The sequence below is a fragment of the Janthinobacterium aestuarii genome, from assembly GCF_046113285.1.
Taxonomy (GTDB): domain Bacteria; phylum Pseudomonadota; class Gammaproteobacteria; order Burkholderiales; family Burkholderiaceae_D; genus Janthinobacterium.
In genome coordinates, this window is the sequence record NZ_CP142524.1 from 2,574,550 (window position 1) to 2,631,638 (window position 57,089).

At 64.3% G+C, this 57,089-nt stretch carries 52 protein-coding genes and 1 riboswitch (1 of these 53 running past the window's edge); of the genes, 34 read left to right on the plus strand and 18 right to left on the minus strand.

Going from position 1 to position 57,089, the window contains the following annotated elements:
• The first annotated feature begins 281 nt into the window (after positions 1-281).
• From OX462_RS11600 to OX462_RS11615, 4 genes are all read left to right on the plus strand, one after another.
• Positions 282-1,439, plus strand: coding sequence for an ABC transporter substrate-binding protein (locus OX462_RS11600; RefSeq protein ID WP_070219975.1), 1,158 nt, complete (start codon positions 282-284; stop codon positions 1,437-1,439).
• Between the two features lie 85 nt (positions 1,440-1,524).
• Entirely contained in the window at positions 1,525-2,415 is an 891-nt protein-coding gene (locus OX462_RS11605; RefSeq protein ID WP_010398938.1) for a branched-chain amino acid ABC transporter permease, read from the plus strand.
• A 7-nt stretch (positions 2,416-2,422) separates the two neighbouring features.
• Entirely contained in the window at positions 2,423-4,366 is a 1,944-nt protein-coding gene (locus tag OX462_RS11610) for a branched-chain amino acid ABC transporter ATP-binding protein/permease (RefSeq protein ID WP_099410177.1), read from the plus strand.
• A 10-nt stretch (positions 4,367-4,376) separates the two neighbouring features.
• The gene (locus OX462_RS11615) at positions 4,377-5,099 is read left to right on the plus strand and encodes an ABC transporter ATP-binding protein (protein ID WP_099410178.1); all 723 of its coding nucleotides are present in this window, start codon (positions 4,377-4,379) and stop codon (positions 5,097-5,099) included.
• A 46-nt stretch (positions 5,100-5,145) separates the two neighbouring features.
• Here the strand turns inward: OX462_RS11615 and OX462_RS11620 are convergent, their stop codons facing one another.
• The 9 genes from OX462_RS11620 to OX462_RS11660 form a co-directional block, all read right to left on the minus strand.
• The gene (locus tag OX462_RS11620) at positions 5,146-5,469 is read right to left on the minus strand and encodes a type II toxin-antitoxin system RelE/ParE family toxin (protein ID WP_070313574.1); all 324 of its coding nucleotides are present in this window, start codon (positions 5,467-5,469) and stop codon (positions 5,146-5,148) included.
• Positions 5,470-5,477: 8 nt separating this feature from the next.
• Complete coding sequence (locus OX462_RS11625; protein WP_070313584.1) at positions 5,478-5,750, minus strand: type II toxin-antitoxin system Phd/YefM family antitoxin; 273 nt, start codon at positions 5,748-5,750, stop codon at positions 5,478-5,480.
• Between the two features lie 106 nt (positions 5,751-5,856).
• Positions 5,857-6,177, minus strand: coding sequence for a DUF2288 domain-containing protein (locus tag OX462_RS11630; protein WP_070219983.1), 321 nt, complete (start codon positions 6,175-6,177; stop codon positions 5,857-5,859).
• A gap of 44 nt (positions 6,178-6,221) precedes the next feature.
• Positions 6,222-6,929: an RES family NAD+ phosphorylase gene (locus OX462_RS11635; RefSeq protein WP_070313585.1), complete on the minus strand. Its 708-nt coding sequence runs from the start codon at positions 6,927-6,929 to the stop codon at positions 6,222-6,224.
• A gap of 2 nt (positions 6,930-6,931) precedes the next feature.
• Complete coding sequence (locus OX462_RS11640; protein WP_071076812.1) at positions 6,932-7,369, minus strand: MbcA/ParS/Xre antitoxin family protein; 438 nt, start codon at positions 7,367-7,369, stop codon at positions 6,932-6,934.
• Between the two features lie 136 nt (positions 7,370-7,505).
• On the minus strand, positions 7,506-10,124 hold the full coding sequence (locus tag OX462_RS11645) for a S53 family peptidase (RefSeq protein ID WP_409028457.1): 2,619 nt from the start codon (positions 10,122-10,124) through the stop codon (positions 7,506-7,508).
• Positions 10,125-10,207: 83 nt separating this feature from the next.
• Positions 10,208-10,294: riboswitch (cyclic di-GMP riboswitch) on the minus strand.
• A gap of 283 nt (positions 10,295-10,577) precedes the next feature.
• Positions 10,578-10,985 (minus strand): fosfomycin resistance glutathione transferase, encoded by a 408-nt coding sequence (gene fos, locus OX462_RS11650; protein ID WP_409028458.1) that lies wholly within the window; start codon positions 10,983-10,985, stop codon positions 10,578-10,580.
• A gap of 234 nt (positions 10,986-11,219) precedes the next feature.
• Positions 11,220-12,920, minus strand: coding sequence for a single-stranded-DNA-specific exonuclease RecJ (gene recJ, locus OX462_RS11655; RefSeq protein WP_409028459.1), 1,701 nt, complete (start codon positions 12,918-12,920; stop codon positions 11,220-11,222).
• On the minus strand, positions 12,917-13,969 hold the full coding sequence (locus tag OX462_RS11660) for a hypothetical protein (RefSeq protein ID WP_409028460.1): 1,053 nt from the start codon (positions 13,967-13,969) through the stop codon (positions 12,917-12,919). The genes recJ and OX462_RS11660 overlap by 4 nt, the downstream gene beginning before the upstream one ends.
• Positions 13,970-14,392: 423 nt before the next feature.
• Between OX462_RS11660 and OX462_RS11665 the strand changes: the two genes are divergently transcribed.
• The 11 genes from OX462_RS11665 to OX462_RS11715 all read left to right on the plus strand — a co-directional run bounded on the left by OX462_RS11665 (position 14,393) and on the right by OX462_RS11715 (position 29,817).
• The gene (locus OX462_RS11665; RefSeq protein WP_409028461.1) at positions 14,393-17,905 is read left to right on the plus strand and encodes an SdrD B-like domain-containing protein; all 3,513 of its coding nucleotides are present in this window, start codon (positions 14,393-14,395) and stop codon (positions 17,903-17,905) included.
• A gap of 115 nt (positions 17,906-18,020) precedes the next feature.
• Positions 18,021-18,692, plus strand: coding sequence for a PEP-CTERM sorting domain-containing protein (locus OX462_RS11670; protein ID WP_070291584.1), 672 nt, complete (start codon positions 18,021-18,023; stop codon positions 18,690-18,692).
• A 96-nt stretch (positions 18,693-18,788) separates the two neighbouring features.
• Complete coding sequence (locus OX462_RS11675; RefSeq protein ID WP_409028462.1) at positions 18,789-20,942, plus strand: type I secretion system permease/ATPase; 2,154 nt, start codon at positions 18,789-18,791, stop codon at positions 20,940-20,942.
• Positions 20,939-22,261: an HlyD family type I secretion periplasmic adaptor subunit gene (locus OX462_RS11680; RefSeq protein ID WP_070219997.1), complete on the plus strand. Its 1,323-nt coding sequence runs from the start codon at positions 20,939-20,941 to the stop codon at positions 22,259-22,261. Before OX462_RS11675 ends, OX462_RS11680 begins: the two co-directional genes overlap by 4 nt.
• Positions 22,261-23,553, plus strand: a complete 1,293-nt coding sequence (locus OX462_RS11685) for a TolC family protein (RefSeq protein ID WP_409028463.1) — start codon at positions 22,261-22,263, stop codon at positions 23,551-23,553. The genes OX462_RS11680 and OX462_RS11685 overlap by 1 nt, the downstream gene beginning before the upstream one ends.
• Before the next feature lie 105 nt (positions 23,554-23,658).
• Positions 23,659-24,936 carry a lipoprotein-releasing ABC transporter permease subunit gene (locus OX462_RS11690; protein WP_409028464.1) on the plus strand — a complete coding sequence of 426 codons (1,278 nt, stop codon included), beginning with the start codon at positions 23,659-23,661 and terminating at the stop codon, positions 24,934-24,936.
• Between the two features lie 102 nt (positions 24,937-25,038).
• On the plus strand, positions 25,039-26,304 hold the full coding sequence (locus tag OX462_RS11695; RefSeq protein ID WP_046682975.1) for a lipoprotein-releasing ABC transporter permease subunit: 1,266 nt from the start codon (positions 25,039-25,041) through the stop codon (positions 26,302-26,304).
• 16 nt (positions 26,305-26,320) lie between these two features.
• Positions 26,321-27,046, plus strand: coding sequence for a lipoprotein-releasing ABC transporter ATP-binding protein LolD (lolD, locus tag OX462_RS11700; RefSeq protein WP_230539519.1), 726 nt, complete (start codon positions 26,321-26,323; stop codon positions 27,044-27,046).
• A gap of 14 nt (positions 27,047-27,060) precedes the next feature.
• Positions 27,061-27,858 carry a TatD family hydrolase gene (locus tag OX462_RS11705; RefSeq protein ID WP_409028744.1) on the plus strand — a complete coding sequence of 266 codons (798 nt, stop codon included), beginning with the start codon at positions 27,061-27,063 and terminating at the stop codon, positions 27,856-27,858.
• Positions 27,859-27,862: 4 nt separating this feature from the next.
• On the plus strand, positions 27,863-29,101 hold the full coding sequence (locus tag OX462_RS11710) for a PQQ-dependent sugar dehydrogenase (protein WP_409028465.1): 1,239 nt from the start codon (positions 27,863-27,865) through the stop codon (positions 29,099-29,101).
• Between the two features lie 242 nt (positions 29,102-29,343).
• A complete protein-coding gene (locus tag OX462_RS11715) occupies positions 29,344-29,817 on the plus strand; it encodes a T6SS effector amidase Tae4 family protein (protein ID WP_070220009.1) in 474 nt (157 codons plus the stop codon).
• Positions 29,818-29,820: 3 nt separating this feature from the next.
• On the opposite strand, the gene OX462_RS11720 is transcribed toward OX462_RS11715, so the two are convergent.
• Positions 29,821-31,806: a helicase-related protein gene (locus tag OX462_RS11720; protein ID WP_409028466.1), complete on the minus strand. Its 1,986-nt coding sequence runs from the start codon at positions 31,804-31,806 to the stop codon at positions 29,821-29,823.
• A gap of 446 nt (positions 31,807-32,252) precedes the next feature.
• Here OX462_RS11720 and OX462_RS11725 point away from each other — a divergent pair, with 446 nt between their 5' ends.
• The gene (locus OX462_RS11725) at positions 32,253-32,465 is read left to right on the plus strand and encodes a hypothetical protein (RefSeq protein WP_409028467.1); all 213 of its coding nucleotides are present in this window, start codon (positions 32,253-32,255) and stop codon (positions 32,463-32,465) included.
• 106 nt (positions 32,466-32,571) lie between these two features.
• The gene (locus OX462_RS11730; RefSeq protein WP_141749921.1) at positions 32,572-32,754 is read left to right on the plus strand and encodes a hypothetical protein; all 183 of its coding nucleotides are present in this window, start codon (positions 32,572-32,574) and stop codon (positions 32,752-32,754) included.
• A gap of 82 nt (positions 32,755-32,836) precedes the next feature.
• Here the strand turns inward: OX462_RS11730 and OX462_RS11735 are convergent, their stop codons facing one another.
• Complete coding sequence (locus OX462_RS11735) at positions 32,837-33,013, minus strand: hypothetical protein (RefSeq protein WP_175445239.1); 177 nt, start codon at positions 33,011-33,013, stop codon at positions 32,837-32,839.
• Between the two features lie 128 nt (positions 33,014-33,141).
• Between OX462_RS11735 and OX462_RS11740 the strand changes: the two genes are divergently transcribed.
• From OX462_RS11740 to OX462_RS11750, 3 genes are read left to right on the plus strand one after another with little or no spacing between them, the layout of a single operon-like run.
• Entirely contained in the window at positions 33,142-35,577 is a 2,436-nt protein-coding gene (locus OX462_RS11740) for a DNA internalization-related competence protein ComEC/Rec2 (protein ID WP_409028468.1), read from the plus strand.
• A gap of 39 nt (positions 35,578-35,616) precedes the next feature.
• Positions 35,617-36,381: a hypothetical protein gene (locus tag OX462_RS11745; RefSeq protein ID WP_121669792.1), complete on the plus strand. Its 765-nt coding sequence runs from the start codon at positions 35,617-35,619 to the stop codon at positions 36,379-36,381.
• Positions 36,382-36,440: 59 nt separating this feature from the next.
• The gene (locus OX462_RS11750) at positions 36,441-36,962 is read left to right on the plus strand and encodes a GNAT family N-acetyltransferase (RefSeq protein ID WP_409028469.1); all 522 of its coding nucleotides are present in this window, start codon (positions 36,441-36,443) and stop codon (positions 36,960-36,962) included.
• A gap of 3 nt (positions 36,963-36,965) precedes the next feature.
• Here OX462_RS11750 and OX462_RS11755 read toward each other — a convergent pair whose 3' ends face one another.
• Positions 36,966-37,889, minus strand: a complete 924-nt coding sequence (locus tag OX462_RS11755; RefSeq protein ID WP_409028470.1) for a LysR family transcriptional regulator — start codon at positions 37,887-37,889, stop codon at positions 36,966-36,968.
• Between the two features lie 151 nt (positions 37,890-38,040).
• Here OX462_RS11755 and OX462_RS11760 point away from each other — a divergent pair, with 151 nt between their 5' ends.
• The 4 genes from OX462_RS11760 (at position 38,041) to dcd (ending at position 41,092) form a co-directional block, all read left to right on the plus strand.
• Complete coding sequence (locus OX462_RS11760; protein ID WP_034756294.1) at positions 38,041-38,802, plus strand: sulfite exporter TauE/SafE family protein; 762 nt, start codon at positions 38,041-38,043, stop codon at positions 38,800-38,802.
• Positions 38,803-38,823: 21 nt separating this feature from the next.
• Positions 38,824-39,531 carry an HAD family hydrolase gene (locus tag OX462_RS11765; protein ID WP_409028471.1) on the plus strand — a complete coding sequence of 236 codons (708 nt, stop codon included), beginning with the start codon at positions 38,824-38,826 and terminating at the stop codon, positions 39,529-39,531.
• Positions 39,532-39,589: 58 nt separating this feature from the next.
• The gene (locus OX462_RS11770; RefSeq protein WP_230506714.1) at positions 39,590-40,390 is read left to right on the plus strand and encodes an alpha/beta fold hydrolase; all 801 of its coding nucleotides are present in this window, start codon (positions 39,590-39,592) and stop codon (positions 40,388-40,390) included.
• A gap of 132 nt (positions 40,391-40,522) precedes the next feature.
• On the plus strand, positions 40,523-41,092 hold the full coding sequence (gene dcd / locus OX462_RS11775; RefSeq protein ID WP_034755486.1) for a dCTP deaminase: 570 nt from the start codon (positions 40,523-40,525) through the stop codon (positions 41,090-41,092).
• A gap of 35 nt (positions 41,093-41,127) precedes the next feature.
• On the opposite strand, the gene OX462_RS11780 is transcribed toward dcd, so the two are convergent.
• Positions 41,128-42,366 (minus strand): PrpF domain-containing protein, encoded by a 1,239-nt coding sequence (locus OX462_RS11780; protein WP_409028472.1) that lies wholly within the window; start codon positions 42,364-42,366, stop codon positions 41,128-41,130.
• Between the two features lie 168 nt (positions 42,367-42,534).
• Here OX462_RS11780 and OX462_RS11785 point away from each other — a divergent pair, with 168 nt between their 5' ends.
• Positions 42,535-42,885: a FlxA-like family protein gene (locus tag OX462_RS11785; protein ID WP_409028473.1), complete on the plus strand. Its 351-nt coding sequence runs from the start codon at positions 42,535-42,537 to the stop codon at positions 42,883-42,885.
• 32 nt (positions 42,886-42,917) lie between these two features.
• Here OX462_RS11785 and OX462_RS11790 read toward each other — a convergent pair whose 3' ends face one another.
• The gene (locus OX462_RS11790) at positions 42,918-44,405 is read right to left on the minus strand and encodes a sensor histidine kinase (RefSeq protein ID WP_409028474.1); all 1,488 of its coding nucleotides are present in this window, start codon (positions 44,403-44,405) and stop codon (positions 42,918-42,920) included.
• 2 nt (positions 44,406-44,407) lie between these two features.
• Entirely contained in the window at positions 44,408-45,097 is a 690-nt protein-coding gene (locus OX462_RS11795) for a response regulator transcription factor (RefSeq protein ID WP_070291600.1), read from the minus strand.
• A 193-nt stretch (positions 45,098-45,290) separates the two neighbouring features.
• Between OX462_RS11795 and OX462_RS11800 the strand changes: the two genes are divergently transcribed.
• The 3 genes from OX462_RS11800 to OX462_RS11810 are packed head-to-tail and all read left to right on the plus strand — an operon-like array spanning position 45,291 to position 46,795.
• Positions 45,291-45,794, plus strand: a complete 504-nt coding sequence (locus OX462_RS11800; RefSeq protein WP_070291601.1) for a Spy/CpxP family protein refolding chaperone — start codon at positions 45,291-45,293, stop codon at positions 45,792-45,794.
• A gap of 30 nt (positions 45,795-45,824) precedes the next feature.
• Positions 45,825-45,995 (plus strand): hypothetical protein, encoded by a 171-nt coding sequence (locus OX462_RS11805; protein WP_162995707.1) that lies wholly within the window; start codon positions 45,825-45,827, stop codon positions 45,993-45,995.
• Positions 45,953-46,795, plus strand: a complete 843-nt coding sequence (locus OX462_RS11810; protein ID WP_070310891.1) for a dioxygenase family protein — start codon at positions 45,953-45,955, stop codon at positions 46,793-46,795. The genes OX462_RS11805 and OX462_RS11810 overlap by 43 nt, the downstream gene beginning before the upstream one ends.
• Here the strand turns inward: OX462_RS11810 and OX462_RS11815 are convergent.
• From OX462_RS11815 to OX462_RS11825, 3 genes are all read right to left on the minus strand, one after another.
• Positions 46,792-48,240: a DUF1501 domain-containing protein gene (locus OX462_RS11815; protein ID WP_070291603.1), complete on the minus strand. Its 1,449-nt coding sequence runs from the start codon at positions 48,238-48,240 to the stop codon at positions 46,792-46,794. The two genes, OX462_RS11810 and OX462_RS11815, sit on opposite strands and share 4 nt — an antisense overlap.
• 9 nt (positions 48,241-48,249) lie before the next feature.
• A complete protein-coding gene (locus OX462_RS11820; protein WP_409028475.1) occupies positions 48,250-50,025 on the minus strand; it encodes a DUF1800 domain-containing protein in 1,776 nt (591 codons plus the stop codon).
• A 67-nt stretch (positions 50,026-50,092) separates the two neighbouring features.
• Positions 50,093-50,413, minus strand: a complete 321-nt coding sequence (locus OX462_RS11825; RefSeq protein ID WP_409028476.1) for a hypothetical protein — start codon at positions 50,411-50,413, stop codon at positions 50,093-50,095.
• A 26-nt stretch (positions 50,414-50,439) separates the two neighbouring features.
• Between OX462_RS11825 and OX462_RS11830 the strand changes: the two genes are divergently transcribed.
• The 6 genes from OX462_RS11830 to OX462_RS11855 form a co-directional block, all read left to right on the plus strand.
• The gene (locus OX462_RS11830) at positions 50,440-51,006 is read left to right on the plus strand and encodes a hypothetical protein (protein ID WP_070224459.1); all 567 of its coding nucleotides are present in this window, start codon (positions 50,440-50,442) and stop codon (positions 51,004-51,006) included.
• Positions 51,007-51,069: 63 nt separating this feature from the next.
• Positions 51,070-51,801: a hypothetical protein gene (locus OX462_RS11835; RefSeq protein ID WP_071654456.1), complete on the plus strand. Its 732-nt coding sequence runs from the start codon at positions 51,070-51,072 to the stop codon at positions 51,799-51,801.
• Positions 51,802-51,868: 67 nt separating this feature from the next.
• Entirely contained in the window at positions 51,869-53,161 is a 1,293-nt protein-coding gene (locus OX462_RS11840; protein ID WP_373632156.1) for a hypothetical protein, read from the plus strand.
• Between the two features lie 10 nt (positions 53,162-53,171).
• A complete protein-coding gene (locus OX462_RS11845) occupies positions 53,172-55,322 on the plus strand; it encodes a hypothetical protein (RefSeq protein WP_230506706.1) in 2,151 nt (716 codons plus the stop codon).
• Between the two features lie 20 nt (positions 55,323-55,342).
• Positions 55,343-56,389, plus strand: coding sequence for an aminotransferase class I/II-fold pyridoxal phosphate-dependent enzyme (locus OX462_RS11850; protein WP_409028477.1), 1,047 nt, complete (start codon positions 55,343-55,345; stop codon positions 56,387-56,389).
• A protein-coding gene (locus tag OX462_RS11855; protein WP_409028478.1) for a hypothetical protein crosses the window boundary here: on the plus strand, positions 56,373-57,089 show its 5' portion. 114 nt of this gene lie beyond the right edge of the window; 717 of the gene's 831 nt are visible here — the first part of the coding sequence; its start codon is at positions 56,373-56,375; its stop codon lies off the right edge, out of view. The genes OX462_RS11850 and OX462_RS11855 overlap by 17 nt, the downstream gene beginning before the upstream one ends.

Sequence of the window (57,089 nt, forward strand, 5' to 3'; positions counted from 1 at the left end):
ATTGCGTCAGATCAGCTCGCTGTGAAGTCGCCTGGCGGCCCCGCATCGGTGGCAGCACCGTTGCCAAATGGTGCAGTGTGTTCCAATTTGCCTCATATTTTCCTTACAAAAGACTGACATCGGGCCAGCAATTGGCTCTTTTCTGCATGTTGCGACGCGTCATATGTAGTTGTTGCTGGTGCATGTTTACTCACCTACAATGATTTATCGATGGGGCGGTTATCCAGCGTACGACAATAAAAATAAGTGGCATTTAAAACGTTGTAGCAGAGGAGATGACAATGAATTTGAAACAGAAATTGCTCGTGGCAAGTTTGGTTTTGGGTTTCTCGCAGGCGGCAGTCGCAGCCGACCCCATCAAGATCGGCGTGTCCGGACCGTTTACGGGCGGTTCCGCGCCGATGGGCGTGTCGATGCGCGACGGCGTCAAGCTGGCCGTCGCGGAAATCAATGCCAAGGGTGGCGTACTGGGCCGTTCCTTGCTGCTGATCGAGCGCGATGACGAAGCGAAGAACGAACGCGGCGTGCAGATCGCCCAGGAACTGATCAACAAGGAAAAGGTCGCCGCCACGGTCGGCTACATCAACACGGGCGTGGCCCTCGCTTCGCAGCGCTTCTACCAGGAAGCGAAAATTCCCGTCATGAACAATGTGGCGACGGGCTCCATCGTCACCAAGCAATTCGCCGACCAGCCGGAAAACTACATCTTCCGCAATGCGGCCAATGACACGATCCAGTCCGGCATGATCGTGCATGAAGCGATCGAGAACCGCAAGTTCAAGAAAGTGGCGATCCTGGCCGATTCCACCAACTATGGCCAGCTGGGCCGTGAAGACCTGGAAAAGGCGCTCGACAAGAAAGGCATCAAGCCCGTTGTCGTTGAAAAATACAACATCAAGGACGTCGATATGACGGCCCAGCTGCTGAAAGCCAAGCAGGCGGGGGCGGAAGTCGTGCTGACCTACGGCATCGGCCCGGAACTGGCGCAGATCGCCAACGGCATGGAAAAACTGGGCTGGAAAGTGCCGCTGATCGGCAGCTGGACCCTGGCCATGGGTAACTTCATCGACAACGCGGGCAAGAACGGCAATGGCACGCGCATGCCGCAAACCTTCATCCAGGACGCCAGCACGCCGAAGCGCAAGGCCTTCATCGACGCCTATGTGGCCGCCTACAAGCCATCGGGCGGACGCATGCCGTCGGCCGTCTCGGCCGCGCAAGGCTACGATTCCATCTACCTGCTGGCCGCCGCCTTCAAGCAGGCGGGCGGCACGGATGGTCCGAAAGTGCGCGCCGCGCTGGAAAACCTGAATGAGAAGGTGGAAGGCGCCGTCACCACCTACAACAAGCCGTTCAGCAAGACCAACCATGAAGCCATCACGGCCGACCTGACGGTCTTCGGCGAAGTCAAGGACGGCAAAGTCGTCCTCGCGAAATAAGCCTGGCAGACCTTCGCCGCGCAGTGGCCAGCCTTGAGGAATCAGGACTGGCCATTTTTTTATCTCCCATCCTTCGGGGAACACCATGGAAATCTTCCTGCAGCTCGTCTTCAGCGGCATCGCGCTGGGCATGATCTATGCCGTCATCGCCTTCGGCTACCAGCTGACCTTTGCCACGTCCGGCACCCTCAACTTCGGCCAGGGCGAATCGCTGATGCTGGGCGCGCTCGTGGGCCTGTCGCTGGTGGGCACCATCCACGGCGGCCCCTACATGAGCTACCTGCTGATGATCCCCATCGTCATCGTCTTCGGCGCCTTGCAGGGCGTGTTCGTCGAATGGATAGGCGTGCGGCCCGCCATCAAGATCAAGTCCGAATTCGGCTGGATCATGTCGACCATCGCGCTGGCCATCATTTTCAAGAACGTGGCGGAAAACATCTGGGGCAAGGATGACCTGATGTTCCCGTCGCCCCTGTCGGCCGCGCCGTTCCAGGTGTTTGGCGCCAACGTGCAGCAGATGCAGGTGGCCGTCATCGTCGGCGCGCTGGCCATCATGCTGGCCGTCGAAGTATTCAACCGCAAATCGATCTACGGCAAGGCCGTCGTGGCGACGGCCAACGACCGCGACGCGGCCGGTTTGATGGGCATCAACACGGGCATGGTCATCACCTTTTCCTATGCGCTGTCGTCGGCCACGGCCGCCTTTGCGGGCGTGCTGGTGGCACCGCTGACCTTGACGGGGGCCACCATGGGCGCCTCGCTGGGCTTGAAAGCGTTTGCCGTGGCCATCATCGGCGGCCTGACGTCGGGCGTGGGCGCCATCGTCGGCGGCCTGATCCTGGGCATCGCGGAAACGACCACCGGCTACTACATTTCCACCGGCTACAAGGAAGTGCCCGGCCTGCTGCTCTTGCTGCTGGTGCTGGCCGTCAAGCCGTCCGGCCTGTTCGGCAAAGCCGCGATCAAGAAAGTCTGAGGACCACATGAACAAGAAAATCACCATGCTGGCGCTGAGCGCGGCGGGCCTGGCCGCGCTCGCGCTGTTCCCCATCGTTATCCCGAACCCCTACTATATCCACCTGGCCGAGACCATCCTGATCTACGCCATCCTGCTGTTCGGCCTCGATATCGTCGTCGGCTACACGGGGCAGGTGTCGCTCGGTCACGCGGGCCTGTTCGGCATCGGTTCATATGCCACGGGCGTGCTGGTGTTCAAGCTGGGCGCGCCGTTCTGGCTGGCCATCCCCGCCAGTATCGCGGGCGCGGCCCTGTTTGGCGCCATCCTGGCCTTGCCGGCCCTGCGCGTGACGGGGCCCTACCTGGCCATGGTGACCCTGGCCTTCGGCACCATCGTGCAAATCCTGATCAACGAGATGAGCTTCCTGACGGAAGGGCCGATGGGCATCAAGATCCACAAGCCCGTCCTGTTCGGCCACAAGCTGACGGAAGTGGAGTACTACTACATGGTCGCCGCGCTGCTGGTGATCTCGCTGGTGGTGGTGCACCGCATCCTGAAGTCGAACCTGGGCCGCGCGTTCGAAGCGCTGCGCGACAGTCCCATCGCCTCGGACTGCATGGGCGTGTCCGTGTATCGCTACAAGGTGTATGCGTTCGTCATCAGCGCCGGTTTCGCGGGCCTGGCCGGCAGCCTGTATGCGTATTCGGAAGAGTATATTTCGCCGAATACCTACAACTTCGAGCTGACGATCCTGTTCCTGCTGGCCGTCATCATGGGCGGACGCAAGACGCGTTCGGGCGCGCTGATCGGTGCCCTGATCGTCGTCATGCTGCCCAGCCTCTTGTCGGACATCGAATTGTTCCGCAAGATCGCTGTGTCCGCCGCCGTGCTGGGCGTGATCGGCTCCGCCTTCATGCTGGCGAAAAAACGCTCCACCGTGCGCGGCGTGCTCGTGCCCCTGGCCGCCACCATCGGCCTGGCCGCGTTTTCCTACAAGCTGGAAAACATGGTCGACTGGCGTTTGACCATCTTCGGCCTGATGACCTTGTTTGTCGTGTACTACCTGCAGGACGGCATCGTGGGCTTTTTGATGAGCTTTATCGGCAAGGGCCGGCGCCATGTGCAGGCCGTCGCTTCGCACGGCGTGGCGCCGTTCGACCACGCCCAGGGCGGGCAGCAGGGCGCGACCCTGCTGCGCGTGGACCAGGCGCTGATGCAGTTCGGCGGCCTGAAAGCGCTGAACCAGGTGGACTTGAACGTCACGCAGGGCTCCGTGCACGGCTTGATCGGGCCGAACGGCTCGGGCAAGAGCACGATGATGAACGTGCTCACGGGGATCTACAAGCCGACGGCGGGCAAGGTGGAATTTGCGGGCGCCGTCATTTCCGGCCGTACGCCGTCCGAAATCGCGCTGGGCGGCGTGGCGCGCACCTTTCAGAATGTGCAGCTGTTCGGCGAGATGACGGCCACCGAGAACGTGCTGGTGGGCTTGCACAATACGTTCAAGTCGAATGTGCTGGACGTGATGCTGCATACGCCGCGCTACAAGCGCGAAGAGACGGCGGCGCGCGAGCGGGCGGCCAGCATCCTCGAGTTCGTGGGCCTGGCGGACCTGGCCAACGAAGAGGCGCGCAATCTGCCTTATGGCAAGCAGCGCTTGCTGGAAATCGGCCGCGCGCTGGGCCTCAACCCCCGTCTGCTGCTGCTCGACGAGCCGGCGGCAGGCCTGACGGCGCCCGACATCAAGGAACTGATGGCCATCATCCGCAAGATACGCGAGCACGGCATCACCATCATCCTGATCGAGCACCACATGGACGTGGTGATGGCCCTGTCGGACGTGGTGACGGTGCTGGACTTCGGCCAGAAGATCGCCGAAGGCGCACCCGCGCTGGTCCAAAGCGATCCGAAAGTGATCGAAGCCTATTTGGGCGGCAGCGCCGACACCCTGAGCCCTGCGGCGCACTGAGAGGAAGACCATGCTGACCATTAACAATCTGCACGCCGCCTACGGCAAAGTCGAAGTCCTGCACGGGATTTCGCTCGAAGTCCCGAAGGGCAAGCTGGTGACCCTGATCGGCTCGAACGGCGCCGGCAAGACCACCACCATGCGCGCCATTTCCGGCATGCTCAAACCCAAATCCGGTACCGTCACCCTGGGCGGCAAGGATGTCACGGGGCTCGACTCGCACCGCATCGCGCGCGCCGGCCTGGCCCATTCGCCGGAAGGGCGGCGCGTGTTCGCCTCGATGTCGGTGACGGACAACCTGCTGCTGGGCGCCTTCCCCCGCTTTACGCGCGCGCGCCCGAAAGGCGACATCAAGGGAGATTTGGACAAGGCCCTGGAACTGTTTCCCCGCCTGAAGGAACGGCGCGACCAGCTGGCCGGCACCTTGTCGGGCGGCGAGCAGCAGATGCTGGCCATGGCCCGCGCCGTGATGCTGAACCCCGAAGTGATCCTGCTGGACGAGCCGTCGATGGGCCTGGCGCCGATCCTGGTGGAGGAAGTCTTCCGCATCATCACGCGCTTGAAGGCCGAAGGCGTGACCATGCTGCTGGTCGAGCAATTCGCCGCCGCCGCCCTGAACGTGGCCGATTACGGCTACGTGCTGGAAAACGGCAGCATTTCCGTGCACGGGCCGGCCGAGAGCCTGAAAACCGACCCGAAGGTGATTGCTGCCTACCTGGGCGGCGGGCACTGAAGCTGGCTTGACAATGCGCTTGCTGCGCATTGTCACATGCTCCGCATTACGCAGTGAGTAGGCGACGGCGTATCAATGCTTCCAGGTCACGGCTGGTATGGGCAATCATATGGACATAAATGATGTCGTTATGTCCATACTCGATAAGGATGCGATGCTGGCCGGCCAACAGTTGGCGGTGAGTCGTCAAATGAAGATCTTCAAGTTCAGGAACAAAGCTGCCTTTTATGTTCCAATCTTTGAGAGAATTGACTTCAGCCAGAATCGCTTGCGTCACCTTCCTGGCAAAAGCCAGGGATTCGTTCTGCTTCAGGTAGGAGCGAATGTCTTGCAAATCGTTCAAGGCGTACTGCGTCCAAATGATTTTCATTTGTGTAATCAATTGTCGTCGTCTTCAGCTTCCAGAAGGGCCACAACGTCATCATGATCAATGATTTTACCTTCCTCAATCTGCTTGCGGCCGAGAGCAAGGATGCGGAGCATGGCAAGCTGATCTTGAGTCTTTTGATAGCTGACAGGGTCTTGAACAATTGCCTGAACTCTGCCGTTCACCGTGATGGCTACCGGGTCATGCGTCTCAAGCACCTGTTTGACCACGTCGCTGGTGTTCGTCTTCAAGTAGCTAATTGGTTGAATATTTAGAAAGTTCATGCCGTCCTCCACAAGTTGCAGACCAATGGTAGCATTGGATAACTAAATTAAGTGCCAAATTTAGTTGACTGCGCATTTTCCCTACGTCGAGCGCAGCCTGCAGGCATCAGTGTTTGGTGGGCTTTTCCTGCTGCACCAGAATGAACGGGCTGACGACGACGGCCCACAGGGACGCATCGGCCGCCTGCCAGTCCAGCGCCTGCTGGTCCGAGACCTTGGCGACCTTGCCGTCGACCATCCATTGCGTGATGGTGGCCTTGTCGTCGTGCGAGATGCGCACGGCCACTTCGACCAGGTCCAGCTCGTTGGCGATCCAGACGACATTGCCTTGGGCGAAGTGCTTTTCCAGTTCGCTCCAGGCCAGGCGGGCCGTTTCGCTGTTTACTTTGAGGCGCAGTTCGGTGTCTTTTTCAGGATTGGTTTGCATGCGAAATATCAATGTTCGGTGAGTCGGATGCCGATGCGCGCGGTTTATTTGCCTGGCAAGGCTTCCACCTGCGGCGTCGGCGTACCCTGCCATGTTAACCGATAGGCGACGCCTTTGCGAACATTGCCCACCAGGGCAGGGCGGAAGCAGGCCAGGTTGGTGCCGCTGGCGTGCCGGACGCTGGGGAAGATGACGCCCATAGAACCGGCCTCGAGCAGGATGGCGGCCAGGTCTTGCGAGGCGATGTAGCTGGCCGGGTCCAGGCAAGCCTGGTAGCGCTCCTGGCCGCGCAGGTCGTGGAAGCTGGCGGAAAAATCGGCCAGTAGCGACTGGTAGCTGACGCTGTCGTCGAAATAGTCGATTTCCTGGTATTCCACGGTCTTGTGGAAAATGATCTCGGCCAGCGCCGTTTTCATGTCGAAGGCGCAATACCAGGCGCCCCGTTCGCCATCGTTGAAACGCGCCCCTTCCGGGCGGGCATACGTGTAGGCGGCGTTGATGATGCGAAAGTGCGGCACGCCAAAAACCAGCTCGTCCACGCCAATTCCTGGCGCGCCGCCGTACTCGGCCACCAGGCGCGCGTTGGTGGCGTTATCGAGCTCGAACAGCTCGCGCAGGTGGTCGTCGTCTTCGGCCAGCGGTGCCAGCACGGAATCCTCCATGTCGGCGAAGCGCGACGGGATCAGGCGGCAGGTGTCGATCTGGCGCAAGGCGGCCAGCGGCGGCAGGTGGGCATGCGGGGCGGCCGGCACGATCACAGCCCTCCGCGGCGCGCGTCGAGCAGCTTGCGCACGGTCTGCATGGCCAGCAAGCCGCCGGCCAGCATCTGCGACAGGGGCGTGCGGCCGCCGAAGATGGGATTCTTGTTGGGCAAGCTGACCCATTCGTCGGCCAGCTTGTCGCCGTACAGGATGTGCAAGGCCTTGTAGATGCCCAGCAAATAGGAAATGCGCGTGATGCGGTCCACTTCCAGCACGCGGTCCGGGTGTTTCTTCCACTCGTACCAGGCGCTGCTGGACAGGCCGCCCAGCAATTCGCGCGCATCGTCGTCGCGCAGTTTCCACGCGGCGGCCAGCTTGAAAAACCCCTTCAGTGCCGCTTGCGACAATCGTTCGCGCTCGGCTTTGGCGTTCAGGTCGACGAGCACGGCCGGCTCGAAGCGGCTCTTGGGATAGGCGTAGGCGAGATTCATGATATGTCCTTCAATAAAACTCTGTTTAAGGACTATTTATACTCCTTTTTCGGAATCGTTGCAACGGCCGCGCGCATGAAAAACGGGGCGCAGCGGACATGTGTCCCACTGCGCCCCGTTGGCGGGCGACGCTGGTTTATCTTGCCGTGACGGTGATCGGCACCGTCAGTTGCGCCGTCAAGCCGTTATTGTCCAGCGCCACGACCTTCAGCGCATAGCTGCCGGCCACCGGTTGCGGCCAGCTGGCCGTGATGGTCAGGCCGCTCATGGAAAACTGCATGCCCAGCGGCGCGCCGTCGATCGAGATCCGCAGCGAGGTCGCACCTGGCGCCGTCAGCACGATGCTGCCGCTCATGGCCTTGCCGGCCACGCCCGTCATGGCGGCGGCGCTGATCGTGGGGCCGGCGGCGGCGATTTTCACCGTGGCCACGGCCTGGCCCGTCAAGCCCGTTTTCGTATCCTTGGCGATGACGGTCACGTTGTAGCTGCCCAGCACGGGGCTGGCCCAGCTGATGACGCCGGCGGCATTGACGGCCATGCCGGACGGCGCGCCCGACAGGCTGTACGTGACGGGGTTGGGCGCCACCACCGTGGCAGTGAACGACAGGGCCACGCCCGGTTTGCCGCTGACGCTGGACACTGTCACCGCGGGCGGCAGCGGGGCGGCGATGGCCACCGTATAGACGCCTTTGCCGCTCAGGCCAGTCTTGCTGTCCGTGGCCGTCACGGTGACGGCATAGGTGCCGGCCACGGGCGCGGCCCAGCTCACCAGGCCGGCGCTGCTGATGGTCATGCCGGCCGGTGCGCCGGCGAGCGCGTAACTGACGGGATTGGCGGCCGTGACGCTGACATTGAACGTCAGCGCCGTCCCCACCTTGCCCGTGATGGCGCCGGCCGCGACGACGGGCGGCGCGACGGGGGCGATGACGATGCTGTACACGCCCTGGCCACTGAGACCGCTGACGCTATCCTTGGCCACCATGGTCACGGCATACGTGCCGGCAATGGGGGCGGCCCAGCTGACCACGCCCGTGGCGGCGATGCTCATGCCGGCCGGTGCGCCCAGCATGGTGTAGCTGAGTGGATTGGAAGCGGTGGCCGAGACGGTGAACGACAGCGGCTTGCCGGCCGCGCCGCTGATGCCGGCCGGCGCCACCACGGGTGCCGCGGGGGCGATCTGCGTGCCCGACAGGCTGGCCAGCAGGTTTTTCACGTTCGGCGTGCCCAGGCCGCCCAGCGGGTCATAGCCGACCCTGGCCGTGCACACGCTGCAGGTGCCGTTGCTGCCGCGCGTGATGTCGGCAAAGCTGCTGGCAAAGGTGCCGGGCACGGTGGCGATCTGGCCGTACAGCATGCTGTGCGGCAAGCCGAGCGCCGTCTTCGCCTGCAGCGCGCGGCTGGCGTTGGCGATGGCGACGAGGCCGGCCCATTGCGGCGTGGACAGGCTGGTGCCGCCGATGCTGAGCCAGCTTGCGGTGCTGCTGCCCTGTGCCATTACGGCCGTGTACTGGCCCGTGGCGGGGTCGGCATTGAAGGCTACATCGGCCACGTTGCGCCGCAGCAGATTGGTCAGGCCGGGCACGTTCACCGTCTGGTAGCTGGGCAGGGCCGTATAGGCGCTGATGCCGCCGCCCGTGCCGGACCAGGCCGCTTCGCTGCGCACGCCGCTGCCGCTGTAGCTGAGCGTGGTGCCGCCCACGGCCAGCACGTTCGGCGACACGGAAGGCCAGGACACGCCGCTGCCCGAGTCGCCCGTGGCGGCCAGGTAGCTCATGTTCTTGCCCGTGAAGGCGCTGTCGACGGAGGCCGTCCAGCTGCCTTCGGCGGCGCCAAAGCTCATCGAGACGACGCCAGGGCCCATCAGGTTGGCCAGACGCACGGCGCCCAGCAGGCTGTTGACGGACGCGTCGGGCGCCTCGATCAGCACGATGCGCGCCAGCGGTGCCGTGGCGTGCGCCCATTGCACGTCGAGCGCGATTTCCATGGCCCAGCCCGAGTTATAGGCGGGCGCGGTGGCCGTCATCGTGCTCGACGGCGTGTTGTAGACGATGGACAATTCGCAGCCGCTCAGTGGTGCTGGCGGCAATGGCAGGGCGGCATTCGTGGCGATGGCTTTGGTGGTGCAGCCGGGCAAGCCGAATTTCTGGTTGAAGATGGCCAGTTCGGCCGCCGCGTTCGGGTTGTGCATGGCATCGACGATATAGATCGTCTGCCCGGCACCCAGCTGGGCCGCCTGGGCTGGCGTCAGCGCCGTGCCCGCCGCAGGCAGGGCGGGCAAGTCGTAGGCGGCGCGGATTTGCGCGGGAGAGTAGGTCGCCACCACGCTGCTGCCGGCCATCGGTGCGGCCGTGTCGCTCGTGCCGCCGGACAGCAACGGCGCGATATTCTGCGCCGCCTGTTCCGCTGCAGCGATCTTTTGCGCCGTCAGGCGCCGCGTGGCCATGTCCGCCATGGCGCGGGGGACGCGCTGCAAATGCGGTCGCCAGTGGGCCGAGCCGCTGCTGTTGGCGTTGTCGCGCCCGTCCGGCGCATCCAGGAGGGCAGGAGCCGCATGGAACATCGGCTGCGCCACCAGCGTGCCGACGCCGGCGGGGATGACGGGTACCTCGACGCTGAACTGTGTCGCGGCCGTGGCGATGGCAGCGGGCGGCGCCGTCGTCTCCTGGCCGGGGCCGCACGCGCCCAGCAGGATGGCGGCCGTGGCGCCCAGCAGCAGGCGCCCGTGGCGGGCATGCGGGGGAATGAATTTTTTCATGGCGAAACTCTCCGAGTTGGGCGAGGGCCACATCTCGACAATGCATCGAGGCTGGTGGCGCGCGTTGGCGGTCCCGGCCCTGCATTGGCAGCCCCGCTGCCATGGCGCTTGCGCGCGGTAGGCCGGTGGCTTTGCGTCCCCGCCTTTCGACGGGTTTGCCCTCAGAACTGATCATGCATCATTGGAAATTACCTGATGTGCTATCAATTCTAGTGAATTTGCCAAATAAGTGTTAACTATTTCCAATCAAGATTTTTATTTTTACAATAAAATGTGGTGATTTTGCCCATTGCGGATGGAATCTTGTCAGCTTGATTAAGCTTTAAAAACAGTTTTAAAAACAAGATTATCAAGGGCTTATCGATGCGTGACAGTGTTTTTGTGTAGTAACAGCGGATGCTCTTTTGCTGGTGCAATGAATTTAATGAATTTAATGAATATGCGCTACCATCGTCAATCCTCGAACACCATGCCCTGATACGGCGCTGCCCGGCAGGCCGCCAGCCGCTGCGCCAGACTGCCCGCATGGATTTCCAGCTGGTGGCCGTCCGGGTCGAGAAAATACAGGGAATCGCCGGCGCTGCTGTTTTGCCGCCATTCGGTCACGCCAGCCGTGCGCAGGCGGGCGGCAAAGGCAGGATAGTCTTCCTGGGAAATGGAAAAGGCATAGTGCGTGTAGCCGCCCGCGCTGATCGCCGCGCCCGCATCCAGCGACAGGCACAGCCACAAATCCCCGGCCGACAGGTAGGCGCCCCTCTCCCAGCGCGCATGCATGCGCAGGCCCAGCGTATCGCGGTAAAAGACGACGCTGCGATCAAGGTCGTGCACGGACAGCGTGAGGTGGTTCAGGCCGGTCAGCATGGTGCGGGATAACTTTCAGGTGGTGTGAATCGCTGTTCCAGCCGTCGCTGTTGTTTGATCCGACATTGTTTCACGTAAACATGAGACATGGCAATAAGACCACAAAATTCGCAACGCCTGACAGAACCGTAGCGAGCGGAAGGGAGAGGCTGTCGAGAAGCGCAACCGTACTGCTAGTACGGTGAGCATCGCAGGCGGCCTATACCGACGCGCAGTAGGTACTGTCAGGTGTCACTACACAGGCTCGGCGTGCTCTACCATCAATTGCACCTTGGTCGTGCCATTGTATTCATTCGCATCAAGCCGGAAGGCGACCCTTGTCCGTTCGCCCAAGGCATCCGTGTGGCCGAACCAGATGGCGTCGAAGCGCACGCCGTTCTTTTCCAGCAGCAGTTTCAAATGCCGTTCCTTGAGGATGCGCTGGCTGACGACGCGGAATTCGTCGCAGAAGACGGGCGGGGCGAAGCCCTGGCCCCACACCTGGCCGTCCATCAGCTCGATGAAGGCCGTCGTGTAATACGCGTCTTCCAGCGGGCCATCCGTTTCCACCACCCGTTCCAGCTGTTGGGCGCTGAGCCAAGCCTGGCCCACGGCTTCGAAGGCCTGGGAAAAGGCGTCGAAGGCGTCGGCGCGGATGGTCAAGCCCGCCGCCATGGCGTGGCCGCCGAACTTGTCGATCAGGCTCGGTGCCCGTTTCGACACGAGGTCGAGCGCGTCGCGCAAGTGGAAACCGGGAATCGAGCGTCCGGAACCCTTGATCCAGCCGTCGGCACCGGGTGCAAAGGTAATCGTCGGGCGGTAGAATTTTTCCTTCAGGCGCGAAGCGACGATGCCGATCACGCCCTGGTGCCAGGATTCATCGAAGACGCTGATGGTGCTGCTGTTGGCCGGCTCGAAATCGTCGAGGTGCAGCAGGGCCGTATCCTGCATTTCCGCCTCGATTTCGCGGCGTTTCAGGTTGATGTCGTTCAATTGCTGCGCCAGCGCCCAGGCGCGGCCTTCGTCGTCCGTGATCAGGCATTCGATGCCCAGCGACATGTCTTGCAGGCGGCCGGCCGCATTCAGGCGCGGTCCCACGGCAAAGCCCAGGTCGAACGGCGTAGCGCTGCGCGCTTCGCGGCCCGCCACGCGAAAGAGCGCCGCCACGCCCGCGTGCATATTGCCCTTGCGCATGCGTTTCAAGCCTTGCGCGACGAGGATGCGGTTGTTCGTATCGAGGCGCACCACGTCGGCCACCGTGCCCAGCGCCACCAGGTCGAGCAGGTTGTCGAGCTTGGGTTGCGTCTGCGCATCAAAGATGCCGCGTCGGCGCAGCTCCGCGCGCAGGGCCAGCAAGACGTAGAACACGACGCCGACGCCGGCCAGATGTTTACTGGGAAAACCGCAGGCGGGCTGGTTCGGGTTGACGATGACGGCCGCGTCGGGCAGGGTGTCGGCCGGCAAATGGTGGTCGGTGACGACGACCTGCATGCCGCGCCGGTTCGCCTCGGCCACGCCGTCGATGCTGGCGATGCCGTTGTCGACGGTGATGATGATGTCGGGCGATTTTTCGCGCGCCGTCAGTTCGACGATTTCCGGCGTCAGGCCGTAGCCGTATTCAAAACGGTTGGGCACGATGAAGTCGACGTCGGCGCCCATGGCGCGCAAGCCGCGGATGGCCACGGCGCAGGCCGTGGCGCCGTCGCAATCGTAGTCGGCCACGATGACCATGCGTTTCTTGGCGGCGATGGCATCGGCCAGGAAGACGCCGGCCGCGCCGATGTGCAGCAAGCCGGACGGCGGTATCAAGTCCTTGGCCTCAATCGACAGTTCTGCCGCGTCGGACAGGCCGCGCGAGGCATACAGGCGGGCCAGCACGGGATGGATGCCTCCCTGGCGCAGCAATTCGGATTCGCGGTAAGGGCAGGGACGGGTGGCGATGCGGGTACGGGTCATGATGCTTTCAACTTGTTCAGGGTAATGGCGCGCCAGAATTTACGCTGCGCATGCTTGCTGGTAGTGACGTCCAGCCAGGCGTCGCGGTGGGTCAGCACCAGGCGCAGCTGGCCCAGGCGGCCATCTTTCAAGGCCGCCAGCAGGGGCGCGAACCAGTCTGCTTCCAGCGCTTGCAATTGCTGCAGCCACATGCCCCATTCCTGGGCCTGCGCCGCTTCGGTCAAGCCGCCCAGCACGACGATCGTGTCGGATTGGTCCGTCAGCACACTGTTTGGACTGGCATCGCGGCGCGCCGGTTCCGCCAGCGCGGCCAGCCAGCCCGGCGCGTTCTGCGTATGCAGGCTGGCCGCGCAGCGCGCAGCCTCCACTGTTGCCACGCTCCCGCCCCAGATCCAGAACGCATTGATGGCTTTCAGGCCCCGTTCTTCGCGCGCCGCATTGACGGGGTGTTCATGCCACAGCATCTGCACTTCGTTCTGCAGGCGGCGCGCGGCGCGCGCGTGCTCGCCTTCCGGCATCCAGACGGACAGGTCTTGCGTGGTGGCGGCGTCCGGCGTGGCGCACTGCAAGTCGCTCCAGCCATCGGCGCGCATGAACCAGGTGCCCGCGTCGCCATACGCGAGCGGCTGGCCGATCTCGTCGAAATACGGGGCAGCGATGTCGAACAGGGCGCGCCCATCGGTCTCGTTCAGCTTGAGCTGGCGCAAGTCTTCCAGGCTGATATGACTGCGGGCAATGGCCAGGTGGGCCGGATGCAGCAGGAAGTAGCGTGCGCCCGGTTCCGGCACGAGGCCGTAGCCGCGCATGGCCCGGGCGGCAAAGGCCGCCTGCGCCGCCACGCCGTTGGGCGCGGGCGACAGGTCCAGGGCGTGCGCCAGCCACGCTTCATGCGGCAGCAAGCGGTTGGCGTTGTCAAAAGTTTCTAAATTGCAAGTGGAGGTGCGCGACAGCAGCGCTGCCAGCGCGGGCGCCTGCAAGACCTTGAGCAGGTCGGCAGCCAGTTCGGCGTTGGGCAAGGCGAAGGGCAAGACGAGGGTAAGTTGATTCATCCCGAGATTGTAGGCGATAGCGGCGGCGTGCGAGTAGGGCGCATGTGTTTTCGCCTCGATCATTGCCACAGATTGGCGCGGGCAAGCCAGCCGCCTTGCATATTAAAAATATCAATAAAGCATCTTCATTATTTAAATTTTATCTTTGTCATCGGAAAATGATTCTCTTTTGAAAAGATAGTGGATATAATTGCGCTAACTTAATATCAGAAAGACAATCACCCCCTGCTGCGTGGTTGCGTCGTCTGGCTCCTGTGTCCCTCGAAATTGTATACAAGATCTGCCGGCTTCATTTTTAAACAAGTCCCTTCTTGGAAGCCCACTTATGTATACATTCGCCGCTTTGCGCGGCCAGGCTGATCGCGCCCTGGCCCCTCGTACTTCCTCTCCTGCTGCCGCCGTGGCATGCCGTCAGGAGGCCGCATGACTACCTACAACCTGTCGACCACGGTCCACGTCTGCGAAGACATCAACAAGAATTTCGATATCCGCGACCTGCTGATCCAGGCCGGCTACTCGGTGCAAGGCGAACTGAACATCAAGAATTTCACCGTGCTGTTGCCTGACGATACGGAATCGACCGAGAACACACCGCTGTTCGGCATGCTCGATGCGGACACCGTGTATGTGCGTCCCGGCGACTGGGCCGCCAACTACAACGGCAGCTTCTCGACCATCGAAGTGACGATTGACAAGGGCAATGGCGATATCGTCCAGCTGAGCCTGCAAGTCATCATCGACCCCGTCAACGACGCGCCGGACGCGGCCGATAAGACGTTTACATTGCTCAATGGAAACAACGTGGTGCTCAGCGAAGGCGATTTCGGCTTCCACGACGACGTCGAGCACGACGGCTTCAAGTCCATCGTCATCACGAATACCACCACGGCGGGCCAGGTCCTGTTGAATGGCGTGGCCGTGACGGTGGGCACGGAAGTGTCCATCGACGACATCCGCGCGGGCCACCTGGTCTTCGTGCCGAGCCAGACCGTGGCCGGCGACTTCGACCTCGGTTTCAAGGTGCGCGATGACGGCGGCACGGCCGGCTGCAATGCGCAAGACCTGAGCCTGGCGCCCCATTACCTGACCTTCAAGGTGCCGATGGCTCACCTGGGCGACTTCGTCTGGGAAGACAAGAATGCCAACGGCGTGCAGGACGCGGGCGAGGCGGGCATCGCCAATGTGGTCGTGCAACTCAAGGATACGGCCGGCAACGTGGTCGCCTCCACCACGACGGACGCCAGCGGCGGCTACCACTTTGACGTCAACCCGGGCACGTATTCCGTGACCGTGGTGGCGCCCGCCGGCTATGTGCCGACGGCGGCGAACCAGGGCGGCGACGCGGGCAAGGACAGCAATATCGATGCGGCCGGCAAGATGGCGCCCGTCACCCTGGCGCCGGGCGAAACCAACCTGACCCTGGACGCGGGCCTGTACCGCACGGCCGAGCTGGGCGACCGGGTCTGGTTCGATACCAACAAGAATGGCGTGCAGGATGCGGGCGAAGCGGGTGCTGCTGGCGTGAAAGTGACCTTGCTCGATGCGTCGGGCAACGCCGTCGGCAGCCCTTTGGTGACGGATGCGAACGGCAACTACCTGTTCACGAATTTGAAACCGGGCGCCTACAGCGTGCAATTCGATAAGACCACCTTGCCAGCCGGCTATACCTTCACGGGCCAGGACCAGGGCGGCGATGAGCAGCGCGATTCCGACGCGAATGCCGATGGCAGGACAGCGCAAGTGCTGCTGGCCTCGGGCGACAGCAACCACAGCGTGGATGCCGGCATCGTGGCCTTGCCGGCCACCCTGGGCGACCGCGTGTGGCATGACAGCAACGCCAACGGCATCCAGGATGCGGGCGAGTCCGGCATCGGCGGCGTTACCGTGCAGCTGAAAAACGCGGCCGGCAGCGTGATCGGCTCGACCGTGACGGACGCCACCGGCTATTACAACTTCAATGTCGATCCCGGCACGTACTCGATCGCCGTCGTCGCCCCCGCTGGCTATTTGACCACCGTCAAGGATGCGGGCAGCAGCGATGCGCTCGACAGCGACATCAACACGCTGGGCAACAGCGGCCAGGTGACGGTCGTCGCGGGCCAGAACTACAAGGATCTCGATGCCGGCCTGTACAAGACGGCGTCCATCGGCGACCGCGTCTGGTTCGATGCGAACGGCAACGGCACGCAGGATGCGGGCGAGGCGGGCGTGTGTGGCGTGAAAGTCAATCTGTACAACGCGCAAGGCGTCGTCGTGGCCAGCGCCTCCACGGATGCGAACGGCAATTATCTGTTCAGCAACCTGGTCCCCGGCGAATATTACCTGGGCTTCGTGCCGCCGGCCGGCTATGGCTTCACCAAGGCCGATATCGGCGGTTACGCCACGGATTCGGACGTCAATCCGGCCAGCGGCTTCACCACCACATGGGCCACCTTGAAGTCGGGCGATGTGCAGGTGGACTGGGATGCCGGCCTGGTCAAACTCAACACGGCCTCCATCGGCGACCGCGTGTGGGAAGACAATAACTACAACGGCGTGCAGGATTCAGGCGAACTGGGCGTGGCGGGCGTAAAAGTCAACCTGCTCAACGCCAGCAACGTCGTCATCGCCTCGACGACGACGAATGCCAGCGGCAATTACCTGTTCAGCGAACTGGCGGCCGGCAGCTACAAGGTGGAAGTCATCCGTCCATCGGGCTTTTATTACACCAAGGCCAATCTGGGCAGCGATACGGCCGATTCCGACGTCGATGTCAGCACGGGGCGCTCGTCCCTGATCAACCTGGCCGCCGGCCAGAACGACATGAGCTGGGATGCGGGCATCTACCGCAAGGCCAGCCTGGGCGACAAGGTGTGGCGCGATGCCGACCATGACGGCGTGCAAGACTACAACGAGGCGGGCATCGCCAACATCAAGGTGCAGTTGTACTCGGGCAGCGGCGTGCTGCTGGCCACCACCTACACGAATGCCAACGGCAATTATCTGTTCAGCAACCTCGATCCGGGCAGCTATTCCCTGAAATTCGACAAGTCGGGCGTGTACCACGCGGGCTACGCCATGGATACGTGGAAATGGGGCGCGAAGAACGTGGGCATGAACGACAATATCGATTCGGATGTCAACAGCAACGGCACGACGTCCAACGTGGTCTACACGGACATATTGAAGCTGGCGTCGGGTCAGAACGACATGAGCTGGGATGCGGCCATCACGCCCATCGTCATCGACCTCAACGGTGACGGCGTGCACACGATCGCCCGCGCCGACTTCCACGGCAGCTTCGACCTGCTGGGCACGGGCAGCGCCATCCAGACGGGCTGGGTCTCGGCCCATGACGGCTTGCTGGCCATCGACAGCAATGGCAATGGCAAGATCGACAACATCTCCGAGTTGTTCGGTGGTAACGAGAAGGGCACGGGCTTCGCCAAGCTGTCCAGCTATGACTCGAACCACGACGGCGTGGTCGATGCGCATGACGACAAGTTCGCCGAACTGCGCATCTGGCGCGACGCCAACAGCAATGGCGTCACGGACGATGGCGAGCTGATGTCCCTGCACGACGCCGGCGTGGCCAGCCTGGCGGTCAGCTACACGGAACTGCCTTTCCTCGACGCCAACAGCAATCTGCACCTCGAGCGCAGCAGCGCCACCCTGGCCGACGGCAAGACGGTCGACATGACGGACGTGTATTTCAACGTCGACGCCAAGGATGCGGCCGCCGCCGGCGTGCATCTGCCCAGCATGGCGGACCTGCTGCGCGACGACAGCACGCTCGACGTGGTGCTGGGCCAGGATGGCACGGTGACCACCGTCGCCGCCGCGCCGGCCGCCGCAGCAACCCCTGCCGCAGAAGCCCAGGCCCAGTGCGAAATGGCCGACCTCTTGCGCCGCGCCATGGCTCACGTAAATACCCAGCCCCAGGAAATGGCTGCCTGATGTCCCTTGCCGGGCCATGAGCCTGCCCGGCAATGCCGCACCGGCGCGCCCGTCACGGGGCGCCGGCGCTTTCCACGCTTTTTTCACACTTGATAATCGAAATAGGGAAACCACAATGAAACAATCCATGCACCTGATCGTTCGCGGCGCCATCGCCGCAGCCGCTTTCGCCCTCGCCAGCGGCAGCGCCCTGGCCGCTTCCAACCTGCAAGTCGTCGATTCGCACAGCGTCAGCCTGTTTACGGCTGCCGGTGGCGCCTTCGGCTCGGGCAGCGCAATCTCGCCGACCTTGTGGGAAGTCAAGTACGACAGCAACACCTTCCTGGCGTTTTGCCTCGATCCCCATGTGGCCGTAAGCAACAGTTCGAACAGCTACAGCAGCGGCGCTTTCGCCGCCAGCGATGCCGTCAAGCGCCTGTATGAAGGGTATTACGCTTCGTCCATCGCGACTGTAGCGACCAGCGCCAACAGCGCCGCCGCCTTCCAGCTGGCCCTGTGGGAATTGAATAACGACAACACGAACCTGCTGACGGGCGACCTGCGCTTCAAAAACCTGAGCAACGCCGTCGTCAGCCAGGCCAACACCATGTTGGGCGTGGCCACGGGCAATGGCGCCATCCAGAACCTGTACAACTACACGAGCTTGACGAGCGTCAACCCAGCTTCGCAAACCCTGCTGGCCGTGTCGCCAGTGCCGGAAGCGCAGACGTGGGCCATGCTGGTCGCGGGCCTGGGCTTGCTGGGCTTCATGGCGCGCCGCCGCAAGGGCGCTTCCGCGCTGACTTAATTATTACTCATTAGTCATCACTCATCGCGCAAGCGATAGCGTTCCCGCTGCGGCGCGCCCGACCGGCGCGCCGCAGCGTTTTATTGTGAATCCATCATGACCCCACCCCCTGACACTTACACCGCTTCCGCCGGCATGTCCACCGATGCCATCGCCGACGCCATCGTCTTCCTGGCGCGCTTTTTCGGCGTTGCCGTGCAGGCCGAGCGCCTGCGCGCCAGCGTGGCGGCCCAGGCTGCACCGGCCACGGCTGACTTTCTCGAACAGGCGCTGGCGCAGGCCAGCCTGACCGGCACCGTGTTGCCGGTAGATAAGCCACGCCGTCCCACGGAAATGCCGGCCTTGCTGCTCAACGGGGAAGGGCAGGCGCTGGTGATACTGGCCATTGCCGATGGCAAATATGAATGCCACGTGCCCGGCATCGAAGGCAGCGCCTGGTTTGACGCCGCCGCGCTGGCGCGGGAAGTGCCCGATGGGCGCTGGGTGGCCGTGCGTCCCGTCATGTTCTTCGACCAGCGCAGCTTGCTTTACAGCATGCCGGTGGCGGGGCGCTGGTTCTGGGATGTCTTCAACCGCAACCGCTGGGTCTTCCGCTGGGCCCTGCTGGGCACCCTGGTGCTCAATGTCATCGGCGCGCTGGTGCCGTTCTATGCGATGGCCGTGTATGACCGCGTGATCCCGAACAATGCCACGTCCAGCCTGTGGGTGCTGACGATCGCCGTCGTGGTGCTGACGGGCTTCGAGCTGGCCCTGCGCCTGCTGCGCGGCGAACTGGTGGAAACGGCGTCGCGCCGCATGGATGTGGCGCTGTCGTCGAACATTTTCGCCCAGTGCCTGCGCCTGCGCGCGGCCAGCCGGCCCGCTTCCGGGGGCACCCTGGCCAATACCGTGCGCGATTTCGAATCCGTGCGCGAATTCTTCGCCTCCACCACCCTGACCACCCTGGGCGACCTGCCGTTCCTGCTGCTGTTCCTGCTGGTGATCGCCCTGGTCGGCGGCTGGCTCGTGCTCGTGCCCCTGGCAGTCATCCCGATCCTGCTGCTGGTCGCCTTCGCCTCGCGCGCGGCCCTGGCGCGCCACGTGGCCGCCTCGATGCAGGAAAGCGCGCAGCGCACGGCGCACCTGTTTGAAACCATGAATGGCCTCGACACCATCAAGGCGCTGGGCGCCGAAGCGTGGAGCCGGCGCAAATGGGAAAGCCTGACGGTGGCCATCGCCGCCAACAGCGTCGAGACGCGCGAAATCGTCAGCCGGGTCAACTACATCAACACGGCCGTGCTGGCCCTGTCCGGCGTGGCCGTGGTGGCCACGGGCGCCTTGCTGATGGGCGAGCATCTGCTGACCCTGGGCCAGATCATCGCCGTGAGCATGCTGACGGGCCGCGCCCTGGCGCCCGTTAGCCAGATCGCGGGCCTGATCATACGCTGGGAACAGACCAAGCTGTCGTATCACGCACTCAATAAAATCATGGAAGCGCCCACCGACGATGATACGGCCAGCCTGCAGGCGCCGCCCCTGTCCGGGCGCATCGAATTTCGCGACGTGGGCTTTGCCTACCCGAATTCGCCGCCGCTGCTCGATAAGCTCAACCTGCACGTCCGCCCCGGCGAACGGGTCGGCGTGATCGGCAAGCTCGGTTCCGGCAAGAGCACCTTGCTGCGCTTGCTGCTGAACCAGTACGGCCCGCAAAGCGGCAGCGTGCTGTTCGACGACCTGGCCAGCACCCAGCTGGACCCCTTGAGCCTGCGCCGCCAGATCGGCTACGTGCCGCAGGACGTGACCCTGTTCCACGGCACCCTGCGCGAAAACATCGAACTGGGACGCAGCCAGGCCGACGACGCCAGCCTGCTCGACGCCATCCGCCTGGCCTGCCTCGACGACATCATCACCCAGCTGCCCAACGGCGTGGCGACGGAAGTGGGCGAGCGGGGTGAACGCCTGTCCGGCGGCCAGCGGCAAGCCGTGGCCATGGCCCGCGCCTTGCTGGTGAAACCGCCGATGCTGCTGCTCGATGAGCCGAGCAGCATGTTCGACCCGGCCACCGAGCAGCGCTTGATCGGGCGGCTGCGTACCTTAAAGGAGACGACCATCGTGCTGGTGACGCACCGCATGGCGATGCTGGCGCTGGTGGACCGCCTGATCGTCTTCGACAAGGGGCGCATCGTGGCCGACGGCCCGCGCGACGACGTCATGCGCGTCTTGAACAGCCAGGCAGCCAAGCCTGCGGTGGAACAGGGAGTGGCGGCATGAGCGCCCTCAATGCCCCGAACGCCCGCCCGCTGCCGGCGGCCCACCCGGACCCGGAACGCGAACCGCAGCGCATCGTCATCCGCATGCTGGCCTTGACGTCCGTGCTCCTGGTGCTGGCGCTGGCCTGGGCCATGTTCGCCCAGCTCGACGTGTCCGTGAATGGCCGGGGCGCCATCACGCCGCCATCGCACCTGCAGGAAGTGCAAAGCCTGGAAGGGGGCATCGTGCGTGAAATGCTGGTGAAACCGGGCCAGCGCGTGCGCCGCGGCGACTTGCTGCTGCGCCTGGACACGGCCCAGTACGAGGCCAACCTGGGCGCCAGCGTGCAAAACCGCCTGGCCGCGCTGGCGGGCAGGGCGCGTCTCGATGCGCTGCTGTCCGGCGGCACGCCCCAGTTTGCGCCGGAATGGCAGAAAGAGGCGCCCGAGCTGATCGCCAAGGAAATGCAGTTGTGGCGCGACGGACAGCGCGAATTCGCGTCGGCCACGGCGGCCGCGCGCGAAGGCGTGACGCGCCGCCGCGGCGAGCTGGCCGAGGCGCACAGCCGCATCGCCCAGCTGGACACGGGCTTGAAAATCGCCCTGGAAAGCCTGTCCATCGAGGAGAGGCTCTTCAAAGAGGGTGCCGGTTCGCGCGGCGACTACCTGAATGCGCAGCAGCGCGTGCAGCAGCAGCGCACGGAACTCGACAGCCTGCGCACCTCCGTGCCGCGCCTGACGGCCACCCTGGCCGAGGCGCAGGCACAGGCGGGCGAAGTGGAAGCGCGCATGCGCGGCCAGTGGGGCGCGCAGCGCAGCGAGTATGAAACCAAGGCCGGCGCCCTGGCCAGCACCGTGAAAGGCCAGCAGGACCAGGTGAGCCGGCGCGACGTGACGGCACCCGTCGACGGCGTCGTCAACCGCGTGCTGGTGGCAACCGTCGGCGGCGTGGCGCAGCCGGGTAAACCTATCCTGGAAATCGTGCCGGCAGATTCGGAAATGCTGATCTCCGTGCGCGTGAAGCCGTCGGACATCGGTTTTATCCATGTGGGACAGAGCGCGTCGGCCAATGTGCTGGCGTACGACGCCACCACCTATGGCCGCATGCAGGCGCAAGTGGTGCGCGTGGGGGCGGACGCGATTCCCGACGAGCGCAACGAACCGTATTTCGAGGTGCAGCTGAGCACCGACCGCAGCCAGCTGACGGCGCACGGCAAGGTATTGCCGGTGACGCCAGGCATGCCCGTCGACGTGGGCATCCTGACGGGGCGCCGCTCGGTGCTGCAATATGTGTTCAAGCCCGTGCTGCGCGGCTTGCAGTCTTCCCTGCAGGAGCGGTGATGCGTGCCTTCTTGATTTGCATGGCATTGGCCTGCGCAAACGCGGTGGCCCAGTCCGCGCCGCCGGCCACTTTCCAGGCGCAGGCCGCGCGCGGCTTGCCCGCCTTGCTGGCGCGCGCCGTGCCGCGCGATCCGCAGGTGATTGCGGCGCAGGCGGCGCTGGCCGCCACCGAAGCGGGCTACAAGCAGGCCCGTTCGCGCCTGTTCCCGACTGCGGCGCTGCAGGCGACGCGGGGGCGCAGCAAGGACCTCGATGGCACCCTGGAGGTCGAGCGCCGCACGCACCAGGTGGAAGCGAGCGTGCGCTGGAACGTGTACAACGGCGGCGCCGACCGCTCCGAACTTGACGCGGCCGAGCGCGAGATGGCGGGCGCCGCCTTCGACGTGGAGCGGGCGCGCGCGGAAAGCGCGGAAAAGCTGGCCGAAGCGTATTTCGACATGCAGCGCCTGGAACGCAGCCTGCAGCAGTCGCAGGAACGCCTGCGCGACGTGACGCAGCTGGTGCGGCAGGTGACGCGCCAGGCGGAACTGGGCAAATCGTCGGAAGTGGACCGCGAACTGGCGCAAAGTTCGCAGCTGGACGCGGAACTGGTGCACGACGGCTTGCTGACGGACCAGCAGGCGGCGCGCATCAAGCTCGAGGCGCTGGCCTTCGAGCCGGTGGCGCAGTTTGCCGATTTCGCCTTCGCGCCGCTGCCGGCGCAGGCGCTGGAGAATGCCGACACGCAGCAGGCGCAGTTGCGCGCCGCGCGCGAGCGGGCCGCCGCGGCCCAGTTGCGCGTGCGCGGCGTGGCGGCTACCCTGGCCCCCAAAATCGATCTGAATGTCAGCCATCTGCTCAATAACAAGACCACGCCGCCGCCGTCGACCATCCAGCAGCGGGGCTGGTCGGTGGGGGTCTCCTGGGAAATCCCGCTCGGCGGGGGCAGCCTGGCGCAGCGCGACGAGAGCATCAGCCGCGCCCAGGCGGCCGAGGCGGACGTGGCGCGCGCCGAGCAGGGCACGCGCGCCGACCTGGCCAGCATGCTGCCGCGCATCGCCAATGCGCAGCGCACGCTGGCCCTGCTTGACGAGCAGGAAAAGAAGATGGCCTTCGTCGTGCGCGGCGGGACCATCCAGTACGAGGCGGGCCGGCGCAACCTGCAGCAGGTCATCCAGACGCGCGACAGCTATTTCACGATACAGCAGCGGCGCTTCGACCAGCTGCACCGTCTGACCCTGGCGCAGATGCGGCAATATGCGCTGGCGGGGCAGCTGCTGCGGGTTTTCGGCCTGGCGCAGGAGGTAAAATAGCGCCGGCGTGCGCGGTTTCACACAGAGATGACGCAGAGATCATGCATGAAATGCCCATTGTGTGGCACACTGCGCGCTCGCATATCATCGTTGTCGCGGGAGCGCATGAGCATCATCAAACAATTTCCTTTCGAGTGGCAGGTCGGCGTGCGCTATACGCGCGCCGGGAAACGCAGTGGCCGCAACAGCTTCATTTCCTTCATCTCCCTCATTTCCGTGGCCGGCATCGGCCTGGGCGTGGCCGCCCTGATCGTCGTCCTCTCCGTCATGAACGGCTTCCAGAAGGAAGTCACCGACCGGCTGATGTCGGTGCTGGCCCACGTCGAGGTCTTCGACACGAGCGGTTCCATGCCCAACTGGCAGGCGCAGGAGCGCGCCGCCTACGCCAACCCGCAAGTGAAAGCCGTGTCGCCGTTCGTGGAAACCCAGGGCATGCTGCTCAATGACGAAACCATGCGCCCGTCCGTCGTGCGCGGCGTGCTGCCGCAGCAGGAAGCCACCGTCTCCAGCGTGGCCGCCCAGATGAAGCAGGGCAGTTTCGATGCGCTGACTCCCGGTTCCTACAACATCGTGCTGGGCATCGACCTGGCCAAGGCGCTGGGCGTGAAAGTGGGGCAGAACGTCACCCTGATGCTCGAGCGCGAGCCACGGGCGGGCGATCCGGCCAACGGCATCGTCATGCCGCGGATGCGCGCGCTCAAGGTGGCCGGCATCTTCGAGGCGGGCCATAATGAACTTGACGGCAGCCTGGCGTTTGTGAACATGCAGGACGCGGAGCAGCTGCTGCAGCTCGACGGCCCGTCCGGCCTGCGCCTGCGCCTGCACGACATGAACAAGGCGCCCCAGGTGGCGCGCGAACTGAAAGCCTCGATGCCGGGCCAGCTGTGGATGCGCGACTGGTCGCGCGCCAGTGCCAGCTGGTATGCGCTGGTGCAAAGCCAGAAGAACATGATGTTCATTATCCTCAGCATGATCATCGCCGTGGCCGCGTTCAACCTCGTCTCGACCCTGGTGATGTCGGTCACCGACAAGCAGGCCGACATCGCGATTTTGCGCACGCTGGGCGCCTCGCCGTTTTCCATCATGAAGATATTCATGATCCAGGGCGCGCTGGTGGGCTTGCTGGGGAGTGCTTTGGGCGTGATCGGCGGCGTCGTGCTGGCGCTGAACGTGGGCGTCATCGTGCCCTTCATCGAAGGCATCTTCGGCCTGCACTTCATTTCCAAGGAAATCTACCAGATCAGCGCCGTGCCGTCGGACGTGCATTGGCTGGACGTGGCGCAGATCGGCCTGATCGCCTTTGGCCTGGCGCTGGTGGCCACCATCTACCCGAGCTGGCGCGCCGCGCGTGTCAAGCCGGCCGAGGCGCTGCGCTACGAATAAGCGGCTTGTAAAACCGGGGTCAGACCCGCCGGGTCTGACCCCAGCCCTTCGTTGCACGGGCTAACGCGATGATATGTTGCATACATAAGAATTAACGAATTAATGAGCATGTTAAAAAATCTTCCCTTCGAATGGCTGGTCGGCCTGCGTTACACGCGGGCCGGCAAGCGCAGTGGCCGCAACAGTTTTATTTCCTTCATCTCGCTCATTTCCATGGCCGGCATCGGCCTGGGCGTGGCGGCGCTGATCGTCGTGCTTTCCGTGATGAACGGCTTCCAGAAGGAAGTGACGGACCGCATGCTGTCCGTGCTGGCCCACGTGGAAGTGTTCGACAACAGCGGCAGCATGCCCGACTGGCGCGCGGAAGCGGCGCAGGCCTTCAAGAATCCGGCCGTGAAGGGCGCCGCGCCATTCGTGGAAACGCAGGGCATGCTGCTGCGCGACGATGCGCTGCGCCCCGCCATCGTGCGCGGCGTGCTGCCCGAGGAAGAGCCCAACGTCTCGGACGTGGCCGGCCAGACGCGCATGGGCAGCTTCAAGGCGCTGCAGCCGGGCACCTTCAATATCGTGCTGGGCATCGAGCTGGCGCGCGCCTTGCGCGTCAACCTCGGCGAAAAAGTCACCTTGATGCTGGCGCAGGGCCAGGTCACGCCGGCCGGCGTGCTGCCGCGCATGCGCAGCTTTACCGTCAGCGGCATCTTCCAGGCGGGCCACAATGAATTCGACGCCGGTCTGGCCTTCATCAATATCGAAGACGGCCAGCGCCTGCTGCGCCTCGACGGCCCGTCCGGCCTGCGTTTGCGCCTGGCCGACATGAACCAGGCGCCGCAAGTGGCGGCGGAACTGAAGAAAACCATGCCGGGCGACCTGTGGCTGCGCGACTGGTCCAAGCTGAACGCCAACTGGTTTGCCGCCGTGCAGACGGAAAAACGCATGATGTTCATCATCCTGACCTTGATCATCGCCGTGGCCGCCTTCAACCTCGTCTCGACCCTGGTGATGACGGTGACGGACAAGCAGGCCGATATCGCGATTTTGAGGACGCTGGGCGCCTCGCCCCGTTCCATCATGAAGATCTTCATGATCCAGGGCGCGCTGGTGGGCATCCTGGGCACGATCCTGGGCGTGGGCGGCGGCGTGCTGGTGGCGATGAACATCGACGTCATCGTGCCCTTCATCGAGCATTTGCTGGGCGTACAGTTCCTCTCCAAGGACATCTATTTCATCAGCACCGTGCCGTCCGACCTGCGCTGGCCCGACGTCACCAAGATCGGCGTGCTGGCCGTGATCCTCGCCTTTTTGGCGACCCTGTACCCAAGCTGGTGGGCTGCCCGCGTCAAACCTGCGGAAGCCCTGCGCTATGAATAAACCACTGACTACGACCATGACCGATCTGAACAAACCTGCCTCCAACGGCGCCACCGCCGATTCCGCCGTCCTTAGCTGCCGTGGCCTGGGCAAGACTTTTACTCAGGGCAGCTACAAGGTGCAGGTGCTGGCCGGCATCGATATCGACGTGCATCGCGGCGAGCGCGTCGCCATCGTCGGCGCCTCCGGCTCGGGCAAATCGACCCTGCTGCACCTGCTGGGCGGGCTCGATACGCCCACCAGCGGCAAGGTGACCCTGCTGGGCAAGGATTTCGCCACCCTCAGCGAAAAGGCGCGCGGCGACTTGCGCAACGCCTCGCTGGGCTTCGTCTACCAGTTTCACCACCTGCTGCCCGAGTTTTCCGCGCTCGACAACGTCGCCATGCCGCTGATGATACGGCGCATGAAGCGCGCCCCGGCCACCGAGCTGGCGCAGCAGATTTTGACGCGCGTGAACCTGGCCAAGAGAGTCACGCACACGCCGGGCGAATTGTCGGGCGGCGAGCGCCAGCGCGTGGCCCTGGCCCGCGCCCTCGTCACGCAGCCTGCCTGCGTGCTGGCCGATGAACCGACGGGCAACCTCGATCACGCCACGGCCGAACAGATTTTCGACCTGATGCTGGAACTGTCGCGCACCCTGGGCACGGCCTTCGTCATCGTCACGCACGATATCGAGCTGGCCAAACGCTGCGACCGCGTGCTGCGCCTGACGGACGAAGGGCTGCAGCCGTACCAATATTAAGGAGCTTCGCCATGCTGTGGATCGACACGCATTGCCACCTCGACGCGCATGAATTCGGCAGCGAATCGCTGCAGGTGGCGGCGCGCGCGGCCGCGCAGGGCGTGGCGATGATCGTCGTTCCCGCCGTCGAACGGGCCAATTTCGCCATCGTGCGCGACCTGGCGGCAGCGGCGCCCAACGCCTGCTATGCGCTCGGTATCCACCCGATCTACGTGCCGCACGCCACCGACGACGACTTGATCGCACTGCGCGAAGCCGTGGCGCTGGCCATGAACGATGCGCGCTTTGTCGCCATCGGCGAGATCGGCCTCGATTTCTTCATTCCGATGCTGTGCGAACCGGCCATGCGCATCAAGCAGGAGCACTTCCTGCGCGAGCAGCTGAAGATCGCCCGCGACTTCGACCTGCCCGTGCTGGCCCACGTGCGCCGCTCGCAGGACATCGTCCTCAAGCACGCGCGCCAGATCCGCCCGAATGGCGGCATCGCCCATGCGTTCAACGGCAGCTTCCAGCAGGCGCAGGGCTATATCGACTTCGGTTTCAAGCTCGGTTTCGGCGGCGCCATGACCTTTACGCGGGCCTTGCAGATACGCCGCATGGCCACGGAATTGCCCCTGGACGCCATCGTGCTGGAGACGGACGCGCCCGACATTTCCCCCGCCTGGATCCACCCGGGCCGCAACAGCCCCGAAGAATTGCCCCGCATCGGCGCCGTGCTGGCCGAATTGCGCGGCCTGGAACTTGCCGACGTGGCGGCGCAAACCAGCGCCAACGCGCGTGCCGTACTGCCTCGATTACCCTTGATGGAATGAGACCATGAACAAGAAAATGCTTGCGGGCGCCCTGGCGGCTTGCCTTTCCAGCGCGTTTGCGCCCGCCATGGCGGCTGCCGGCGCCCAGTGCGACGGCATGCCGCGCCTCGACGTCACCACGCCGGCCGGCTTTTGCGTGGCCGTGCTGGCCGACGGCCTGAAGTTCCCCCGCGGCGTGCTGCCGCTGACGAATGGCGACATCCTCGTCACGGACATGACGGGATGGGCGCCGAAACAGGGCAAATTGTGGCTGCTGCAGCGCAAGGCGGCCGGTGGCGGCTATGAACGCAAGCTGCTGCTCGACAAGCTTGATCGCCCGAACGGCATCGTGCAGGGGCCGGACGGCCTGGTCTACGTGGGCGAGGTGGGACGCATCTTCCGCTTCGACCTGCGCGATCCCGCCCGCGCCATCACCGACGTGATCGGCGGCACGGCCAAGACGCCGCGCCTGCCGGGCCTCGGTTTGCACCTGCTGACGAACATGCGTTTCAGCCCCAAGGGCGACCTGTATGTGAACGTGGGATCGAGCACCGACCATTGCGAGAACGATGGCAAGGCGCCCGATCCGGCCAAGGCCTGTCCTTCGGCGGAAGGCCCGGAAGCGCTGGGCGCCATCCGCGAATACACGATGGCATGGCCGGCCGGCACGGTGACGAGCTGGCGCACGCATGCGCGCGGCTTGCGCAATTCGATGGCGCTGGCCTTCCACCCGGCGACGGGCGAACTGTGGCAGGCGGAAAACGCGCGCGACGCCATCCAGGCCGCCATGCCGCAACTCAAAAGCGACGAGAATCTGCCGCATGAGGAACTGAATCTGATCAAGTCCGACCGGCACTACGGCTGGCCGTACTGCTACGACGACAATGTCGCCAGTCCCGAATATCCGAAGACGGCTTGCGACGCCCAATTTGCGGCGCCCGAGCGCCTGCTGCCCGGCCATGCCGCACCGCTGGGCATGACCTTTTATACGGCCAGCCGCTTCCCGGCGCTGTACAAGAACAGCCTGATCATCGGCTACCACGGCTACCGCAGCAACGGCCACCGCCTGGTGGCCCTGCTGCCCGACAAGGCCGGCGCGCCGCTGGGCAAGTCCGTTGAATTGATCAGCAACTGGGAGCGCAAGGGCAAGCAGGGCAGGGGCGCGCCCGTCGACGTCAAGCAGGGCCAGGATGGCGACATCTATATGGCCGATGACCATAACGGGCTGGTGCTCAAGCTGCACTACGAGGCGGGCAAGCCGTAAGCGGCCTTCATCCGACGTCCTCGCTGGCGTTACGGGTGTCGTCGGCTTACGGCCTTTGGCCTAAGCCGACCTACATGCTCAAGTAGGTCGGATTGGCGTGGCTATGCCGCGCGTAATCCGACGTCATTGTTGGCATTACGGGTGCGGTCGGTTTACGCTTGATCTCGCTCAGTGCGGAGCCGCCGCATCCTCCTACAATCGGCCTGATGTTCCCTGTCGACCAGGGATGACGGGAGGCTGACGTGAAACCTGCATTCATCAAGCTGCGTGAAAATTACTCCAGCGTGGCGGCCGTCGATCAGGCGGCCCTGTTCCGCGAAATCGGCTGGGAAGACTTGATCGGCAAGGACAGCTTTGCCAACACCTGCGCCATCCGCGTCAGCCTGGCCCTGATCAAGGCCGGGGTCCAGGTCAAGGGTCGCATGGCGATACGCAAGGGGGCATTCAAGGGCGCGCTGATCGAACCGGGGCAGGCCAAGCTGTCGCACATGCTGGCCAGCCCCTCGATGTTTGGCGCGCCCGAAAAATTTACCGGGGATGATGCCATGGAAGGCATCGGCCAGCGCCAGGGCGTCGTCGCCTTCTTCCGCATTCCCGGCTACCTGGGCGGCGCGGGCGGGCATATCGACATCCTGCTGCCCTCCATCGGCGTGAAGGTCTGCGGCAGCGAATGCTACTGGGATTGCGGCGAGGTCTGGTTCTGGCCCGTCAGGTGACGCTTATTTGAACTTCTTCGACCGTCCGCGCGAGGCCGCATTGTGCGCGCGCAGGATGGAATCGACGCGCTCGGACGCATCGCGCGACAGGTGTTGCGCCACCGCGATATCGGGGAAGAATTCGGGCAGGCGGTAGCTGAGCCAGGCATACGCGGAATAGTAGCGGCAAGTGTCTTCCACCTGCTGCAGATTCTGCGTGCCGCCGCCGTACGCGTGCTGGCGCAAGGTGCTCGTTTTTCCCTGCGACAGATTCTTCGCCCAGTGCTCCCACGCCGTCTGCAGGGACGGCACCTTGCTCGATATCGGCACCAGCGACAAAGTAAATTTGTCGGCCACGGACAGGGGCAGGGTGTCGAGCCAAACGGCGCGCTCCTTCTGGTCTTCCGTGATGCGCGGGAAGAAGAAGCCGTCCGGCACGTCGATATTGTGGATGAAGCGGCGCAGCAGTTTACTGAGCGACAGCTCTCCCGTCACCGACGAAATCCGGTGCAGATGTTCGAGCGAGGGCGCCACGGCAAAGCCGCTGGTGTTCAGCGGGTGCAGCTTTTCCTTCAGCAGCGCGCGCATCACTTCATGCGTCTCGTTGTCGTAGCCGGCCACGAGTCCCTCTTCATGCACGCCATAGCGGCCCGCGCGTCCGGCGATCTGGCGCGCCAGCGCGGCCGAAATCTCTTCCTCTTCACGGCCATTGTATTTGACGCAGGTGGTCATGACGATGCGCGCGATCGGCATGTTCAGGCCCATCGCCAGCGCATCCGTGCCGACGACGATATCGGCCGTGCCGTCGCGGAAGCGCTGCGCCTGCGCACGCCGCACTTCGGGCGACAGGTTGCCGTAGACGGTGGCCACCGATAATCCCGTTTCCGTGATCATGTCGCGCCACATCAGCACTTCGCGGCGCGAAAAGGCGATGACGGCGTCGCCGCGGCGCAGGTTGCGCACCTTGCGCACGGCCGTCGGCTCCATCGACAGGGGCGCCATGCGTTTCAGGACGTGCACTTCCAGCGGGCAGTCCAGGCGTTCGGCCAGCGCCTCGATGGCGCGCCGCGCTTCGGGCGCCCCCACCAGGTAGACGGTGTGGGCCGGCGCGCCGCAGACGGCCGCCGTCCACGCGGCGCCCCGGTCCGGGTCGGCCAGCATCTGGATCTCATCGATGACGGCCACTTCGACGACGGTTTTCGTGTCCAGCATTTCCACCGTGCTTGCCACGTGCGTGGCGCCGTCGACGACCCTGCGCTCCTCGCCCGTGATCAGGCTCACGGCCAGCGGTTTGCCGTGCGGCGCGGCTTCCTGCAGGCGCTCGTAATTTTCCAGGGCCAGCAGGCGCAATGGCGCCAGGTAGATGCCGCTCTTTGCCTTGACCAGCGCTTCCATGGCGCGGTGCGTCTTGCCGGAATTGGTCGGTCCGAGCAGGGCGATGAAGCGGCGCGGCAGGCGGCGCGCCATCTCGAACGAGGCGGGGTATTCGGCCAGGTTGATGCTCTGGCGCGTGCGCGCCGCGTGCTGTTCTTCCTGCTGGCGCTCGATGGCGTGATGGAAGCGCTGGCGGATGCGGTCGAACACCATGCCGGCCGGCTCCGACGTCTGCATGTCGGCCAGCGTGTGCAGGAAGACCATCGGGTCCGTGTCTACATCCTCGCTCAGGCCTGCGATATCGGCGACGAAATCCATCACATGCTGGCGCAGTTCCTCGAAGACGGCCGCGCTGGCCCGTTCGCGCACCAGGGCCAGCTTGGTCTCGCGGTCCATCTTGCGCCATTTGGCCGGCCGCGCCAGCACGCCCTGGCTTGGCACCAGTGCATACGGCACCACCAGGTGGCCTGCCTTGACCACGCCGGAAAAGCGCACGAAGACGCGGCCTTCCATCTTGACCAGGCGGATATGCTCGGCCAGCTCCCCCAGTTCCGCGACCAGGGTGGCGTCGTTATTGTCTTCGCTGCTGTCGGAAAGGTCGGTGGAAGTATCGGGAGGAAGTGCGGAGGAAGTCATGTCGTGCCTGGGTGTTGAAGTAAGCGAGGCCGATTATACCGTGCGCAGGGTAAAGATTTTCCCCCGGAGCACGGTGCCGCTGCCGCACGAGCGCTGATCTGTAAAACGATGATTCCCTGAGGCGGATAAGCCTCGCAACCATGGAGGGCGGCGCTGCCGCCTGCTTGCCAATCATCTTGCTTGAACGCGAAATGGGAATCCGATATCCAGTGCTTTGCGCTTATCGGTTTTTCCTGCGACATTTTTATTTGGCTGGAATTACCATGAATGTATTTTTATTAACTTTGTTAATTTTTTGAATTTAACATTAAAATTTCAATTGCCGTGGCGCCGATGGTAACAAAGAGTATGTTTTTATCGATAGCCAGGGTGATGATATTCGTATCGCGCCTGTATTTTTCATTGTGTGAAGAATTGGCCGATGGCGCGCAATGAATTGAATTGTCTTGACAATTAATAATGGCGAGCTGATCATGGGTTCAGAATTTGCAGGGATATTTTGGTATCTTTTCAAAATATCTGAAATTGACGGCGACGTACGGCATTATTCTGGATGCCGCTCTGGCTATCGGCTGGGGCGTGCCGTTGATATGCACGGCTTTGATTTGACGGTGCTCCAGGATACGTTGGAGGCCGCAGGATTTTCCATTTCGCGCTGACGTACGACCAGCGCGCGATGACACCCGACATACCTGTGTATGTGGCCCTGCGCCAGAGGATGGCGCGCGCGGGGATTCATCAGCCATCCGACTTTGGGAGAACTCCATGAATAAAAAGCTCGCTGCATTTCTTTTTGCGTCAGGTCTCGGTTTGGCGGTAACGGCGACGCCAGCCTTTGCCAGCTGCTATAGCGCCTGCGCTGCCGAATGGCGGGCTTGCATCGCCGCCGGTACCGCTCAAGCCGAGTGCGGCGCCGAGCGGTCCGCCTGCCTGCAATCCTGCAATTGACGGGAGGAATACTGCGCGCTGCGGCAGCCACTATCGTAGCCTGTTGCCGCTGACGCCAGCAAGCCATGGCGCCGATGGCAGTTCAGGCTGCCCGTGCGCGCACGGCGCGTAGCCCCCAGCCGGTGGCGATCAATCCGTCGCCGGCTTGCAGCGGCGCTGCGGCGTCCATGAACGCATGACCTTCGCCGCAGGCCAGGTCGAGCACCACCAAGGGGTTATTGCTGACCGACACGAGGTCGGTCAGTACGGCATAGGACAAGGCGTAGGTGGTGGATGCAGTGCATGAGCGTTCTTATCCAGTGCACCTTTGCGCCAGATCAGACGGCAAGGCGTGGAAAGCGATCACAGTAACTGAGCCCCTTTCGCAGCGAGCGGATTTGCCTTCCCATGCGCACCCTGATACTCGGCTTTGCCGCTGGCGCCGCCTGGTTGCAGACGCAGGCAAGCTTGCCGCCGCACGCGGGCGCGCTGCTGTCGGTGATCGCTGGCGCGGCGCTGCTGATGGCGTGGCTGTTGTGCCGACACGCGCGCTGGCGTTCCGGTTGGCGTTCCGCTATTGCGCTCTCGGCCGGCGTGGGGCTGGGCTTTTATTGGGCCGCCTGGCTGGCCCAGGCCGCCATGGCGCCGCAACTGGCGCTGGCCGACGAGGGACAGGACATCGTCGTGACGGGCACGGTGGCCAGCTTGCCGTACCGCTTCGAGCAGGGCGTGCGCTTCAATTTTGCCGTGGAGAAGGCACTCAATGCGAAGGTGCCTCCCCTGATCGCCCTGTCCTGGTACGCGGGCTTTCGCGATGAGGTGACGAACGAGGTGGGCGACGTGCAGCCGGGCGAGCGCTGGCGGCTGACGGTGCGCCTGCAGCGCCCGCACGGCAACGCGAATCCCATGGGTTTCGATTACGAGGCGTGGCTGCTGGAGCAGGGCGTGCGCGCCACCGGCTATGTGCGGCCGCAGCCGCGCGCCGACACGCCCAACATGCGCCTGGCGGCCTTCGTGCCCGGTTTCGGCAATGTGGTGGAAGCGAGCCGCGCAGTGTTGCGTGTGCGCATACTGCGCAGCCTGGAAGGCAAGCAGTATGCTGGCGTGATCGTGGCGCTGGTGGTGGGCGACCAGCGCGCCATTCCCCAGTCGGACTGGCAAGTATTCAACCGCACGGGTGTGAGTCATCTGATCTCGATTTCCGGCCTGCACATCACCATGATCGCGGGCCTCTTCGCCCTGGGGGCGGGCGCGCTGTGGCGGCGCTCGTTTTTCACGGAGCGGCAATTGCCTTTGCTGCTGCCGGCGCAAAAAGTGGCGGCGCTGGCCGGCGCGCTGGCGGCATTGGTGTATGTGCTGCTGGCCGGCTTCGGCGTGCCCGCGCAACGCACTTTGTATATGTTGCTGGTGGTGGCGTTGGCTTTGTGGCTGGGACGCATCACCAGCATCGTCCATATCCTGTGCCTGGCGCTGGGCGTGGTCGTGCTGCTCGATCCCTGGGCCGTGCTGTGGCCCGGTTTCTGGCTGTCGTTCGGCGCCGTTGCCACCATGCTGTACGCGACGGCAGGCCGCACCACGGCGCCTTTGCCGGAGAACGCCAGCCGCTGGCGCCGCCTGCGCGCGGCCGTGGCGCTCGGTGCGCATACGCAATACGTGGTGACGGTGGGGCTGGTGCCGTTGACGATGCTGCTGTTTTCGCAAGTCTCGCTCGTGTCCCCCGTGGCGAATGCGCTGGCCATACCCGTCATCAGCCTGGTCGTCACGCCCTTGTCCCTGGCGGGCAGCCTGCTGCCCGCGCCTTTGTGCGACGGCTTGTTGCTGCTGGCGCATGCCATCGTGCAGATGCTGGCGCAGGTGCTGGACTGGCTCGGTGCGCGCCGCTTTGCCGTCTGGACGGCGCCCGCGCCGCCATGGTGGAGTTTTTGCTGGGCATTGTTCGGCACGGCCTGGCTGCTGGCGCCACGCGGATGGCCGCAGCGCTGGGCCGGCATGCTGGGCTGGCTGCCGCTGCTGACGGCCTTGCCGTCCAGCCCGCAGCCGGGCCAGATGTGGATCACGGCCTTTGATGTGGGACAAGGCATGGCCGTGCTGGTGGAAACCCACGATCACCGACTGCTGTACGACACGGGCCCCGCCTACAGTCTCGATTCCGACGGCGCCAGCCGTGTCATCGTGCCGTATCTGCGCGCACGGGGTATCAGCAAGCTCGACGGCGTGATCATCTCGCACAGCGACCTCGATCACGCGGGCGGCGCTATCTCTCTGCTGGAGAACGTGCAAGTGGGCTGGCTGGCTTCGTCGCTGTTCGATGGCCACCCGGCCGTCGAGGCCCGGCGGCAAGCCCGGCGTCCGTATCTGCATTGCGTGGCGGGCCAGAACTGGATCTGGGAAGGCGTGCGCTTCGCCATGCTGCACCCATTACCCGCCAGCCACACGGACATTTCACTGAAACCGAACGCCCGCAGCTGCACCGTGAAGATCACGGCCGGCAAGCATGCAATCTTGCTGGCCGGCGACATCGAGGCGGCGCAGGAAGCACAGTTGCTGGCGCGCTCGGCCGATGGCGACCTGGCCGCCGACGTGCTGCTGGCGCCGCACCACGGCAGCGGCACCTCGTCGACACCGGCCTTTCTGAACGCCGTCCATCCGGCCCTGGCGATTTTCCAGGTCGGGCACCGGAACCGCTACAAACATCCGAAGCCGCAAGTGTATGCGCGCTATGGCGACATGGGCATTGCCCGGCTGCGCACGGATGTGACGGGGGCGGTGGTGCTGGAATTTGGCGACGATATCGATGCGACGTTGTACCGGGCCAGTCGGCCACGGTACTGGCATGGGCGATAAGGCAGTGCGCCTCATCGGATGCCGGACAGGAGACCCATTATGTGCGATGAATGCAATCCCTTCGAGCGCTGGTTGGCGAAGGCCGACGCTGCTTACCGGCGCTTGCGTTCGATTCGGTGGGATCAGGGGTTACGTTATGTGGAGGGGATTTCGCCAGCGTTGGCGCAGGCGATACAGCATACGGGTATTGGTATCGCGAGCGGCTTGTTTACTGGCTTGATCTTGTTTGGATTGCAATTTACGATTGATCAGCCTGTCAATGACATGGCCAAATCGCTACAGCGCAAATTCATTGTGCATTACCAGGATATTCCAGCACCCTTGTTCAATCTTGTCCTTTTTCTGGCGGCATGCACCATGTTGTTGACTGCCGAGTGGGGGCATTTTTTCAGGCAGAAAGTGCTGGTGCCTGTCATACATGGCATCTCGCATACAGTGTCAATTAGCACCGGGATGTTATTGTCGCTCGTCTTTTCGGACGTGCTGACGAAGAGTTTTCTGCCGAATATCGGACAATGGTTATTCAGCCTCCTTATTATTTCGATAGTGTGGATACTCGCAGTGACGATGAACGCAGTTATTTATTTATGTCGCTACGGCGTGGTGGGGCTATGGCGAAAGAAGAGCTGCGCTGGCGAAGAGTGTCCTGCACCGCAAAAAAAGTACGAGGTCCTGCACTTTATTTTTCCACTGGTGGGAATTTTTCTCATCTTTTACCTGTGGGGAGATGTCAAGCGCAGCGCCGTACAGGTGGCCGATGCCGCCAAGGCCAGCAAGGTGGCGGACTGTGCAGTTGCACACTAGCTGTTTTCATATTCGCTTCAGCAGCATCTCAACGGAAGAACCCAATCGAGGAGCGTTGATTGTTACATTTAAGCAGCCATTATCTGATCAGCCTGGCCCAGGCCGCCGACATCGACGCCATCACGACCTTGTTGCAAGCTAATTCCCCCTCGCAGGGCGGCAGCCTGACGGGCGAGTTTTCGCGCGACAAGGTGGCCAGCATGGCGGATGGCGAATCGCCCGTCATTGTGGCGCGGCGCGCAGCGGACGGGCCTGTCGTTGGCGTGTTGTTCAGCGCTGCAGCTGCCACCGCGCAGGCGCCCGTGGTGCTGGCCATGCTGGCCGCGTATCGGGGAAGTGACAAGGCCTATGTGTATGGCCCTGTCTGCATCGCGGACTCGGAGCGGGGGCAGGGCTTGCTGGCGCTGTTGTACTCTGCCATGCGGGCGCGGCATGGGGGTGCGGAGGCGGTGCTGTTCATCCGGCGCGACAATATCGGCTCGCTGCGTGCGCATGAACGACTGGGCATGCGCGAGGTGGCCGCCTTTGTTTTCGACGGCGCGCAGTTCGCCGTGTATAGCGACGTCATCGCCGCGAAATAGATGCTAACTTGCCCGTTCATCGGGTATTTCCAGCCCTCGCTGCCGCACATATTCCAGAAACAGCCGGGCCCCCTTGGCCATCCTCGACGTGCCATACACGGCATGGATGCTCGGGTCCAGCTCCTTAGATGACGTCAGCCGGTATGCCGTGCAGACCCGGCGCAAGGTGCCGGCGGCGACAAACGGCTCGGCCAGCCAGCTGGCCAGGCGCACGATGCCGGCGCCTTCCAGGGCCGCCTGAAAGGTGGCGATGCCGGAAGTGAAGCGGAAACGGGGCTGCACCTGGTAGCGTACGTTGCGCGTGGCAGAGACGAAATGCCAGTCGCGCAGGATGCGGGGGGCCGAGTGCATGATGACGTCGTGGCCGGCCAGCTCTTCCGGTTCGTCCGGCGCGCCCATGCGGGCGATATAGTCGGGCGAGGCGTACATGTAGCGGCGGTAATTCCACAGGGGATAGCCGATCAGCTCGCTCGACTGGGGGAAGGCGCCGCGGATGGCGAAATCGAGCTTTTCCTGGATGGGGTCGATCGATTTGTCCGAGAAATGGATGTCCACGGACACGTTCGGATAGTCGCGCGAAAATTGCGCCACCACTTTCGGCAGGAAGCCCAGCGACAAAATTTCCGGCGCCGAGAGGCGTACCCAGCCTTGCGGCGAGTTGCTCAGCTCTGCCAGCTGCTCTTCCGCCTCGGCCTGCGTTTCCAGCAAGTGCCTGGCCGACGCGTAATAGGTCTCGCCGGCCGTCGTCAGGGTGAACTGCTTTTGCGTGCGCAGGATCAGCTCGGCGCCGATGGCGTCTTCGAGGAACTGGATGGCGCGCGTGACGGCCGACGGCGAGCGTCCCAGCATGCGCGCCGCATGGATGAAGCTGCGCTTTTCCACCACGGTGCAAAAGGCGCGGATCTCCCACATCAGTTTCATCGACATCGCGTCACTCCCGGCAAAAGAGGCCAGTAGACCGCATGGGGCGCATTCCGTCAAGCGTTACGCCTGATTGCGTTTTCCGCAATTTGAAGTTGCATCGGAAAAAGTGTCTGACGCCTATACTGCCGCTGTCGCCCATTCCATATTGCCTATCATGCTGACCATCTCGCTGCTGTGTTTATTTGCCTTCTTTGCCGGCCTGATCGATGCCGCCGTGGGCGGGGGCGGGCTGATACAGCTGCCGGCCCTGTTCAACCTGATGCCGAACATGGCGTCGACCTCCTTGCTGGGCACGAATAAGCTGGCGTCCGCCTGCGGCACCACGTTTGCCGCCCGCTCGTTTGTCGGCAAGGTGCACATCCCGTGGCTGCTGGTGCTGCCCGCCGTGGCCAGCGCCTTCGTCATGTCCTTCATCGGCGCGGCCGCCGTGTCCTACGTGCCGCAGCAGGTGGTGCGCCCCATGGTGCTGGTGTTGATCATCATCATGGCCATCTACACCTTCATCAAGAAGGATTTCGGCACGACGCGCGAAGCGCGCCCCATCGGCCCCCGTGAGCGCATCCTCGCCATCGTCATCGGCGGCGCCATCGGCTTTTATGACGGCCTGTTCGGGCCGGGCACGGGCAGTTTTTTGATTTTCCTGTTCATCCGCGTCTTCGGCTTCGATTTCATCCTCGCCTCGGCCTGCTCGAAACTGGTGAATATCGCCACCAACGTGGCCGCGCTGGCCTTCTTCATTCCCGCTGGCCACGTCGTGTATGCGGTGGCGGCGCCCATGGCCGTGTGCAACATCCTGGGCGCCCTGACGGGCACCTGGATCGCCGTGCGCCGCGGCGCCGCCTTCGTGCGCATCCTCTTCCTCGTGCTGCTGGTGCTGCTGATCGTGAAGTTGTCCTACGACATCTTCTTCAAGTAAGTTTTTGAACGACAACAAGCCATGAAAACCATCCGGGGCGTGCTGTGGGACAACGATGGCGTGCTGGTCGATACCGAACAGCTGTTTTACGAAAGCAACCGCGACTTGCTCTTGCCTTATGGCATAGAGCTGACGCCGAAGCAATTCTTTGACTGGTTCCTGGACAATAACTATGGCGCCTGGCATCTGCTGCTGGGGCAGGGCCATGCCATCGAACTGGTCGAGCGCCTGCGGGCCGAGCGCACCGTGCTGTTTGCGCAACGCCTGCGCCAGGCGGGCCAGCTGGCCATCCCCGGCATCGGGCAAGTGCTGGCGGCGCTGCGCCCGCACGTGGCCATGGGCGTGGTCACCAGTGCCTACGAACAGCATTTCCGCATCAGCCATGCGGCCACGGGCTTGCTCAGCCACTTCGACTTCGTGCTGACGCGCGAAATGTATGGCGAAAGCAAGCCGGCGCCCGACGGCTACCAGCTGGGCTTGCAGCGCCTGGGCCTGGCCGCCGCCGACTGCGTGGCCGTGGAAGATTCGCCGCGCGGCTTGCGCGCCGCCAGGGCGGCCGGGCTGGAATGCATCGTCGTGCGCAATCCCATGAACCGTCACCATGCGTTTGACGATGCTTTTTGCGTGGTCGATTCCAACGCTGAGCTGGGCGAAGTACTGGCCTCGTTCGTGCCCGGCATGGCGCCAGCGCGCCCGCTGCCAGCTCGCAAATTAGAGGTCTTCCTCTGATCCGTCTTGCCGGCGTGCCATTACAATTGCCTATCGCATTCACCGGCCTCGTCCCACGATGACCCTCCCGCAACTGCACTTTGCCCACGCCAACAGTTACCCTGCCGGCACCTACCGCAAGCTGTTCGGCTTGCTGGGCCAGCACTACACCGTGCAGGCGCTCGACATGCATGCGCACGATCCGGATTACCCCGTCAGCACGGGCTGGCCCGAGCTGGTGCGCGAGTACATCGACGACCTGGAGCGCCGCTACAGCGCGCCCGTGATCCTCGTCGGCCATTCGCTGGGCGGCATGCTCAGCGTGATGGTGGCCAAGCAGCGGCCCGACCTGGTGCGTTGCGTGGTCTTGCTCGATTCTCCCGTGGTGGCGGGCTGGCGCGCCTTGCTGGTGCGCCTGGCGCGCAACACGGCGCTGGGCGAGCGGTTTTCCCCCTCGCGTTTTTCCGCCAGGCGGCGCAAGCTGTGGCCCGATGCGCAAGCCGCATATGAACACTTCGCGGCCAAGGACATGTTCGCCATCTGGGCGCCGCAAGTCTTGCGCGATTACATCGACAGCGGCCTGGCTCCCCATCCGGACGGGGTGCAGCTGCGTTTTACGCGCGAAGTGGAAACGCAGGTCTACCGCAGCTTGCCGCACCATATCGGCGGCCTCGTCAAGGATGGTTTGCCCGTGCCCATCGGCTTTATCGGCGGCACGGAATCGGTGGAATGCCGCCAGGCGGGCTTGACGGCCACGCGCAAGCTGGTCGGCAAGTTTTTCCGCCAGGTGCCGGGCGGCCATCTGTTTCCCATGGAAAACCCGGAACTGACGGCGCAAGTGGTGCGCGAGATGATCACGGCATTGCTGGCGAAACAATAGCCTTCCGCCAAGGATTTTCAGGGGATGGGGGCCAACAGCGGCGGATTTTCGCGTAAAATCCTGCCATTCGGGCCGCGCCTGCACCAGGCGCGCCGCCCCAGCCATTCGATATTCTAGAAAGATACTGCTGCGATGACGATTAAAAGCGATAAATGGATACGCCGCATGGCGGAAACAACGGGCATGATCGAGCCGTTCGAACCGGGCCAGGTCAAGGAACGCGACGGCAACCGCATCGTTTCCTACGGCACCTCCAGCTATGGCTATGACATCCGTTGCGCCGACGAGTTCAAGTTGTTTACCAACATCAACACCACCATCGTCGATCCCAAGGATTTTGACGCGAATAACTTCGTCGATGTGTCGGGCAAGGGCTATTGCATCATCCCGCCGAACTCGTTCGCGCTGGCCCGTACCGTGGAATATTTCCGCATTCCCCGCAACGTCTTGACGATTTGCCTGGGCAAGAGCACGTATGCGCGCTGCGGCATCATCGTCAACGTCACGCCGTTCGAACCGGAATGGGAAGGCTATGTGACCCTGGAGTTTTCGAATACGACACCGTTGCCGGCGAAAATCTACGCCAACGAAGGCGTGGCGCAAGTGCTGTTCTTCGAATCCGATGAAGTGTGCGAAACCTCGTACAAGGACCGCGGCGGCAAATACCAGGGCCAGGTCGGCGTGACATTGCCGAAGACCTGATTGATTGCCTGAACGGGCGGGGCGCCAGTCCTGCTTTAAATCTGTTTCAGCAGCCACGCCTTCAGCGCGGTTGACGGCTGGTACAGGGGAACATGGCCGCGCAGCAAGATTTGCGCGCTGCGCCGGTAGGCCGCGCCGTCGATGGCGATGTTGCCCGTCACCCCGTCCTGGCGCGCCACGATGGTGGTGTCCAGGATGCCGGCCGGGTTGGCTAGGCCCAGTTCCATCTCTGTTTCCGCTTGCTTGACTGGCGGCACGCCGCGCGCCAGCGCATGCGCCACCGTGCCCGGTATCAGGCAAGCGGCCGCCAGGCAGCAGCCGCCCGAGACGGCCAGCGAAGCGTGGCCCGATTGCGGCGTAAAGTAGCGCACAGCAATATTTCCCTCTCCCGCCGCCGGCCCCACGATGCAGAACTTGGGGATGGTTTCGCTGCGTTCCAGTTCCGCCAACGTCATCAAGCCGCCATCGCGCTTGCGCAAGCCCATCAGCAGACCCGCCGCGCTCCACACCTGGCGGATCGCCTGCATGAAAGCCGTGTCCGCTTCCAGTTCCGCGATGGACTCGTGCGCCGTCTTGCCGAACTGGCTCGCTGGCGCGATGACCATGGGCACGGCCACATCCACGCAAGAGACCACATAACCGTGCACCACATCCTGCGCATTGCCTGTTGGTAATAACTTGCCCGTCTTGGCGCCTGCCGGCTGCCGCAGGAACAGGTCCACGCGGGGGAAGTTGCCGGTCACGCCAGGAATGCTGGCGGCCGTAAAGCTGCCGTCGCGTTCGCGCGCCATGCGCGAGGTGGTGATGACGCCCGTGTTGGTGTTGCGGATATCGATATCGTGCGCGCCGATGGCCAGTGCCTCGATCACGCCGCTGTCCAGTCCCCACAGTTGCAGGGCGGACGACATATTGCCGCAGTTCACGCTCCAGTCGATATCGCCGTGTTCGCCAGCCAGCTGGGCCAGGGTGCTGACCAGGCGCGGCTGGCCCGCATGCTGTTCCACCTCGGCGAGGAAGACTTTATTGCTGGTGGGCGTGCCCCGACCCAGGCCCGTGATTTGCCGGTTGCCCGGCTGCCGGCCGGACTGGGGCACGCCCATCAGGTGGCGCAGCAATTCCTCGCGCAGCGTTTGCTCGGCCGGCACGCAGGCCCCGTGCAAGACCAGGCCCGTCGATGTGCCGCCACGCATGTGGTGGACGGGAAACTCGATCACGCCGCAGCGTTGGCGGGGCACGAGGTCGGGCAGGGCGGGCAGCAGGGGCGTCATCATCATGGATCGTGGTCAAGGCAGGAAGCGCCAGTGTGCCAGTTTTTCTTGCTGGTGTGCAATTGGATGGTGCGCGCGGCGTCTTTACATGGCTTTACCCGCCTTTACACTTGCCGCCCTGTATTGAGTACCTTGCGCGCCGATAATAAGGTGTTGAATAATCAGGGAGGCAATATGGTAGCGGCAATCGGTTCCGGCAGCGCAGGCGGTACAGTCGGCGCGGCCGGCAGCGCCAGTGCGGGCAGCAGTGCGCAGATCGCGGCGCTGCAAAAGCAGATCACGGCGGCGCAAAAACAGTTGACGGAGTCGCAGAAGGGCGAGCAGACGGACGCGTCGCAAAAGCTGCAGCAGCAGCTGGCGCAGCAAATTCAGGCCTTGCAGGCGCAAATCGCCCAGCTACAGGCGGCGGCCGCGCAGAAGGCGGCGCAAGGCGATGCCCAAACGGCCAGCAGTGCTGACACGGCGGCCAGTCCCGCCAAGTCCGCCTCGTCCACGCTGGGCAGCATCATCGATACGCTGGCGTAACAACACATCCACGCGCCAGGCTCGCCGACAGGTCAGCCTGGCGTTTTGACAGGCAACAACATTTCCACGCACAAGCCGCCACCGCTGCGCAAGCTGGCCCCGATGCGGCCGCCATGGGCATTGATGACGTGCCGGGCGATAGCCAGGCCCAGGCCGTGTCCATCCGTGCTGTGCTGGGTATTACTGGCGCGGAAGAACGGTTCAAAAATGCGCGCCAGGTCCGCGCCAGCCACGCCGGGGCCCCGGTCCAGCACGGCGATGCGCAGCCAGTCGGACATGCGCGACAGTTCCACTTCCACCGTGCCGCCATCGGGGCTGTGCTTGACGGCGTTGCGCACCACATTTTCCACGGCGCGCGCCAGCAATTCTGGCTGGCCCGTGACGCTGGCGTCGGGCATGGCCGCATCGCCCGCCAGTTCGACGTTCAACTGGCGTGCCCGGGCCTCATAGCGGGCGTCGTCCACGATGTCGTGCACGAGGTCGGCGATGCTGACGTCTTCGCTGTGCATGTGCCCGGCTCCCGTTTGCCCGGCGCCGGCTTCCAGCCGTGACAGCGTCAGCAGTTCACCGATCAGTTTATCCATGCGTTCGCTTTCGCGTTCGATGCGCTGCATCGAGGCGGCCATCTTTTCCGGCTGCTGGTGCGCCAGGCCGATGGCGGCCTGCAGGCGCGCCAGCGGCGAGCGCAACTCGTGCGAGACGTCATGCAGCAGACGTGTCTGGCTATCCATGAGGCTGCGCAAGCGGCCCGTCATGCGGTCGAAATCGCGGCCCAGGTCCGTCAGTTCATCGCCGCGCTTGCCGCTGGCGTGAAAACGCGGCGCCAGATTGCCGTGCGAGGCGGCCTCGAACGCTTGTCGCAGGTCGCGGATGGGGCGCGCAAAATACCAGGCCAGCAGGAAAGAAAACAGCAGGCTGGCGGCGATGGCCGCCCCCAGGGGAATGAAGGTGCGGTAGGGCGTGTCCATGCGCGGGGGCGGGCCGCGGCCGAATTCGCCGCGTGGCGGCGCAGTGCCTGCTTCGTGGGACCGTGGACCGGCTCCCATGGCGCGCGGGCCGCTCATGGCGACGGCGTTGAGCGTGTCGCGCGCGGCGCCTGCCTCGGCATTGCGGAAGCGTTCGGACGAGGGCAGGAACAGCAGATAGCGCTGGCCGTCGCTGCCGGTGACCGTGCGCACGACGGGATGGACCTGGCTTTGCTCCAGCATGGCGCGCGCCTTGGCCAGCATGGCGGGATGCACCGCGCGGCCCATCAGTTCGTGTCCGCGCGCATCGACAGCAAACACGCGCATGCGCTCGAGCTTGCCCAGGAATTGCCGCAAGGCCTGGCTGCCGCCCGCTTCCAGCGTGGCGCTGGCGGCTTCGATGATCATTTGCGCGGGCGGACTGGTGTCGATGTCGAGGGCCCGCTCCTGCTGTGCCGCCCGGTTTTTCAGCCAGAAGGTGCCGCCGATGCCGATGGTGGCGGTCACTTGCGCCAGCATGATGCACAGAAAAAACTTCCAGAACAGACGGCCCACGCTTACTCCTTGATCAGCTGGTAGCCGAGACGGTACACGGTCTGCAGGCAGGAGCGGCCATCGGCCAGGCTGCCCAGTTTGCGGCGCAGGCTGCTCAAGTGCACGTCGATATTGCGGTCGAAGCGGGCCATGGGACGGCCCAGACCCAGTTCCGATAATTGATTCTTGCTGACGGGCTTGCCCGCATGGCGCACCAGCACTTCCAGCAAGTTGAATTCCGTGCTCGTCAGCTCCAGGTGCGCGCCGGCCCAGGAAACGCGGCGCTGTTCCGGCCACATCGTCAGTTGCCCTACGGTGAGCGGCGCCAGACCCGAGCTGTCGTGCGGCGCCGCCTGCGCGCGGCGCAGGATGGCGCGGATGCGCGCCGTCAGCTCGCGCGGCGTGCACGGTTTCGTCACGTAATCGTCGGCGCCCAGCTCCAGACCCACGATACGGTCCGTATCGTCGCCGCGCGCCGTCAGCATCAGGATGGGCAGGTTGCTGCCGGCGCGGATGCGGCGCAGGGTTTCCAGTCCATTCATGCGCGGCATCATGACGTCGAGGACGGCGATGGCGTACAGGCCCGTCAGCGCCTCGGCCGCGCCGCTTTCGCCGTCATGCACGGCGCGGGCATCGAAACCTTCCTGCGTCAGGTATTCCTGGAACATGCCGACCAGTTCCACGTCGTCATCGATTAACAAAACCTTGCTCATGCCTGTGCTTTTTTCGGGTGAATATCGCCCGATGATAGCAGTCAACAGGCGCGGCTCAGGGCCCTTTTACCCGCTTTTACATACGTCCGCTTACATTTGCGCAGCTTCCTTTACACGCTTTTACGCGGCCCTGACGTTGCTTTACACGCCAGACGCCGACAATCAGCGCTGATCTCCACGAAAGGAACGCCCGATGAAATACTTGAGTATCGCCGTATCCCTGTTGCTGTTGTGCGCCTGCAGCATGCCGCTCGTTGCCCTGGCCCAGCAGGAAGCTGCGCCGTCCGGCCCGCCGCCGCGCGCCATGCCGGGGCCGCCGTCCGGCTTCGGTCACGGCCCAGGCGGACCCGGCGCGCCAGGCTTGCCGCCGTTCCTGCATGGCATCGAGCTGAGCGAAGCGCAGCAGGATAAAATTTTTGCCGCCACCTACGCCCAGACGCCCTTGCTGCGGGAACAGGAAAAGATCGCCTTCAAGGCCCACGAGCAGCTGCGCGCACTGGCCGCCTCCAGCGCCTACGACGATGCGCAAGCCAGCGCGCTGGCGAACACGGCGGCGCAAGCCATGGCGAAGATCAGCTTGCAGCATGCGCGGCTGGAGCAGCAATTGCTGGCCGTGCTGACGGCGGCACAGCGCCAGCAGGCGCTGCAGCGGCACGACAGCCGCCAGGGTCCGCGCGACCTCCGGCGCTCCGAGTAAGCGGCAGGCGCGAGCGCAGGGAGAGCCAGCATGCGCATCCATGCCTTGCGTCCGGGCAGCAGCTTGCAAGCGCTCTCGCGCCATGCGACGCAGGCGCTGTACCTGTGCGCCAGCCTGAATCCCGCCTTGGCGGGCTTGCCCCACTTGATGGAATATCTATGGAACTACATGATCACGGTCTGGCATCCGACCTCGAAATGATGCGGCAACAGGCGGCCGAGCGGCGACAGGTGCTGCGCTGGCTGCTGGCCGGCGCCGCCACCTTGCCCCTGATGAGCTGCGGCGGCGGGTCGGACGCCAGCGGCGCGGCGGCAGGCAGCGCCGCCGCTGGGGTCACGACACCCAGCACGGGCGCATGCACAGTGATTCCCGAGGAAACGGGCGGGCCGTATCCTGCCGATGGCACGAACACCTATGGCGGCAGCATCATTAACGTGCTGAACCAGTCGGGTGTCGTGCGCAGCGATATCCGCGCCAGTTTTAATGGCGCCACGGGTGTGGCGGCGGGTGTGCCGCTCACCATCAAGCTGCAGTTGCTTAACGCCAGCGGCAGCTGCGCCAGCCTGGCCGGTTACGCCGTGTATGTATGGCATTGCGACCGCGACGGCCTGTATTCGCTGTATTCGAGCGGCGTGACGGCGCAAAATTACCTGCGCGGCGTGCAGGAAACGGACAGCGCCGGCAACCTCAGCTTCACGACGATCTTTCCCGGCTGCTATGCGGGGCGCATGCCGCACGTGCATGTCGAGGTCTATCCCAGCCTGGCCAAGGCAGCCTCTGCCTCGAACCGCATCAAGACCTCGCAGTTCACTTTTCCAATGGCAACGTTGAATGAGGCCTACACGGCCAGCGGCTACACGGCCAGCGTGCGCAACCTGGCGCAGATCAGCTATGCCAGCGACAATGTCTTCAGCGACGGCACCAGCCTGCAGATGGCCACGGTGACGGGCAATGCCACGGATGGCTACGTCGTCACGCTGGTGATCGCCGTCAATGGTTAAGTTGTCGTCATGAACCCCAGGTCGCGCCGGCTGAAGTTGCCGATGTTCGGGAACACCTCGGCCAGCTGGCTGTCGGCCACGCCGAACCACTTGGCCAGCGTGGCGCCGTACTGGTCGACGGAGGTGGTCGGCAGCAGGGCGCCGGAACCGACGTCCAGCTCATGGCCCAGGCCCGTGACGGGGAAGGTGCCGTAGATGTCGCGGCCCTTGACGGCGCCGCCCACGACAAAGTGGTGCGCGCCCCAGCCGTGATCCGTGCCATCGCCGTTGCTGCTGAAGGTGCGGCCGAAGTCCGACGCCGTAAAGGTCGTCACCTGGCGCCGCAGATCCGCGCCCTGCAGGGCCGCCAGGGTCGTGTCGAAGTAGGCGAGCGCATGGGCCAGCCGGGCCATCAGGTCGGCATGCAGCGCCTTTTGCCGGTCATGCGTGTCGAAGCCGCCCAGGGTCACATAAAATACTTGCCGTTTCACCCCCAGGGCGCCGCGTCCGCCGATGATGCGCGCCACCGTCTGCAATTGCACGGCCAGCGGATTGACGCCGGACGCGCCTGTGTTCGGATTGACGTAGGGCGGGGGATTCGGCACGCCCCCCGCGCCGGCCGCCAGCATGGCGCCGCTGAGGACGCTCTGGCTGGAGATGGCGCGCCCGATCGTGGCCACATGTTCCTGTTCCATCAGGTCGCTGCCGGCCGTCGTGATGATTTCACGCAATGCCGCCGGCCCCTGCGCCGTGCCGAACAGGCTGCCGCTGAGATCGATATTGCGAATCGGCACCGCACCGGCCTGGCCCACCTGGAACTGGCGCACCTGGCGTCCGCTCAGGAACAGCGCGTTCGATGCCGCGGATACGGCCGTGAACATGGCGTTGCTGTTGCCCGCGCCAAGCAAGTCGCCCAGACGTCCGCCCCAGCCCACGCTGGCGCCTTCCGGCAGGCCCGACTGCCAGGTCGATTGCTGGTCGTTATGCGAAAAAAGCTTGGACGGCAGGGCCACGCCGCCCGCCTTATATTGCGCCAGGGTAACTGGCTGGATCAGGGTGCCCACATTGGCGACGACGGCGGCGCGGCCGTCATCGAACAGGCTTTTCAGCGGAACGAGGGAGGGATGCAGGGCAAAGCTGCGTCCCGCTTGCACGGTGGCCGGCACGATGGGCAACACGCCACCGGCTGCACCGACGGCGGGCAGGTGGATCGAATCATTGCTGCCCGTGTTGCGCAGGCGCGTGTATTCATTCCAGGACGATGTGTCGGTTGCCAGCACCGTGTTGAAGGCGTCGTTGCCACCAGCCATGAACAGGCACACGAGCGCTTTGTAGTCATCGGCCGACTGGGCGGCAGCCTGGCCCATGGCTGCCAGGTTGAGGGCGAACGGCGCGGCCGTGCTGCCGGCCAGGCTCAGCATGGAGCCGAGGAAGCGGCGGCGGGAAAAAGGGGGGAGATGGGACATGCGGCTTCCTTATTTCTGGACCAGGTATTCAGGCGAGGCCATCGACAGGAAGATGGCCAGGCGTACGCGGTAGGTTCTTGCGAGGTTGACCTGTGCGGCATTGCTGCCGGTGGCGGCCGGAATCGGCACGCTATTGACGGTGGATAGGATGGTGCCGCGCAGCTTGGTCGACATGTTGCCGGCCAAGAGCAGCAGGTCGACGCGGTCGAGCAAGGCTGCCGGCTGGTCGGCCAGGGCCAGCTCGGCCGCATAGTCCGCCTTCACCGAGGCATTTTCTCCCACGCCGCCGCTGATGGCGTCCTGGATGAAGTTCAGATAGCCGGTGACGGACGGCTCTGCCGTGATCTGCATTTCCGGCGCCACCAGACTGGCGGCGGCCAGCGGCGAATTGGGCGGGACATAGCTGGGACGGAAATAATTGAAGACGGAGGGTGCATTCATGGGATTCTGGCCCAGGCCCGTGAGCGGATCGCTCAGGTAATAGATGCGGTATTGCGAAGCTGCATCCTTGGCGTTAAAGGCGCGCATCCAGTTGCCCAGGCGTACCAGCGGTTCGCGCAATTTCCCCGTACGCAAGGTTGTGCCGGCCGGGGCCAGCGCCTCCGGATCGAGCAGCACGGCACGCAGCATCGCCTGCATGTCGCCGCGCACGCCAGCGCCATTATTGGCAAACGCGGCCGCTACCCGGCCCACATAGGCGGGGCTGGGATTGCTGGTGACGAGCCGCTGGATCAGCTGGCGGCCGAAGAAGGGGCCTGTATTCGGGTGGTTGAACAGAGTGTCGAGGGCTTGCGCCAGGTCGGCTTCGCCGGTAGTGGCGCCCGAAATACTGACTCCCAAGAAATGTTTTTCTCCGGTGGAATGGAAGGCCGTGTAATTCTGCATCGGTTTCCAGTCGCGGTCCGGATCGGCCACGCTGCCAAAGAAACGGTTAGCGGCCTGGTCTGGTCCGGCCCAGCTCCAGCCTGTCAATACTTTCGCCAGGCCGCTCACATCGTCGCGCGAGTAGGTATCGATGGGCTTGCCGCCGGACAATTTCAAGCTGCCGTCAGCGTTCAGCTGATACAGGCCGATCGTAAATAACTGCATGATTTCGCGGGCAAAATTCTCATCCGGGGTACGCGTTGCCGATTCCTTCTGATTGCGCAGGTGCGACAGATACAGACCCATCATCGGATGCGTGGCGACGCCTTGCAGCAAGGTGCGGAAGTTGCCGAAAGCATGTTGTCCCAGCATGTCGTAATAGCTGGCAACACCGCGCACGTGCGGCCACACGGCTTCGTTTTGCGTGGAAATGACGAAAATTTCCGACAGGGCAAACGCCGTGCGTTGTCGCAACTGGTCGTCGCCGCCTACGGCCTGCTGCCAGAATGATTCATAAAAATTCTGAGGCAAGGCCTTGCTGGCCGTCGTGTCCGCTGGTGGAAATTTCGCATCGAGATATTTGCGATGCAAGCTTTGTGGTCTGGAAAACTGGTACTGGAACCAGGCGTTGCTGTCGCTGGCGGCCAGTGCATCGATGGCCGCGATATTCGGCCCGAACGTGGCCCGGCCCAGGAAGCGTGACGCCTGCTGGCGCGTAAATGTCGTCACCTTCGCGGCCGGTGGCGTGGTCAGTGGGGGCGGCGGGACGGTTTCCGCGGGAACTGCCGGCTCGCCCGGCTTCATGTCCGCAGGCGGCGCCACCGTGGCGGTCGGGCTGTCGCCGCCACCGCCACCACAGGCGTTCAGCAAACTCAGAAGTGTTACAGCAGCCAGCAAGCGGCGCAAAGTAGGATGGATCATTTAGTTTCTTTGTGGCAATCAAATTCTGACCTCGTTATTGTATTGCCTGCCTACTGAAAGTGCGTGCTCAAAAGAACATTTGCGTCTTGTCTATTTTTCGATTTAATGCATTTTTGACCGATGTTAAGTGATTTTTTATAGTATTTTGATGAACTTTATTTTTTACAAATGGAAAAATATTTTTACGCGAACGCCTGCTTGTGGTCGATAGGCGACGTAATAAATTCCCTCTAATTAAGCTTGTTTGAAAGCTCATGGACAGGGCGAAAACAGCTTCGCCGGAAACCATGGTTTTTATCGCATCGGCGAAAAGGCGTTCGCCGTCGCGTCCCGTTTTTCCCTCTGCACTTGGCTGGCATGGCCCTTGCGTCAGGGAGGCATGGACCACCCGCCCGCCTTTCACCGGAGCCTGTCATGACCAGCCGCCTGCTCGCCTATCGTCCCGAAATGGAATTGCCGGAAGCGCCGGGCGTGCTGTCCCTGCAGCACGAAGATGAGCTGGCACTGGCGGCGCAGTTGCTGGAATTGCAGGCGCCGTCCCAGTTCGACGCGTTCCTGGCGCGCCAGTTGGGCGCCACCGCGGCGGGCCAGCAAGTGCGCGGCACGCCGCTGGAAGGGCCGCTGCGCCAGCTGCTGGGCAAGGTGGTGGCGCCCCTGCTGCCCCTGCATGGCGGTTCGCCACAGGCGCTCAAGCGGCGCGCTGCGGGCATCTTCGGCATGGAACTGGAGGGATTGAGCCCGGAAGACAAGGAATTCGAACTGGCGCGCCAGGTCGTGCATCTGATCGATGCCGTCAATACGGCGCTGACGCAGGACGGCGGCACGGGTGCGCGCGCGCCCAGGGCGCGGGTGGAAACGGCCCTGTTGCAAGTGGCACGCAGCGTGGCGCCAGGCTTGCTCAGGCAGGCGGCGCAAGCGCCGGGACCGGACGGTGGCCGCTGGCGCCGCGAGGGCGGGCACATCGTCGTGCTCGATTGTTAGCCGGACGGCCAGTCTGTCCGGCGCTGTAGTGTCAACCGAGGTGCTAACTTTTAGGAGCTCATCATGCATGACTTAGATCGTACGACCCTGGAATACGGGCAGGAGATGTCCGGCTTTGAAGCGGAACAGTTCGAGTTTGGCCAGGGCGAATGGAGCGGCGAGGGTGGCGCGAGCGCCATGTTTTCCGAAGCCGAGGAAATGGAACTGGCCAATGAACTGCTGTCGGTCAGCAATGAAGCCGAACTGGAACAGTTCCTCGGCAATTTCCTGCGCAAGGCCGCCTCGGTGGCGGGCGGCATCATCAAGTCGCCCGTGGGCCAAGCCATCGGCGGCGTGCTCAAGGGCGTAGCGAAAAAGGCGATACCGCTGGCCGGTGGCGCCATCGGCGGCTATTTCGGCGGCCCGCTGGGCGCCAAGATCGGCAGCGGCCTGGCCTCGGCCGCCGGCAATGCGCTGGGGCTGGAAGCGGAGGCCTCGTCGAACGAAGACCGCGAATTCGAGGGTGCCAAGCAGTTCGTGCGCCTGGCCGCCGACACGGTCAACCGCGCCGCGCAGGCACGCGGTTCGGGCGACCCGCGCGCCATCGCCCAGGCGGCCGCCAGCGCGGCGGCGCGCCAGTTCGCGCCCGGCCTGCTGGGCCGCCCCGGCAGCCAGGTCGCCACACAGAACGGCAGCGGCGCCGCTGCGGGCGGGGCCATGGCCCAGGGCGGCGCGGCAAGGGGCTCGGCGGGCATGCGCCCCTCCAGCGGGCGCTGGGCGCGCCAGGGCCACAAGATCGTCCTGTACGGCGTCTGACATCATGGCCATCGGCGCTTATGCTGCCTGGATGCTGGCGCAGGAGGCGCGCTCGCTGCTGACGCGGCTGGCGCGGCTGGAACCGTTCGCGCTGATCGAGCCGACGGTGCTGGCGGCCGCCCTGATGCCCAGCGCCCAGTCGGCCATCGAAAGCCAGCTGGTGCAGGGCCGGCGTGAATTGCGGCGCATGGTCGCCCAGTTCCAGCACTGGCTGCGGCGCGAGCACGCCGATGGCGCCAGCATGGCCACTGCCGCCGAGGCGCAGCGCCGCTTCACCTTTCTGCGCCTGAAATTCAATGCCGCGCTGACCCAGTTCGACCTGTTCAACGAAGTCATCACGCAGCGCAGCGAGCACAAGACGGGCGTGTGGCTGGCCGGTCTCGACATCGTTGCCGCCGATGCGCTGGCGCTGCCCGGCAATGTGTACCAGGCGCCGCCCGTGATCTGCTACCTGGACCGGGGACCGGGCGCCGCCATCCGCCGCGCGCGCACGCGCCTGCCGGGCGGCGGCGACAATCCCGTCGCCATCATCCGCCTGCCGCGCGAACGCATGATCGGCAGCAGCATCGCTTCGTCGCTGGTGCACGAGGTGGGCCACCAGGGCGCGGCGCTGCTGGACCTGGTGGCGTCCTTGCGGCCCGTGCTGCAAGCCATGCAGCACGGCGGCAGCGGTCTGGTGCACGTGTGGCAGTTGTGGGAGCGGTGGATTTCCGAGATCGTGGCCGACTTCTGGTCGCTGGCGCGGGTCGGCGTGGCCGCCACCCTGGGCCTGATCGGCGTGGTCAGCCTGCCGCGCGTGTTTGTCTTCCGCCTCAATATCGACGATCCCCATCCGGTGCCATGGCTGCGGGTGCGCCTGAGCTGTGCCATGGGACGGGCCTTGTATCCGCATCCGCAATGGGACCGGCTGGAGCAGCTGTGGCTGTCGTACTACCCGCTGACCGGCCTGCCGCCGGCCCGGCAGCGGCTGCTGGAGCAGCTGCAGGCCAGCATGGCGGCCCTCGTGGGCTTGCTGGTGCAGCACCGACCACCGGCCTTGCGCGGCGGCTCGCTGGTCGAAGCCATGGCCGTGCACACGCGCCAGCCCGCCATGCTGGCGCAGCTGTTTCGCAGCTGGACCCTGGCGCCGGCGCAGATGTACCAGGCCGCGCCGACCCTGGTGTTCGCCGTGCTGGGCCAGGCGCGCGCCAGCGGTACCTTGAGTCCGGAAGACGAAAGCGAGCTGCTGGGGCGTTTGCTGACCCACTGGGCCTTGCGCAGCACCCTGGACACGTCGGAGCTGTGCGCCGACGTCGTGCGGCATGGCCGCCAGTCCGGCAGGTTGCTGCCGCCCCTGGCATCCCGTTTGATTATCCATTGAGGAGAACGACATGAGCAGCAAGATGAGCAGCAAAAGCAGAGGGGCGGGCCAGGCGGGTCCGAAACACCACGGCGGCAGCATCGCGGTCACCGTACACGAGCAGGACAGCGGGGCCATGGTCGTCAATGCCGCCATCAGCCTGTACCGGGGAGCCGAGGCGGATTGCCACAACTTCAATGCCGCCACCTGGGTGCCTGATCCCGCCATGCTGGTGGGCGTGCGCTGGACGGATGGGCGTGGCGGCACCGTGTTTACCGACCTGATGACGGGCAGTTACGTGGGGGTGTATGGCAATTTCCCCGCCACGGCGCCCCAGTGCGTGACGGTGCAGGCCGGCTGCAGCGCCGTATTGTGCTTCACGCCCCAACTCAACCCGCAGGTGACGCTGGCGTTTGAAACGGCCGACTGCCATCCCAGCGACTGTCAGTTCGGCAGGGTGGGCGACCGCGCCATCGCCACCGTCTCGTTTGACGGCGATCAGAGCGCCGACGGGCGCGACCAGGTGCAACTGCTGGCCGCCGCGCCGTGGGTGCCCATGCGCGGTACGCCGAACGCGTTTTCCACGCCAGTGCGGCGCGCCGGCATGCACCGCTTCATGGGACAGATGATGCTGTCGCAGCGTCCCGAACTGCGCAACGCCTTGCCCGTGCCGGAAGGGCTGAGCCCGCACGCCATGCTGGCGCTCGACGCGGAATACGAGACGGAAGAGCGCCAGCCGCAGCCCATCACGGGCAACGTGGGCGTGTCGCTGACGCGCACGGAAACGGAGCCGACGGAAGACTTGCCGCTGTGGACCCTGATACGCAACAGTACCGAGGCGATGTCGTTTACCAACTACCTGCATTTCATGGACAGCCTGTTTTGCGGCGACCTGGCCAGCGTACGGGGTTTCGAGCAGGAACGCTTCGTGAAAAAGGCCGACATGTTCCAGCAGCTCAAGCAGCGCCGCGCGCTGCCGTTTTCCGATGCCGATTCCTACCGCGTGCTGAAAGTGGCGACGGAAGCGTTCGTGATGGTCAATTGCGGCGTGCTGAATCAACCGCTGGCCTTCAATCCGGCCGAGGACAACGCCTATCTGGACCGGCGCGACATACCGCAAGGGCGCGACCTGGAAACCGTGCTGCGCAACGATTACCTGGAAAACATCGACGGCTTCCAGACCTTGCCCTACCTGGCCGTGATCCGCCGCAAGCTGCCCGACATCCCCATCAGCATCCCGCGCGGCCAGGAAGGCGAGGTCGACCTGTGCTTTGGCATCATCCAGGAAAAGCTGGCCAATCCCTGCCTGCTGGAACTGATCTGGTCGTACTGGCATGAAGAAGGCATGCTGGTGCAGACCATGAACGCCATCGCGCAGCGCTTCCAGAACCTGCGCGCGCCGGGCAACCATCTCGATCCTTTGTCGAACACGGAAATCGACATGCTGCGTCCGCTGAATAATTTACTGTGGGGATACACGCAGGATGAACAGCACCGGCTGACCGTGATGCGCCGGAACTACGAGTATGACCATCACTACGGTGTGCGCCTGGACGGCAAGGCAGTGCAGCACTTCCGGCCAGCCGACAGCCGCTCCAAATTCCTGGAGGCCTTCCACCACTTGCTGCGCCTGCTGACCTCGTTCTACAAGCAGGATGACGACACCACCGTGAAGGCGGATGCCTTCCCGGTGCTGAATGCACTCAAGGAGATCCACCTGATCCTGTCGCAGGGCGCGCACAACCAGTTCGGCGACTTGCCGTCGACGGCGCGCATCGAGATGCTGATGCAGCAATGGATGCTGGCGCGGCCCGAATTCCGCGAATTTTTGCCCACGCGCGTGATGGTCGCGTATCCGGAACCGTGGATGGACAGGGTCGACGCCATGAAGAAACTGCAGGGCTGGACGGACACGAGCGTCATGCATTTCCGTAACCTGGCCATCTTTGGCGAGCAATTGCTGCTCTCCGTGCGCTACGGCAACTGGAGCGATATCTATGAACCCACGCAGGCATTCAACTGGGCGCGCTTCTGGCGGCCGCAAGTGCAGGGCTATATCCACGGCTACCGCGCCGCCACCGGGGTCGATCTGTCCGTCGACAGCAGCGACCCGGTGGTCGAATCGACGATGCCTTCGGTGTTGCTGCGCCAGCGCCTGAGCCAGCAGTTGCGCAGCGTCTAGGGCGGGAGCGGGGCGCGTGCATGCTCGACTTTACCAGTGCCCTGTACCTGGGCATGCGCCATCCGGCGGCCTCGCTGGCGCCGTGGAGCAGCCTGACCCTGGGCCAGCCGGCCGCGCTGCAGGAGCCGCCCGGCGCGCAGGCGCTGGCCGCGGACTTGGCTGCGTTGCAAGGCTGCGAGGCCGCCTGCGTGCTGCCGTCGACCTTGCACCTGTTCTGGGACCTGTTCGGCATGCTGGCTGCCGAGCGGCTGGTGATCCTCGTCGATGGCGGCAGCTATGCCATCGCGCGCTGGGGCGCCGAGCGGGCGCAGGCGCTGGGCTTGCCGCTGCGCTTGTTTCCCAGCGGCGATGTGGCGGCGCTGCGGCGCCTGGCGGCGGCCTGGGGCAGGCAGGGGCGGCGTCCGTTGATCCTGGCCGACGGCTATGTGCCGGGCAGCGACCAGGTCTTGCCGCTGGCCGCTTATGCGGCCCTGGCGCGCCAGGGCGGCGGCTATCTGCTGCTGGACGACACACAGGTGCTGGGTGTGGCGGGCGCGCAAGGCGGCGGCTCGGCGCGGCTGCACGGCTTGCAGGGCGCTTGCGACGAAGCGGGCGGCCATTTGATCGTCGGCGCCTCGCTGGCCAAGGGCTTTGGCGTGCCGCTGGCCGTGCTGGCGGGCAGCGGCGGCCTGTTGCAGCGCTTTGCGGCGCACAGCCAGACGCGCGTGCATGCCAGTCCGCCGTCGGCCGCCGTGCTGGCGGCGGCGCGGCGTGCCATGGCGCTCAATGCGCGCCACGGCGACGCCTTGCGCGCTAGGCTGGCGGACAGGGTGGCGCAATGGCGCGGCGGGATGGCGGCGGCCGGCATCGCTTGCCGGGGCGGCAGCTTTCCCGTGCAGCGCCTGCCAGGACGCGCCCACTTGCAGCCGGCCTTGCGGGCGGCGGGCGTGCTGGCGCTGGCGCAAGCGGGGGAAGGTCCCGGGGCGCTGACTTTTCTGCTGCGGGCCGATCAGACGCCCGGGCAACTGGAGCAGGCGATGAATTTGCTTGAACATCACACGAGGAGGCGATATGAACGACGCGTTTGAAATGCTGCCCTTTGCGGGGCAAGCGGGAGCGGCAGGTGAGTACGAGTGGGAGCAGGAGCAGGAGTGGGCGCAGGAGGGGGAATCCGAGTCCGAGTGGGAGGGCGAGCGCTGGCGGCCCGGCAGCGGGCGCTATGGCGGCGGCGTGCGCGCGCGGCCCCCACTGCGCGGCCCGCGCCGCCCCATGCCGCCGCGCTACCAGGCGAATCCGGCGCGTCGGCCCCCGCGCCCCGCGCCGCCGCTCTTGCCCTACCTGCCGCCGCGCTACCGGGGCTGGGGCGGCTATCCGGCCATCTATCCCACGCTTTATCCGGCACCCTATCCCGTGGCGGAACCCGCGTTTGGAGACCAGCAGGAGCCGGAACCTGACCAGGACCAAGGGCAGGACCAGGGGCAGGACGACGGCCAGCAGCAGGGCGAGATCCCGCCGACCCTGGCCGGCACCATGGGCCGGGTGCCGGAAGCGGCCGCCCTCAATTACCTGGCGCTGGGGACGCTGGCCAATGCCTTGCGCGATCCGAATGGCCGGGGGCCGGGCCTGTATGTGATCGAATTCGATGCGGGCGGGCGCCGCCGCGCCTACAGCGGCCAGACGGATGACCTGCACCGGCGCCTGCTGCAGCACCGGCTGTGCGGCCAGATGATGGGCGTGGACCTGAGCGGGCACCAGGTGTATGTGGCGCCCCTGTCCTCGGCGGCGCAG

Excerpts from the sequence above, each read along its gene's own strand:
- OX462_RS11845 (WP_230506706.1), top strand. The coding sequence starts at position 53,172 with ATGAGCAGCAAGATGAGCAGCAAAAGCAGAGGGGCGGGCCAGGCGGGT.
- OX462_RS11795 (WP_070291600.1), bottom strand. The coding sequence starts at position 45,097 with ATGAGCAAGGTTTTGTTAATCGATGACGACGTGGAACTGGTCGGCATG.
- OX462_RS11720 (WP_409028466.1), bottom strand. The coding sequence starts at position 31,806 with ATGACTTCCTCCGCACTTCCTCCCGATACTTCCACCGACCTTTCCGAC.
- OX462_RS11690 (WP_409028464.1), top strand. The coding sequence starts at position 23,659 with ATGAGCATCATCAAACAATTTCCTTTCGAGTGGCAGGTCGGCGTGCGC.
- OX462_RS11785 (WP_409028473.1), top strand. The coding sequence starts at position 42,535 with ATGGTAGCGGCAATCGGTTCCGGCAGCGCAGGCGGTACAGTCGGCGCG.
- OX462_RS11620 (WP_070313574.1), bottom strand. The coding sequence starts at position 5,469 with ATGAAAATCATTTGGACGCAGTACGCCTTGAACGATTTGCAAGACATT.
- OX462_RS11760 (WP_034756294.1), top strand. The coding sequence starts at position 38,041 with ATGCTGACCATCTCGCTGCTGTGTTTATTTGCCTTCTTTGCCGGCCTG.
- OX462_RS11810 (WP_070310891.1), top strand. The coding sequence starts at position 45,953 with ATGGAACTACATGATCACGGTCTGGCATCCGACCTCGAAATGATGCGG.
- OX462_RS11755 (WP_409028470.1), bottom strand. The coding sequence starts at position 37,889 with ATGTCGATGAAACTGATGTGGGAGATCCGCGCCTTTTGCACCGTGGTG.
- OX462_RS11815 (WP_070291603.1), bottom strand. The coding sequence starts at position 48,240 with ATGTCCCATCTCCCCCCTTTTTCCCGCCGCCGCTTCCTCGGCTCCATG.
- OX462_RS11740 (WP_409028468.1), top strand. The coding sequence starts at position 33,142 with ATGCGCACCCTGATACTCGGCTTTGCCGCTGGCGCCGCCTGGTTGCAG.
- dcd (WP_034755486.1), top strand. The coding sequence starts at position 40,523 with ATGACGATTAAAAGCGATAAATGGATACGCCGCATGGCGGAAACAACG.
- OX462_RS11830 (WP_070224459.1), top strand. The coding sequence starts at position 50,440 with ATGACCAGCCGCCTGCTCGCCTATCGTCCCGAAATGGAATTGCCGGAA.
- OX462_RS11710 (WP_409028465.1), top strand. The coding sequence starts at position 27,863 with ATGAACAAGAAAATGCTTGCGGGCGCCCTGGCGGCTTGCCTTTCCAGC.
- OX462_RS11675 (WP_409028462.1), top strand. The coding sequence starts at position 18,789 with ATGACCCCACCCCCTGACACTTACACCGCTTCCGCCGGCATGTCCACC.
- OX462_RS11625 (WP_070313584.1), bottom strand. The coding sequence starts at position 5,750 with ATGAACTTTCTAAATATTCAACCAATTAGCTACTTGAAGACGAACACC.
- OX462_RS11765 (WP_409028471.1), top strand. The coding sequence starts at position 38,824 with ATGAAAACCATCCGGGGCGTGCTGTGGGACAACGATGGCGTGCTGGTC.
- OX462_RS11600 (WP_070219975.1), top strand. The coding sequence starts at position 282 with ATGAATTTGAAACAGAAATTGCTCGTGGCAAGTTTGGTTTTGGGTTTC.
- fos (WP_409028458.1), bottom strand. The coding sequence starts at position 10,985 with ATGCTGACCGGCCTGAACCACCTCACGCTGTCCGTGCACGACCTTGAT.
- OX462_RS11665 (WP_409028461.1), top strand. The coding sequence starts at position 14,393 with ATGACTACCTACAACCTGTCGACCACGGTCCACGTCTGCGAAGACATC.
- OX462_RS11660 (WP_409028460.1), bottom strand. The coding sequence starts at position 13,969 with ATGAATCAACTTACCCTCGTCTTGCCCTTCGCCTTGCCCAACGCCGAA.
- OX462_RS11770 (WP_230506714.1), top strand. The coding sequence starts at position 39,590 with ATGACCCTCCCGCAACTGCACTTTGCCCACGCCAACAGTTACCCTGCC.
- OX462_RS11695 (WP_046682975.1), top strand. The coding sequence starts at position 25,039 with ATGAGCATGTTAAAAAATCTTCCCTTCGAATGGCTGGTCGGCCTGCGT.
- OX462_RS11780 (WP_409028472.1), bottom strand. The coding sequence starts at position 42,366 with ATGATGATGACGCCCCTGCTGCCCGCCCTGCCCGACCTCGTGCCCCGC.
- OX462_RS11730 (WP_141749921.1), top strand. The coding sequence starts at position 32,572 with ATGAATAAAAAGCTCGCTGCATTTCTTTTTGCGTCAGGTCTCGGTTTG.
- OX462_RS11615 (WP_099410178.1), top strand. The coding sequence starts at position 4,377 with ATGCTGACCATTAACAATCTGCACGCCGCCTACGGCAAAGTCGAAGTC.
- OX462_RS11680 (WP_070219997.1), top strand. The coding sequence starts at position 20,939 with ATGAGCGCCCTCAATGCCCCGAACGCCCGCCCGCTGCCGGCGGCCCAC.
- OX462_RS11640 (WP_071076812.1), bottom strand. The coding sequence starts at position 7,369 with ATGAATCTCGCCTACGCCTATCCCAAGAGCCGCTTCGAGCCGGCCGTG.
- OX462_RS11685 (WP_409028463.1), top strand. The coding sequence starts at position 22,261 with ATGCGTGCCTTCTTGATTTGCATGGCATTGGCCTGCGCAAACGCGGTG.
- lolD (WP_230539519.1), top strand. The coding sequence starts at position 26,321 with ATGACCGATCTGAACAAACCTGCCTCCAACGGCGCCACCGCCGATTCC.
- OX462_RS11850 (WP_409028477.1), top strand. The coding sequence starts at position 55,343 with ATGCTCGACTTTACCAGTGCCCTGTACCTGGGCATGCGCCATCCGGCG.
- OX462_RS11610 (WP_099410177.1), top strand. The coding sequence starts at position 2,423 with ATGAACAAGAAAATCACCATGCTGGCGCTGAGCGCGGCGGGCCTGGCC.
- OX462_RS11835 (WP_071654456.1), top strand. The coding sequence starts at position 51,070 with ATGCATGACTTAGATCGTACGACCCTGGAATACGGGCAGGAGATGTCC.
- OX462_RS11645 (WP_409028457.1), bottom strand. The coding sequence starts at position 10,124 with ATGAAAAAATTCATTCCCCCGCATGCCCGCCACGGGCGCCTGCTGCTG.
- OX462_RS11670 (WP_070291584.1), top strand. The coding sequence starts at position 18,021 with ATGAAACAATCCATGCACCTGATCGTTCGCGGCGCCATCGCCGCAGCC.
- recJ (WP_409028459.1), bottom strand. The coding sequence starts at position 12,920 with ATGACCCGTACCCGCATCGCCACCCGTCCCTGCCCTTACCGCGAATCC.
- OX462_RS11605 (WP_010398938.1), top strand. The coding sequence starts at position 1,525 with ATGGAAATCTTCCTGCAGCTCGTCTTCAGCGGCATCGCGCTGGGCATG.
- OX462_RS11800 (WP_070291601.1), top strand. The coding sequence starts at position 45,291 with ATGAAATACTTGAGTATCGCCGTATCCCTGTTGCTGTTGTGCGCCTGC.
- OX462_RS11630 (WP_070219983.1), bottom strand. The coding sequence starts at position 6,177 with ATGCAAACCAATCCTGAAAAAGACACCGAACTGCGCCTCAAAGTAAAC.
- OX462_RS11745 (WP_121669792.1), top strand. The coding sequence starts at position 35,617 with ATGTGCGATGAATGCAATCCCTTCGAGCGCTGGTTGGCGAAGGCCGAC.
- OX462_RS11805 (WP_162995707.1), top strand. The coding sequence starts at position 45,825 with ATGCGCATCCATGCCTTGCGTCCGGGCAGCAGCTTGCAAGCGCTCTCG.
- OX462_RS11820 (WP_409028475.1), bottom strand. The coding sequence starts at position 50,025 with ATGATCCATCCTACTTTGCGCCGCTTGCTGGCTGCTGTAACACTTCTG.